The sequence below is a fragment of the Pseudomonas syringae group sp. J254-4 genome (genome assembly GCF_032586855.1).
GTDB classification, from domain to species: Bacteria; Pseudomonadota; Gammaproteobacteria; order Pseudomonadales; family Pseudomonadaceae; genus Aquipseudomonas; species Aquipseudomonas amygdali.
Genome location: NZ_JAWHOO010000010.1, coordinates 57,672 through 115,342 on the forward strand (window position 1 = coordinate 57,672; position 57,671 = coordinate 115,342).

A 57,671-nucleotide genomic window follows, 5' to 3' on the forward strand; every position below is an offset into this window, starting at 1 on the left:
TGCGGCCATTGGCCTTGCCGGTGGGTGCGACATCCATGTAACCCATTTCCAGCGCCTGGCCCTGGGACTGAAAACTGAATTTCTGCAATGCGTGGGGGTAAGTGAAACCTTCCAGTTGCTGGCCGTAACCGGGCGTTTCAGCCAGTGCAGCGCCGGACAGCGTCAACGACATCAACATGCCGGCAATCTTTGCAGCCCGCATAAGGGGCACCTCCTGTAGCCTGTGGATAGGGGTCGAAATCTGCAGCCGCTTCCACGTTAAGCCGCAGACCTGCAAGTAGACCTTGTTTCCCGCTACAGATTCGCCCCTTTCCTGCCTGTAGAACCGTAAGCAGACGTTTCATCATGCCGGCCTGACTGCGGCAAAACGCTGGACGCCCCCCGCCACGCTTGCCTAGACTGAGCCGTCGGTTACAGGCCGTCATGGTCAGCCAGGTCTGATGCCAAGGAACAGCAATGAATCGAAATGAACTGCGCAAGGCCGACATCAACCTGATGGTGGTCTTCGAGACATTAATGCAGGAGCGTAACGTCACCCGGGCAGCCGAAAAGCTGTTTCTCGGCCAACCCACGATAAGCGCCGCACTGAATCGCTTGCGCAACCTGCTCAATGACCCGTTGTTCATCCGCGTCGGGCATCGTATGGAGCCGACCGCGCGTGCCCATGAAATTCTCAAGCACCTGACGCCAGCGCTGGATGCCATGTCTACCGCGCTGAGCCTGACCACCGATTTTGATCCTTCGGTCAGCAAGATGACGTTTCGCATCGGCCTGACCGACGACGTCGAATTCGGCCTGTTTCCCGCCATGCTCAAGGCCATCCGCGAGGAGGCGCCTGGCGTGGTGATCGTGGTCAAACACGTCGACTACCTGAATATCTCCGAAGTGCTGATGTCCGGCGACATCACCGTCGGCGTCTGCCTGACCCGTGAGCTGCCGGCCAATGCCAAACGCAAGACGCTGCGCAACGTGCAGCCACGGCTGGTGCGCGCCGACAAACCGCGCGGCCCGATGAGCATCGACGAATATTGTTCACGACCTCATGTGGTGGTGTCGCACGTGGCCAGCATCAGCAGCTTTGCCGATGAGTGGCTGACCGCACTGGGTCGCAAGCGTCAGGTCGTGTTGTCAGTGCCGCAGTTCGCCACCCTGCCCGCACTGATGGCTGGCACCGACATGATTTCGGGCCTGTCCGACTACGCGGCGAAGGCCATGAGCGCATTGGGTTTGCTGTATGACGAGCCGTTGCCCTTCCCCACGCCGGGGCTGGACCTGTCGATGACGTGGCTGAGTGTGATGGACAGCGACCCTGCCGAGCGTTGGCTGCGCAGCAGGATCGAGGAGTTCATGGGCGAGCGCCAGGAAGCGCCCGCCCTGGCCGGTTGATCAGCCGAAACGACCGGTAATGTAGTCTTCGGTCTGGGTCTTGGAAGGCTTGGTGAAGATGGTGTCGGTGTCGCCGTGCTCGATCAGTTCACCCATGAACATGAAAGCGGTGTAGTCGGAGCAACGCGCCGCCTGCTGCATGTTGTGGGTCACGATGATCACGGTGAACTGCTCCTTGAGTTCAGTGATCAGCTGTTCGATACGCCCGGTCGAAATCGGGTCAAGTGCCGAGGTCGGCTCGTCGAGCAGCAGGACCTGAGGACGCAGCGCGATGGTCCGGGCGATGCACAGACGCTGCTGCTGACCACCGGACAGACCGGTTGCGCTCTGCTTGAGCTTGTCCTTGACCTCATCCCACAACGCCGCGCCACGCAGTGCCTGCTCGACGCGATCTTCCATTTCCCGACGCGACAGCTTTTCGTGGTGCTTGATGGCATAGGAAATGTTGTCGTAGATCGACATCGGAAACGGCACCGGCTTCTGGAACACCATGCCCACATGACTGCGCAGGCGGTTCATCGAGTAGCCAGGCGCCAGGATGTTTTCGCCATTGAGCAGCACTTCGCCGCGCGCTTCCTGTTTCGGGTACATCGCGTAGATACGGTTGAAAACGCGCAGCAGGGTCGATTTACCGCAACCCGACGGGCCGATGATCGCAGTGATGCGCTTCTCGGGGATGGTCATGTCGATGGACTTCAACGACTTCTGGTTGTTGTAGAAAAACTCCAGACCGCGCACTTGGATCTTGGTCTTTTCGTTGGCCAGGGAAAGGTTGTTCATCAGGACGCCCTATTGCGCAGAAGAATTAAGCGAGACAGCAGACTCAGTATCAGTACGAACAACGTCATGACCAGCGCACCGGCCCATGCCAGGGAGTGCCAATCATCGAACGGGCTCATGGCGTACTGGAAAACCACCACCGGAACACTGGCGATTGGTTTGAGCAGATCACTGCTCCAGAACTGGTTGCCGAAAGCGGTGAACAGCAGCGGCGCGGTTTCGCCGGTGATACGTGCCAATGCCAGCAATACGCCGGTAACCACACCCGCCTTGGCCGCACGCAGAACGATTTGCAGGGTCAGCTTCCATTGCGGCACACCCAGCGCCAGCGCGGCTTCACGCATGGTCGAGGGTTGCAGTTGCATCATTTCGTCAGTGGTACGCACCACCACCGGGATGACCAGCAATGCCAGAGCCAGCGCACCGGCAATCGCCGAAAAACCCACCTGATGGCCTGTCACTGCGTTGAGCGGCAGTACCACAACGGTATAAACGAACAGGCCGAGCACGATGGAAGGTGCCGAAAGCAGGATGTCGTTGATGAAGCGTACTGCGTTACCCAGCTTGGTGTAGCGGGCAAACTCGGCCAGCCAGATACCGGCCATCAAACCGATTGGCGTACCGATCAACAGGCCTATGCCAGACATCAGCACGCTGCCGTAGAACGCGTTGGCCAGGCCACCCTCGGTGCCAGGTGGCGGGGTCATGCCGGTGAACAACTGCAGGTTGAGCGCGTCGATACCCTTGATGATGGTGGTCAGCAGAATCCACACCAGCCACAGCAGGCCGAAGGCAGTGGCACCACAGCTGAGTACCATCGCAATCTTGTTCTTGATGCTGCGAACCCGATACAGGCTCTCGCTGCCTGTCACATCCTTACTCATAACCCCTCCTTACGCGAAAGGCGCGACAGCATCAGACGTGCAAGGGCCAGCACGATGAAGGTGACCACAAACAACAGGAAGCCAAGGGCGATCAGTGCCGAACGGTGCAAGTCGGTATAGGCCTCGTTGAACTCGTTGGCGATCACCGAAGCAATGGAACTGCTCGGCATCATCAGCGATGCAGAGAACTGATGGGCGTTGCCCAGTACAAAGGTTACCGCCATGGTTTCGCCGAGCGCGCGTCCCAACCCGAGGAACACACCACCGACCACTGCCGAACGGGTGTAAGGCAGCACGATGTCCCAGACCACTTCCCAGGTCGTGCCGCCCAGTGCGTAGGCCGACTCTTTGAGGGCCACGGGCACGGTACGGAAGACTTCCTGCATCACCGAGGTAATGAACGGCGTGATCATGATCGCCAGCACGATACCGGCGGTCAGCATGCCGATACCCAGCGGCGGGCCCTGAAACATCGGACCGATCAGCGGCAGTGCGCCGAGGTTTTCGGTGATCCAGGGTGACAGGTGTTCAGCCATGAACGGGCCAAAGACAAACAGCCCCCACATGCCGTAGATGATCGAAGGGATACCGGCCAACAGCTCGATGGCCGAGGCAATCGGCATGCGCAGCCAAGGCGGAGCCACTTCGGTCAGAAAGATGGCAATGCCGAAACTCACCGGTACGGCGATCAGCAAAGCCAGAAAAGAGGTAACCAGAGTGCCGTAGATCGGAACCAGTGCGCCGAACTTGCCGGCGTTTACGTCCCACTCGGTGCTGGTCAGAAAGCCAAACCCGAAAGTCTGGAATGCCAGACTGCCGCCCCACAGGGTCGACAAGGCAATACAACCCAGCAAAGCAAGCACCAGCATCGCTGCGGCCTGCAATGAACGCTTGAACCACAGGTCATGACGATGATCCCGTTTGGCGCGCTTCTCGCCCTCGGACTCACCAGCGGAGACGTTAGCGGACAGGTATTGGGTGTTTTCAGTCATGTTGAGGCCACTCGCAAGGAAAAGCCCCTGTCACCGAGCCGATATCGCGGCTGATGACAGGGGTGGTACGGGTTGAATCACTTACTTGGTGAATTCCGTTTTCCAGTAGCTTTCCACGCGTTCAACCAGCGATTTCGGCAATGCTACATATTCCAGTTTCTCGGCTTGTTTCTGGCCGTTTTCCAGGGACCATTTGAAGAAGTCGAAAGCGGCTGCGCTTTTCTCTTCGTTCTTGGCTTTCTTGTACATGATGATCCAGGTGGTCGCGGTGATCGGCCATGCAGCCTCACCCGGCGCGTTGGTCATGATCAGGTTGAAGTCTTTGGCGCTCGCCCAGTCGGCAGTATCAGCAGCGGCAGCAAAAGCCTTGGCGTCTGGCTTGATGAATTTGCCGGCAGCGTTTTTCAACTGGGTGTAAGACAACTTGTTGGTCGTTGCGTAGGAGTACTCAACGTAACCGATCGAACCCTTGATCTGTTTCACGTAGGCAGAAACACCTTCGTTACCCTTGCCGCCCACACCGGCTGGCCACTGCACGGTCGAACCGAACTTCAGCTTCTCGTTCCACTCCGGGCTGACTTTGCTCAGGTAGTTGGTGAAGTTGTAAGTGGTACCCGAACCGTCCGAGCGGTGAACAACAGTGATCGCAGTATCAGGCAGCTTCACGCCCGAGTTCAGGGCAGTGATTGCCGGGTCGTTCCACTTCTTGATGTCGCCCATGAAGATCTTGGCGATAGTTGGGCCGTCCAGCTTCAGCTCGCCACTTTCAACGCCTTCAACGTTGACGATCGGCACGATCCCGCCGATGACGCTTGGGAATTGACCCAAGCCGCCAGCCTGCAGGTCCTCAGCGGACATAGGGGCGTCGGATGCACCGAAGTCAACAGTCGCTGCCTTGATCTGGGCAATACCGCCGCCCGAACCGATGGACTGATAGTTGATACGGTTATCCTTGGTTTTGCTGTAGTCCTGGGACCACGCTGAAATAACCGGGTAGACGAAACTCGAACCAGCACCTGTGACATCAGTCGCATGGGCCACACCGCTGAGGCACAGCGAAGCGATCAGAAGCGACAAGCGTTTTTTAGTCAGCAGTATCACGGTAATACCTCAGTCCAGGAGATTGTGTGGTGGCCCAGTTAAGGAGGCCCGAGGCGGATTTAAAACCTGAAATGTTGCTGTTTCATGACAATCCAACGAATCGTGTCAGCGAAGGAACTTTTTTGTAGGCGATTTCCTACGCTGCCGACGTTGAAAAAACCCGTAGAGCCCAATGTTTACGGCGAAATCATGCCCCACAGCGCTAAATAGCTTTGTGCCACCTTCAGATAGATAGCCAAACGCCATCTGCGTTATAAAAATGTAAGAAAGTATGATTTTAAGAATCGTTGGGGATGACCGAACGGTCACGTTATAGCTAAATCAACTTAAAAATGTTCCATCAGCGCTCATCACATCTATGCAAACCAGCGAATGCAAAAGGTTTGAAACCGCCGACGCAAGGAGTCGGCATTGGTGGGAGCGGGTCGCACGAAGCTACCGTTCGTCGGGTTCAACGGCACCTATGGCCACTGGCCAATGACCAATATACGTACGTTAAAGAACTACTTTAAAACAACGGAGTAAGCATCATGATCAAGACCAAACTGACTGCCCTCACCCTGGCAGGCCTGATGGCCGTCGCTTCGGGTGCAGCTTTTGCCGAATCGACGACCAGCTCTGAAACGCCGATCAACAAGAATGCGACCAAGCTGCCGGGCACTAACACCCAGCCGATGGACCGCACCTCTTCCGAAACTCCTGGCGCGCAAACAGACAGCAAAAAAGCGGCTGCCGAAAAGTCGATGAAACATGACAAGGGCGCGCATGGCACGCACGACAAGAGCAACGTTACTGAAAAAACCAAGACTCAGTAATCAAGCTTCTGACGCGGGCAGGACAACAGGCTCTGCTCGCGTGTCAGTGACAGCCCCGTAACACCGTTCTACCCCATTGCATTCACGGAGGTCGCAGCATGATCAGGAATAGATTGGGGGCATTAGGCCTTGCAGCACTGCTGGCGCTCTCGGGCGCAAGCGCATTCGCAGGCTCTACAGGCCCGACGAACCCGGTAGGCGACGGCCCGAAAGTGCCCGGCACCGGAGCGGAAAAGAATGTCGACGGAACCAGTCCCGGCGCGCCAGGCACAAGCCCAGGCACCAAAGGCATGGACCCGCAGCCCGGAAACAACGGCAGTGCGGCTGACAAGCCTCATGACTCGAAACAACCGCATGACGCCAATCATCAAGACAGTCAGGATGAACACAAAGCGCCATGATGGCAGGCTAGGTCTTCAATGACGTCGGCAGCATGTTCAGTCGCCCACTGCACATAACACACCTCCACCGGCATACCATGCTCGGCGCAGAAGTCCAGCCAGCGCAGTTGGTTGTCCTGGAGACGATCCCCTGGTCCCTTGACCTCTATCATTCGATAGCGCCGCTGCTCCGGGAAGAACTGGATCAGGTCCGGCATTCCGGTCCGGTTGGCTTTTATATCCTGCAACAGACGACGAAACCAGTGACGCAGGTGCTCAGCGGGCAGGCAATACAGTGCCTGCTCCAATAGCTGCGGCGTCAACGCAGCCCAGAATACGAAGGGTGACTGCAGGCCGAATTTGCTTTGAAAATGCTCGCGAATGGTCGCCAGATATTCACCTGACTCCAGTTGCATCAGGCAGGCATCGAACAATGCCACCCTGCGCTGATAGAAATCCGGGCTGTACAGGTCGCTGGGTGCACTGTGAAACGGGTGAAAGAATGCGCCCGGCAAGGGCGCGAAAATGGCCTTCCAGCACAGCAGACCAAACAGGGAATTGACCAACGCATTCTCGACGTAATGCACTTCCCCACCCTGCTCTTGTTCAAGGTGCTGGCGTATCAGACGCTCGACACTTATTCCCGATACTGGCGTGATCTGAACGTCCAGCCGCGCAATGGCCTGCACGGTGCGCTTGCGCGCGCCCGTCAGGCCGAGCTTGCGTTGCAGCCGTGGCAGTACGCGTGACAGGTGCTGGACCTCGGCATCACTTTCAGGAGCCAGACGGGCCTGTTCCGCCAGCGTCAGCGCCGCGGTGTACTCGGCGTTGCGCTCCAGCACGCGGATTTGCCTTGAACGCGCACCGGGATAGCTGGACTCACGGTACACCGCCATCGCCAGAGGCCAGTCCTGCAGGCGCTCGGCCTGTTGCCCGATACGAAACAGCAGTTTGGCGCGGCGCATATGCAACCACGCATTACCGCACTGGACCGCGATGACCCGCTCGGCCAGCGCATGCAGCTCGACGCAGGTTTCCAGCGCCTCTCGGCAGGCATGCAATTGCAGGCACACATCGATGTCAGCGCGCTGATTGATGACGCGCGACTGCACCGAGAACTCGACCTTTTCGTAGCGGTAGATGCCCAGATCAGCCAGCACGAACTCCGACCACTCCTGATAAAGATTGCCGAAGTACAACAATCGCAGGCGGTCACAGAGCGGCATGATATTCAGGCCGAACACGGCGTCAGACAACGTCGGGTGCCATTGCTCAAGTGCCTGCGGCGCTTCATACAGCGGCTGCAGGCGCTCCAGCCATGCCTGCTTGCGCTCTGGCCCCTTGACCGCATGGGCTTTGAAGCACTGGGTCAGCTCGTCCCGGCGCAGCAGCTGGAACAGTTCGCTCAAACCCAGTGGCGGACTGGCGGCGACCCACCCCCGCTCCAGCAGCGGCTGCACCGCCTCATGGGGATCGCCGATCTCGACGTAACTCAGTTTGCTGGCCCGAAACAACACGCCCTTGCGCATCACCATGCGCACCAACAGGCCTTGGGCACACACGGGCACCTCGGCAAACTCGCTGATGAAGCGGCGCTCGGATGCGTCGAGCAGGTCGTCGTAGCGCCGCGCAATCCAGGCGAGGACCTGCCGGAAGTTTTCCAGGTAATAAAACGGATTGTCGAGAGGTGCAGTATTCAAGGCCAGCGTTCACATGACGAATGAGCAGACTGGGCAAGGATACTGGTTATCCGTACAGATTCCAGCGCAAACACCTGCCAAGCGCCGGTCGGCCGATCAATGGCATGTATCGCGGCCAGACAGTCGGCCTTAGAATCAGCCGGATAACATCTGTAGTCGAGAGCCGGATATGCAAGCGCCACTGATTTATCTCGCAGGCTTCGACGTGTTCCGGCCCGACGCCGTCGAGTACGGACGCTACCTCAAGGCGTTGTGCTCGGCACACGGGCTTGAAGGTTTGTACCCCTTTGACAATGAAGTGACCCTGGGGCGCACGCCGCACGAAACTGCGCAGCAGATTTACTCGATGAATGTCGCGATGATTCACCGCTGCGCTGCCGTACTGGTCAACCTGAATGTGTTTCGCGGTCTGGAGCCGGATTCGGGCAGCGCATTTGAGGTCGGATTGGCGGTGGCATTGAACAAGCCCGTTTGGGCGTACTTTGAGCCGGTGACCTCGTTGCGCGAACTGGTTCCTCATGATGAACACGGGTTTGATCGCGACGGCTTCATGGTTGAAGACTTCGACTTGCCCCGCAACCTGATGCTCGCCTGTAGCTGGGCGGGTACCAGCTCTACCGTGGAGCTGGGTGCCGAGGCACTGGCAAGGTACCTGAGTGGCTTTGAGGTCATGCCCGGCGAGTAGCTGAACGCACGCGCTCAACCCCACCCCAGAAAGTCCCCACCGTTGTCACGCAGCATCTGCAACATGCCCTCTGCCGCTGGCGACAGGTAGCCGCCCTTGCGCAGGGTCACGCCGATGGTGCGTTTGAGAGTGGTCTGTTCCAGTGGCACTTCACGCAGGTGTTGCATGGTCTTGCCAAACTCCAACGACTCGCGGGCGATGAAGCTCAGCAGGTTGCTTTGGGCAATCAAGCCTGGCAACAGGGAGATCGAGTTCGCCTCGATCTGCACTGTCGGCAGCGGCAGGCCGTTGGCAGCAAAGGTCGCGTCCAGCCACTTGCGTGATGAAACGCTGACCGGCGGCAGTACCCAGCGATACGCGCAGAGGTCACTCATCTTCAATGAGGTCTTGAAGATCGGGTGTTTTTTGCTGGCGACCACCACGGCTTCGTCCCTGAGTATGGCAAAGCTGGTGACGTCTTCGCTGTCGGGCGCCAGTGCGCAGATGATCATGTCCAGTTGCCCTGAACGCAGCGACTCACGCAACAGATCATCCTGGCCTATCACCAGCTTGAAGGTGACATCCGGCGTACGCTGCAACAAGGCCGAGGTCAGTTTCGGCATCAGGTATTCAGCCATCGTCGCGGCGCAGCCGACGCGAATGTTGCCCACCATGCCACTGGCGAAATCCCGTACCTCCCGTTGGGTCTGGGCAATGCTCTGCTGCAGTTCCTTGCCGCGTGCCTGCAACAGCTCACCCACCGGGGTCAGCTTGATGCGTCGACCGTCACGCTGAAACAGCCGTGTTCCGAATGATTCCTCCAGCCGCTGAATGCTTTTTGTCAGCGCGGGCTGACTGCGATTGAGCTTTTCTGCAGCTCGCCCGAGGTGGCCCAGTTCGGCAATGGTTTCAAAATAAGTCAGATCGCGCAGGTCCATATCTATCAACCAAAGTTATCAATTCATGATTATTAGAAAATAGACTTGATCGGTTGCCGAGTCGATACTGTTTGCATGTGATCCACCCGATTCAAGGAGAACGTCCTTGTCACACGCTTCACGCTTTTCGCTTTCCACCCTTGCCCCGTTGACTCAATGGACGGGCCTGATCCTGATGGCCGGTGCTGCCGGTCAACTGCTCAAACTGTTCAACATGCCTGCTGCGATGTTCCTCGGCCCCATGCTGGTTGCTATCGGCTTTGGCGTGTCGGGCGCCACCATCCGCATGCCCAAGCGGGCGTTTCAGCTCGGCCAGGGCACCGTTGGTGTGCTGATTGCGCATGCCATGTCAGTCAGCGTATTGCTCACGGCGCTACAGTCCTGGCACGTCATGCTGCTGGCCACGATCCTGACCGTGGTGCTGAGCGCTGCGGTGGGTCTGGTACTGGTGCGCTTTGGCGGAATCCCGAGTAACACGGCTGCCTGGGGCACGTCGCCCGGCGCGGCTTCGGCGATGGTCGCCATGTCCGAGGATTACGGCGCAGACTCGCGAGTCGTTGCCACCATGCAATATGTGCGCGTGGTCTGCGTAGTCACCATCGGCGCGCTGGTCAGCCATTTCATCGGCGCACCGGATTCCGGCGCTGACCTGCACAGCACCGCAGCCGCCTTACCCAGTCTGAACCTGATCGACCTTGCCCTGAGCCTGGCAGTGATCGTAGCGGGTGTAGCATTGGGCTCGCGCTTGCCGGCGGGTGCCTTGCTGGTGCCGTTGATGCTGGGCGGCGCGCTGCAACTGAGCGGCGTCATGCAGATCAGCATTCCTGACTGGCTGCTGCCAATCGGCTATGGCGCTATCGGCTGTTATGTAGGGCTGCGTTTCGACCGGCCGACAGTGCAATACGTGTGGCGGCGGCTGCCGATGATGATTCTGGCCTCACTGCTGCTGATCGTGCTGTGTGCCCTGTCGGCCTGGCTGATTGCAGCGATGATGGGCAAGGATTATCTCTCGGTGTACCTGGCAACCAGCCCGGGCGGCCTGGACACCATGGCCATTATTGCCATCGATACTCATGCCGATGTCGGCTTCGTGCTGGCCATGCAGACCCTGCGCCTGTTCGGCGTGATCCTGACCGGCAGCTTCCTGGCCCGGCAGATTATCCGCCTGAGCGACAAACGCATCCCTGCGCTCTGATTGCCGATGCCAGGCTCAGCCGTTCACTCATGCCCCGCCAGAGCACTGGTCAGGCTGGGTGCCAGCGGCAACACCGGCAACAGCGTCGCCTGATAGGCGTGATAAAGGTCCGGCTTGCCCGGCCAGATATCAGCACTGGGTTCGTTGCGCTGGTTCAGCTCATGGCGCCAGCTGCCATGCTCATGATCGATGAACAGGGTCTCGTTGAACTCCCAGAAGCAGCGATACCAGTCTTCATACTGTTGCTCGCCGGTACGTTGCAGCAACGCGGCGGCAGCAGCGGCCGCTTCGCAGTGGGTCCAGTGCAGACGATGACGGACCACTGGCTGGTTCTGCCAGTCGAGGGTGTAGACGATACCCGGCGCACCGTCGACATCCCAGCCGTAGCGGCAGGCATTGGCAAACAGCTGGCGGGCGTCATCCAGTAACCATTCCGGATTTGACCGCCCGGCGTGACGACGCGCGGCCTCCAGATGCAGCACCAGCCGTGCCCACTCGAAGGCATGCCCCGGCGTTGTGCCGAACGGCCGGAAGCCGTCGGCCGGGTTTTCGCGGTTGTAATCGGGCAGCGGTTGCCAGTTTTGTGTGAAGTGCTCGATGACCTGAAAATTGTTGGCCCCGGCATGTTGATGGATCACCCGTTCGACAATGCTCAGTGCCCGGTCGAGCCATTGAGCATCGCCAGTCACGTCGGCCAGCGCGAGGAAGGCTTCGGTGCTGTGCATGTTGCTGTTGGCGCCGCGATAGGCTTCTTCGTTGCTCCAGTCCTGCGCGAACGATTCACGCATGGCGCCTTCCTGCTCGCTCCAGAAACGGGTCTGGATGACCTGGATGGCGTCGGACAGCAACGCCTGCGCGCCAGGCCGCCCCGCCACCACGGCAGAACTGGCCGCCAGTGCGACGAAAGCATGCAGATACGCCTGTTTTTCGGTTCTGCCGCCGTCTTCGAGCGCAGCACTGAACCAGCCATCGTGTTCGGCATCGCGCAACGGGCCACGCAATGCGGCGATGCCATGATCGACCAGCGCGGCACAGCCGGGTATGCCTTGCGCATGGGCCATGGCAAAACAGTGGGTCATACGTGCGGTATTCATGGTTTCGGCCGTGGCACCGACCATCAGACGGCCGTAGTCATCAAGACTGCCAAAACCGTTGTCGAGCCGGGAAGCCTTGGCGAAAGTCAACAGACGGTTGCCTTCCAGTGCCAGCCATTGGTGATGGGCTGGCGAGCGCAGCCAACTGCTGAAGGTGTGATTATTATTATCCATGACGCGATGCCGCCCCCTTCGATAAGGTTGTGCCCAGACTGTACCGGAGGTCATTTCGACCGAGGGCATAATGCGCGCCCGGTCGATCGTCGGCAAGCAGACACAACCTGTATCAATGTAGGGTTTTACACCTTGAAGCGTGAGACCACCTGATTCAGGTCAGCGGCAAGACGCGACAATTCATGGCTCGAAGCACTGATCTGGTTGGCACCCTGAGTCGATTGCATGGACAGATCGCGAATGTTGACGATGTTGCGGTCGACTTCACGCGACACTTGCGCCTGTTCTTCCGCAGCGCTGGCGATCACCAGATTACGCTCGGATATCTGATTGATCGACGACGTGATTTCACTCAACGACTCGCCCGCGCCCTTGGCCAGCGCCAAGGTCGAATCGGCCCGGTCGCGGCTGGTGTTCATCGAGTCGAGCGCCTGCGCTGAACCGCTGCGCATGGCATTGACCATCGAGTCGATTTCCAGCGTCGACTGCTGGGTGCGATGCGCCAATGCACGGACTTCATCCGCCACTACCGCGAAACCACGGCCCGACTCGCCCGCGCGCGCCGCCTCGATGGCCGCGTTGAGCGCCAGCAGGTTGGTCTGTTCGGCAATCGAGCGGATCACGTCCAGCACCTTGCCGATATCCTGAGACTGATTGGCGAGGTTTTGCACCAGTGTCGAGGTGGCCTGCACGTTGTCGGTCAGTGTCTGGATCGACTGCACCGTCTCGATCACCCGCGTCTGGCCTGCCAGTGCCGAGGTGCTGGACTGGGTGGAGGCGTCCGACGTGGACACGGCGTTACGCGCAACTTCCTCTACTGCCGAGGTCATTTCGTTGATCGCCGTGGCGGCCTGATCGATCTCTGCATTCTGCTGGTTCAAACCGCGATAGCTGTCCTCGGTGACCGAGTTGAGTTCGGTGGCCGCCGACGCCAGCTGGGTAGCTGAGCTGCCGATGTGGCGCATGGCTTCACGCAGATTGACCTGCATCATTGCCAAGGCACGCAGCAGTCGGGTGACTTCGTCTTCGCCGTCAACTTCGATGGTATGGGTCAGGTCGCCGCTGGCAACCTGCTCGGCAGCAGTCACGGCACGTTGCAACGGGCCCACGATGCTGCGCGTCAGCCAGAGCGCCAGACCGATGGTGCACAATGCAGCGAGAACGACAAAGACAATGACGATGTCACGCGATTTGTCATATTGGGCTTCGGCCGACTTGCCTTCGGCATCGACCTTGGTGACATAGAAATCAGCCAGATCATTGAGCTGTTTGCCGGAACCATCGACGATCTGTTTCATATCAACCAGCAGCAGCTTGTTCAGACCGGTGCTGTCGCCCTGCCCGGCGAGAACAAAAGAGCGATCCAGCGCGCTGCGGTATTGGCCCATGGTGACCATGAACTGGTCAGTCAGGGTCGTCTCTTCAGGGGTGTCGACGAACGTCTTGAGGATGCCCAGCTTCTTGTCCAGATCACCCAGACGTACGTCCAGCTGCCCGCGATAGGTCGGAATGCTCGCAGGGTCGGTGTCCAGCGCCATGCGCAAGGAGATGGTCCGGATACGCAGCATGATTTCCCGGATATCGTTGACCACTCGCATGCTGGGCAGCCAGTTGGTCTCTACCGCCACTTCGCTCTGGCGAATGGTCGACATCTGTGCCAGCGCGAACCAGCCAAGTAAAGCCACCAACAGGGAAATCAGGGTAAAACCCAGACCGGCACGACGAGCGATTGTGAGTGTGCGTAGATTCATGACCAGTGCTCTTTTGTATTTGGAGGGCAGTATCTGACGCGAAGTTGTCAGACAACCGAGAGCATATCGTCCCTGTCCGACAATTCTTTAGGATTGCCGGTGATCATTCAGGCTTTTTACTCGAAAGGCAGATCGACTACCCGGACCGGGCCTGTGCAAAGCGCTGTCCGGAGGGCTGCACTCAGCGTGCTGCCGCCATTTGCCAGAGCCGCGCCACGTCACGCGCGCGGTCATGCAGCAGGCGACTGGTATCGCGACAGGCCTGTTCAAGGCTCATCGGCCCGCTGACCAGCGCGAAGGCCGCGCCAATGCCGTGCGGGTAAAGCTGTTCGTAACCTTCGCCAAGCGTTCCAGCCAGCACGATCACTGGCACTTGTTGGCGCTGCGCGACTCGTGCGACGCCAAGCGGCGTCTTGCCGCGCAAGGTCTGCGCATCAAAACGGCCTTCGCCGGTAATGACCAGGTCGGCCCCGGTCAACGCCTGCTCCAGCCCGGTCAGCTCGGCAACCACCTCAACGCCAGCGCGAAACGAGGCATTCAGATACGCCTTGGCAGCAAAGCCCATTCCGCCTGCCGCACCGCTGCCAGGGCTGTTGCGCTGGTCCAGACCGAGGATCTGCGCCGAATGGTCGGCGAAACACCCAAGTGCGGCATCCAGCGCCACAACCTGCTCGGGCGATGCGCCTTTTTGCGGGCCGAAGATATGCGAGGCACCATTCGGTCCGCACAATGGATTATCGACGTCGGCGGCAATTTCGACGCACACGTCAGACAAGCGCGGATCGAAGCCGCTCAGGTCGATACGGGCCAGATCGGCAAGCGCGAGACCGCCCGGTGGCAAGGGCTGATCGTCGGCATCGAGAAAGCGTGCGCCCAATGCCGAGAGCATGCCGCTGCCGCCGTCGTTGGTTGCGCTGCCACCGATGGCCAGAATCACGCGACGGGCACCCGCATCCAGTGCCGCCGAGATCAACTGGCCCGTGCCTGCTGTGCTGGTCACACAGGCATCGCGCTGTGCCAGCGTCAGTAATTGCAAACCGCTGGCCATGGCCATTTCGATGATTGCCGTTCTGCTCTCGGCCAGCCAGCCCCAATGAGCCTGGACCGGATCGCCCAGCGGTCCGCTGACCCGGGCGCTCATCAGTTCACCATTGCAGGCTGCCAGCAACGCTTCGATGGTGCCCTCCCCGCCATCTGCCATCGGGCATTTGATCAGTTGGGCATGCGGCCAGACCTCGGCCAGACCACTGGCGATGGCGTCGGCAACGGCCTGTGCACTGAGGCTGTCCTTGAACGAGTCGGGGGCGATGACTATTTTCATTGTTGTTCTCCATATCCGATGCTCGCATGCTCTCATCCGCCACCGGGTTTTCCGCCTGCCCTTCGCACAATGATCGGCAACCGTTATCGGGCATTTGAACAAAAACCGTGTTCAGTCGTGACGAGTGATCATCTGCGCGCCCAGATACAGACGCAGCAGGTCATCGGTCTTGTAAGGATCGCAGCCGGTCAGCTCGCCGATCTTCTCCAGCCGGTAACGCAGGCTGTTGCGATGGATGCCCAGGGCTTCGGCGCAGGCCTGGCTTTCGCCACTGAACTCGAACCATTTGCACAGGGTGTCAAGCAGTTGCACGTGGTTATGCAAACGGCCAATCGGCTCGGCGACGTCTTCGGCCAGCCAGTCGTGGCGATAGCGCCAGAACAGCACCGGCAGACGGTACGCCTCAAGACGCAGCAAGCGCTGCCCCGGCCTTGCCTGACTGGCGTAATCGAGCAGATCCCGCGCCGCCGCACAGGCATGACGCAAGGCGGGCAAGTCAGCAGACTGGGCCACGGTTGCCATGCGCAGCACCGGCCAGCGGTGCTCATCGAACTGCTTGAGCAGCAGCGCATCGTCACGTTCCTTGCCCGTGGCGCGGCACCAGTACAGCAAGGTGGGCTCGCGCAGCACGCACCAGCTGTCGGCGTAACGCGTGCCAAGCCAGGTTGCCACCTGGCTGGCAACCTGCCCTTGCTTTTCAAACTGGATCAGTACCACCTGACGCGCCACATGCGGTTGCAAACCGAGCTGGCGTGCTTCATCCACAAGGCTATCGGGGCAATCCGGCAGCAGCAGGCGCGCCAGCAGGTCTTCGCTGCGCTGTGCCCGCCATTGCAGGTCAGCCTGCTGACGGCACTGTTCCATGAGCATCTCGGCAGTCATCTTGACCAGTTCGCCATATACCCGCACTTCGTCCGGCTCGCCGGTGATGCCGAGCACGCCCACCAACTGATGATCGAGCATCAGCGGCAGATTGACCCCCGGCTTGACGCCACCGAGCTGCAACGCCGCCAACGAGTCGATTTCCACCACCTGCCGGTTGGCCAGAACCCGCTGCGCACCCTCATGACGGGTACACAAGCGTTCGGGGTCGCCGCTGCCGATGATGATGCCCAGATAGTCCATGACATTGACGTTGTAAGGCAGAATGGCCATCGCCCGGTCGACGATGTCCTGGGCCAGCGCCCGATCAAGGGCGAACATGAAAAGCTCCAGACGCGTGGCGAGGCTTGCAATGGTTAGGCATATGGATACATTTTGTTGAAGTTATAGAACGCCCGAGTGTGCCTGAAAGTGGTCACCGGCGCGACGTACATGGCAGAGTGCCCGCATCGACCTTTTGAACTTCCACACACGCGTGCACAGGTCCCCTCTTGATCAAATCCCGACTCGCCAGTCTGCTGTCGCTAGTGACCCTGCAAGCCTGCACCTCAATGGCGGAAGGCGAAGCACCGACGCAGCGTTTTGAAGACTACCGTCAGCAAACCATTGAACTGATCCGCAAGCAACGCAACTTCCAGACCGCCGACCACGAGGCCGAACTGGGATGGAACGCGCCGCGCCAATGGACCCCGACTGGAACGCCCAAAGGCGGCGTTCTGCTGGTGCACGGGCTGGGTGACTCAGCGTGGTCATTCAATGACGTGGCACAGAAGCTCGCCGCTCAGGGCTATCTGGTCAGGACCGTGCTGCTGCCAGGGCATGGTACCAAGCCCGAGGACATGCTCGATGTGCGTCTGGAGCAGTGGCAGCAGGTGGTGCGAGAGCAGACGCAACAGCTAAGCCGCGAGGTGCCGAACGTCTATCTGGGAGGCTTCTCAACCGGGGCCAATCTGGTGCTCGATTACGCCTATGACCACGAAGAAATTGCCGGGCTGGTGTTGTTCTCGCCGGCATTTCGTTCCAACAGCGGCTATGCCTGGCTGACCCCTTGGATCGGCTGGGCCAGGCCGTGGCTTGCCACCCCCAACGACGGCCTGCGCCCGATGCAGACGCCGGTTCGTTACATGAACATGCCCACCAACGGTTTCGCCCAGTTCTATCGCAGCAGCGCGCTGGCTCAGGACCGCCTGCATCAACGTCGCTACGACAAGCCGGTGTTCATCGCCATCGCCGAGCACGACTCGGTACTCGACACTGATTACGTGCTGGATAATTTCAACCAGCGCTTCAGTAACCCCGCCAGTCGCCTGATCTGGTACGGCGACCTGCCCGCCCGCGCTGCCAATACGCCGCGCGTCGAGGTGCGCAAGGACTACCTGCCGGAATACCGCATCAGCCGCTTTTCCCACATGGGCCTGCTTTTTTCAGCGGATAACCCGCTTTACGGCGTATCCGGTAGCCAGCGCATCTGCTGGAACGGTCAGAGCACACCGGACACCGCGAAATGCATGGCGGGCGAGCCGGTGTGGTATTCGGACTGGGGTTATACCGAACCGGGCAAGATCCACGCACGCCTGACCTTCAACCCGTATTTCGAGTGGCAAACTCAAGTGATGCTCGGCGTGATGAGTGCAACACAGTAAAACTCAAAGGCTCTTACTCCAGCGGCACCAGTCGCTCACGGCTGTTGCTCAGGTGCGTCCACATCGCCGCACGCGCTGCATCCGGGTCCTTGCGGCGAATGGCGCTGAGCAGTGCTTCGTGTTCCAGGTTGGCAAGATAGCCTTGATGCGCGAGGTTATTGCCCGCCCGCTCGCTTGACGCAATGCGGCTACGCGGAATGATCGCGCTGCCCAGGTGCTGCATGATCTCCATGAAATACGGGTTGCCGGTGGCTTCGGCGATAAGCATGTGAAAGCGTTTGTCGGCCTCCACACAACTGTCGTCATTGGCCAGCAGGTCCTGATAATCATCCAGTGCCTGACGCATGGCCGCCAGTTGCTCATCGGTGCGACGCACAGCGGCCAGCGCGACGGCCTGGGTTTCCAGGCCAATACGCAGTTCGATGATATCGCGCACCCGTGAAACGGTTTCAACCTTCAGACGCAGGCCGGTCTGGTCACTGCGCTCCAGCACAAACGTACCGATGCCATGGTGGGTCACCACCAGCCCTGACGCCTGCAACTTGGAAATGGCCTCGCGCACGACAGTGCGGCTGACGCCGTGTTCACGAACGATCTGGTTTTCGGAAGGCAGCTTCTGACCGGGTGCGATTTTGCCCAGCAAAATACGCTGGCTCAGTTCGGTGACCAGATCGGTGGCCAGGCTGTGCTGACGACGTTTGGGCGCTGCGCTGACAGGCTCTTGCATGGCGAATGGATCCTGACTTGTCTGGTTGGGCTGCCGTATCACGGTCATAACAGCGCGAATGTTAGGTTGAGTGCGCAAAAAGGCCGGTGGCATCGGCCTGCGCAGTTGTCTTACTTGTATTACAAGCTATCTGCCACTGTCAAAGCTCTTGATTAACCTCGAAGCGTTTTTTTCAACAGCACAGCTTGAAAGAAACGGCCCGTGAATAGGTCATAACCCGACTCATAAAAAAGGCTAATACCCAGCAATAAATGGGTAAAAATATTAAATTAACATCGTCATACTGACGTGCCCTGCGCATGTACCTGCACCCAGAAAAACTTTCCCAATCGTCCAAATCATCAGCATCAGGGGATTGCACAAGCCTTTTTTACTTGTATGATGACCGACAATGCGAGGGACACACTTCGCACATACCCGCATAAAAACAACGAGTGGGAGATTCAACTGTGAGCACATCCAATTCCAGGATGGCCGACGGCACTGATTCGGTTCTGAGTTCAGCCGTATCGAAGGTCAAACGTCACGTCCTGCCGCTTTTCGTCATCATGTTTATCGTCAACTACATCGACCGGGTGAACATCGGCTTTGTGCGTTCGCACATGGAGCATGACCTGGGTATCGGTGCTGCAGCCTATGGCCTGGGTGCCGGACTGTTCTTCATCGGTTATGCCCTCTTCGAAGTCCCTTCCAACATCCTGCTGCAGAAAGTCGGCGCACGTATCTGGTTGACGCGGATCATGCTTACCTGGGGCATCGTTGCTGCCTGCATGGCCTTCATCCAGAACGAAACCCACTTCTACATCCTGCGCTTTCTGCTGGGCGTGGCCGAGGCAGGCTTCTTTCCAGGCGTGATCTACTACTTCACCCGCTGGTTGCCCGGGGTTGAGCGCGGCAAGGCAATTGCCATTTTCCTCAGCGGCTCGGCCATCGCTTCGCTGATTTCCGGACCGTTATCAGGCCTGCTGTTGCAGATCACCGGTTTCGGAATGAAAGGCTGGCAGTGGATGTATTTCATCGAAGGCATGTTCTCGGTGGGCCTGTGCTTCTTCGTCTGGTTCTGGCTGGACTCCAAACCGCACGACGCCAAATGGCTGACCCGCGAAGAACAGGACGCGTTGGTCAGCGCCATCGATGCCGAACAGGCTGCCCGCGAAGCGGCGACGCCAGTCAAAGCCTCCATCGGCAAGTTGCTCAAGGACAGCCAGATCATTCTGTTCTGCCTGATTTACTTCTTCATTCAGTTGACCATCTACGCAGCGACCTTCTGGCTACCGAGCATCATCCGCAAAATGGGCAGCCTGACTGACTTTGAAGTCGGCATGTTCAACTCCATTCCATGGCTGCTGTCGATCATCGGCATGTACGCTTTCGCCACGCTGTCCGCCAAGTGGAAGCGCCAGCAGGCGTGGGTAGCGATTGCGCTGCTGATTGCCGCTGCCGGGATGTTCATGTCCACCACTGGCAGCCCGATCTTCGCCTTCGTTGCCATCTGCTTTGCAGCACTGGGTTTCAAGTCGGCTTCGTCGCTGTTCTGGCCCATCCCGCAAGCGTATCTGGATGCACGTATCGCCGCAGCGGTCATTGCGTTGATCAACTCGGTGGGCAACCTGGGTGGCTTCGTGGCGCCAACTACTTTCGGCTTGCTGGAAGAGCACACCGGCTCGATCCAGGGCGGGCTGTATGGCCTGACGGTCACATCGATCATTGCCGCGATCATCGTCTTCGCTGCGCGCAATACGCCAAAGCCAGGCGCGACGCCGGTAGCCGCCATCCATACCCCGGCCACGCATTGATGCAGGTTCGAAGCGACGCCATTACAGGTCATATTTTTTTACGGGATCAGCTATGAACATTCAACACGCCAACATCACCAGCAAGGCCCCTGTCATTACCGAGATGCAAGTAGTGCCAGTGGCTGGCCATGACGACATGCTGCTCAACCTCAGCGGCGCGCACGGCCCTTACTTCACCCGCAATATCGTGATACTCAAGGACAATGCCGGGCATATTGGCGTCGGCGAAGTGCCGGGCGGCGAGTTGATCCGCCAGACGCTGGAAGACGCACGCTCGCTAGTGGTCGGCAGCAGCATCGGCACCTACCAGAAGATCCTCAATGAGGCACGCAAAGCCTTCGCCGATCGCGATTCGGGCGGCCGCGGCCTGCAGACCTTCGACCTGCGCATTGCCATTCACGCTGTCACCGCGCTGGAGGCCGCCCTGCTCGACCTGCTTGGTCAGCACCTGGACGTACCGGTTGCCGCATTGCTGGGCGAAGGTCAGCAGCGCGATCAGGTCGAGATGCTCGGCTACCTGTTTTATGTCGGCGACCAGCGCAAAACCGACCTGGCCTACCGCAGCGAGCCCGACGCCGACAATGACTGGTTCCGCATTCGTCACGAAGAAGCGCTGACTCCGCAGGCGGTGGTCCGTCTGGCTGAAGCTGCGCACCAGCGTTACGGCTTTCAGGACTTCAAGCTCAAGGGCGGCGTACTGAGCGGTGACGCAGAGATCGAAGCCGTCACGGCGCTGGCTGAGCGTTTTCCCGATGCGCGAATTACGCTTGACCCCAACGGAGCCTGGTCGCTCAAGGAAGCCATCCGCCTGTGCCGCGATCAGCATCACGTGCTGGCGTATGCCGAAGACCCGTGCGGTGCGGAAAACGGTTATTCCGGTCGTGAAGTGATGGCCGAGTTCCGCCGCGCCACCGGACTGAAGACGGCCACCAACATGATCGCCACCGACTGGCGGGAAATGGGCCATGCCATTCAACTGCAATCGGTGGATATTCCACTGGCTGATCCGCACTTCTGGACCATGCAGGGCTCGGTACGAGTGGCGCAGATGTGCAATGAGTGGGGCCTGACCTGGGGCTCGCATTCCAACAACCATTTCGATATTTCATTGGCGATGTTCACCCATGTGGCCGCCGCGGCGCCGGGCAACATTACGGCGATTGATACCCACTGGATCTGGCAGGACGGCCAGCGCCTGACCAAGGCCCCGCTGCAGATTATCGGCGGCAAGGTCGATGTGCCGAAGCAGGCGGGGCTGGGCGTCGAGCTGGACATGGACCAGTTGGCCAAGGCTCACGAACTCTATAAAGGCATGGGCCTGGGCGCACGCAATGACGCAGTGGCCATGCAGTTCCTGATCCCGGACTGGAAATTCAACAACAAGCAGCCTTGCCTGGTGCGTTGAGCCAGCTTAAAAAACCACTCGCCGCCTGCTAACAATCTGGCTGGCACACGGCGCGCAACCCCCTTGCGCGCCGTTTTTTTCAAATCCGGCTTGGCATGCAAAGCCGGCATGCTACTGTCTCGTAACCTCCAGTAACGACTAGACCGCATGCGCCATCTTGCCCGCACCCGCCCTCGCCTGACTCTCGCAGCTCTGGTTGGCCTCACCGCCGGCATCGCCTGGGCCTGGCTGATCCCCCACGCAACACTCACGCAGAGCCTGCTGACCGGCTGGGACACAGGCGTGTGGCTGTATCTGATCCTTATTTTCGTTCGCACACTGCGCAGCAATGCCGACGATGTCCGCCGAGTCGCGATGATGGAAGACGAAAACGCGGGCGTCATTCTGGTAACGGTCTGCGTGGCGGCACTGGCCAGTCTGGCGGCGATCATCTTCGAAGTCGCGGGCAGCAAGGGCCTGTCCAGCGACGCCAAAATGCTCCATCACGCCTTCACCGGCCTGACCGTCATAGGTTCGTGGCTGATGATCGGGGTGATCTTCAGCCTGCATTACGCACGCATGTTCTATACCTGGAAAGGCAAGGAGCCCGCGCTGGCGTTTGTCGGCGGAGAAAAGCACCCCGACTACTGGGACTTTCTGTACTTTTCGTTCACCCTCAGCGTTGCGGTACAGACCTCCGACGTCGGCGTCGCGACCCGTGAAATGCGCAAGGTCGTGCTCGGCCAGTCGTTGATCTGCTTTGTGTTCAACACCGCGATTCTGGGCTTTTCGATTAATATCGCTGCCAGCCTGTTCAATTAGCGCTCGGATTCATAAAAACCCGTCAAGAGGCCTTCAGACAATGACCCAATTGAAAATCGCGGTGCTCGATGATTGGCAAAACGTCGCCAGCGATGTGGTGGACTGGTCGGTGCTCGACTCAGTGGGCGACATCAGCTTTCTGCACGACTTCCCGGCCGACACCGTAACCATGGTGCAACGGCTGCAAGGCTTCGACATCATTTGCCTGATGCGCGAGCGAACCCCGTTCGATGAGGCACTGCTCAGCCAACTGCCTGCGCTCAAGTTGCTGGTCACAGGCGGCATGCGCAATGCGGCGATTGATATCCCTGCGGCCAAGCGCCACGGCATTGTGGTGTGCGGAACAGAAAGCTATAAACACGCGGCACCGGAACTGACCTGGGCACTGATCATGGGTATCACCCGCAATCTGGTGGCCGAGGCCAACTCTTTGCGTGCAGGCAACTGGCAGGTCGGGCTGGGCAGCGACCTGCACGGCAAGACCCTGGGCATTCTCGGGCTGGGCAGTATCGGCAAATGGATTGCCCGCTACGGTCAGGCGTTCGGCATGCAGGTCATTGCCTGGAGCCAGAATCTGACACCCGAAGCCGCCGCCGAATCGGGCGTCACGTACGTCAGCAAACAGCAACTGTTCGAACAGGCTGACGTGCTCTCGGTGCACCTGGTACTCAGCGACCGCAGCCGTGGGCTGGTGGACGCAGAGGCACTGGGCTGGATGAAGCCGAGCGCCTACCTGATCAACTCGTCGCGCGGCCCGATCATCGATCAGACTGCGCTGCTTGAAACACTGCAACAACGCAACATCGCAGGCGCCGCACTCGACGTGTTCGACATAGAACCGCTGCCGACCGATCACCCGTTCCGCACTCTGGACAACGTGTTGGCAACACCGCATATCGGATACGTCACCGAAAACAACTACCGGACCTTTTATGGGCAGATGATCGAAAACATTCAGGCCTGGCATGCGGGGTCGCCGATTCGGGTGTTTGGGTGACATGTCGTACTCCGTCAAAGCAGTAATCTGTCGGCTCGGTCACTCAGACTTTTTGTTGCTCTAAAAACCCTGTTTGTGCGACCCTGCGCCGTTAACAGATAACGCTCGAAACAGGATTACGCCAGGAAGCCATATTTCAAGGAAGAACAGCAAAAGAAAAACGTTAATAAAAGCGTCATCTTAAGTTCCCCTCCTCGTTATATGAATACTGCAATCCACTAAGTTACAGCTGGCCTGGCGACTTATTCTTTTGTTTCGCAGGGTGCAGCCACTTGTCGCACGGGTCCTACAGAGACATTCGATGAATATTCGCTCAGACAGGTCATATGACCCCTTCATGGCCGCCAGGGAAAAGCCTGTAATGGCCGACCGAACCACGCGGGCCGTGGACGCTGGCGTTGCTGAGGCGAACCCTGAAAAACAGGCGAAACTCGACACCTATACGGCCTCCGACAACCGCTCCGCCGAGACACCGGAAGCGTCCCCTGTTTATACAAGAATGATGCTCAGCCGAAATACCCGGTCACTGGAGAGCGAAGATTCCTCGTCAGACACGGCTCTGCTTGCCAGTCAAAAAGCGCTTGTCAGCCAGAACGACACAAAGGCTGCTGGCAGCGAAGTGGCCGCGGTGAAGGACAGCACGGCCCTTTCGGACGCAGAAAAAAAAGCCAAGGAAGCAGAAAAGGCCGCTTCTTCAGAGGCAGCCAAAGCTGCCCAGAAAGTCGCGCGCGGGGGCGCCAACGTCAACCCTGATGACATCGCCACACCCGCTGCTGCCACGAAGATGATTCAGGACCTGAAAACGATTGGAGGCGGAACCTTACGCTTTCAGATGACGCATGATCAGATCAGCGACGCCAGGCAGATGGATAAGCTCAGGGCATTGCTTAGCGAAGGAGACAAACAGGGTGTGAAGGTTCAGTTCACCTTTCGCGACAATGCGAACCAGGGTGGCGGAAATGTGCTGACGGGAGAAAAGTTGAAGCAAGCCTCGGCCGACATCAGTAATGTGGTCAAAAAGTTTGGCAGTCGTACCAGTTTCGTCCTGGACACTTTCAATCAGGGCGGCAAAAGCGCCAGTCAGGACTGGGCTGACATGCAGACCACATTAATCAAAGCCGCGCGCAACTCCGGCTATAAAGGAACTATTGTTGTCGAGGACAGTAACTGGGGAGGTGGCCTGACCGCTGGCCCGCAAAGCGGCCTGGTCAAGTTTGCCGATCAATTAAAGGCCGCCAATGGCGAAGGCAACCCGGCCCTGGTTGGCAGCTTTCATGTGTATGCCAGGGAAAGCGAAGCCTCTTCCCGGCTTGCCAACCAGATCAAGGCACTGCGAGAGGCTGGCTATAAATTCCAGATTGGCGAAGTGGGTAATGCCAAATTTCTGGTAGGAAACACGTTCCAGCAAAAGGACGAAGCCACCAAGGCCTTGAAAGATAATATGACCGCTCTCAAAGCAGCCGGAGCGGACATTCTACCCGGCAAGGACCAGTTCCAGGATGGCAAACTTCGCCGCCGTGCCGGCTTTTCAAAGACAGATCAATTCCTATGATTCAGTACGGCGTGTGATCAGGCTCCGGTATCCATGACACACGCTGCTGAACCTGACCCTCAAAGGGTCAGGCGTTGCACCTAGGAATCAGATACCTGCACCATCACAACGTATAAGCAATCCCCACCTGCACCGTCCGCGGTGCCCCCGGATACGCATAGACGTTGCCAAACGCGCCTTCCTCATACTCGGTATCGAAGACGTTCTTCAGGTCGAGGTTGAGCTTCACGTGCTGATTGACCTTGTAGTAGGCCAGCAGGTCGAACACGGTGTAGCTGTCCATCGAAAAGGCGACGTTGGCGGTGCGTCCGGCGCGCTGGTCGACATAACGACCGCCGCCGCCCAGACCCAAGCCGCGCAAGGCACCTTCCTGAAACTCGTAGACGTTGAGCAGACTGAAGGTCTGCTCAGGGATGTTCATCAACCGTGTGCCGGAGCGCAGCGTGTTGTCCTTGGTTACTTCAGCGTCGACGTAAGCGTAGCTGCCCATCATCCGCCACTCGGGCGTCAGGTTGCCGACCACGTTGAGGTCCAGGCCACGGCTGCGCACTTCGCCTGCCGCGACACTGAATGTGGAATCAACCGGGTCGGTGGTCAGCACGTTACGCTTCTCGATCTGGTAGATCGCCGCATCAACACTCAACTGGCCGTCCAGCGCTTCCCACTTGGTGCCGATCTCGTACGACTTGCCCTCTTCCGGCTTGAAGCCGCCACCCAGCCGGCTGGCACCGCTGTTGGGCTTGAACGAACGTGCGGTGTTGGCGTAGACCGCGACGGTGTCGGTCAGGTCGTAGCTCAGGCCAACGCGCGGTGTGACGGCGTTATCGCTGGCGGTCCAGCTGCTGGTGCCAGGCAAGAAGGAATCGTAGTCATGTTCAAAACGCTCCAGACGCACGCCGCCCAATAACTTCAGGCGCTCGGTCAGCGCCACCTGATCCTGCACGAAGGCAGCCCAGGTCTTGAGGTTTTCCTTGTCATGGGTCGTGGTCCGGGTCAGTGCCGGTCGGGCCTGACCATAGACAGGGTTGAAGATGTCTATCGGGTAGGCGCCGACGGCACCGCTGGAACGCTGGATGATCGACTTGTAATCATAATCCTCATACTCGACCCCGGTCAGCAGCGTGTGATCGAAGCCACCGGCGGAAAAGTGCCCGGTCAGGTTCAACTGCACATCGCGGTCTGTCCATTCCAGCTTGCGATAGTTGAAGTTGCGCCCGAGGGTACGACCATCAGCCGCCAGGCCGTTGGCCTCGATGGCATCGCCTTGCAGGGAACCGTCGAGAAGCTGGACGCCACCGCCCAGCTTCCAGTCGGCATTTAGGTCATGGTCGAAGCGCAACTGTGCCATGTTGTTATCGTTATGCAGCTTGCCCACGCTCTTCTCGCCGAAGAACGTGTCGCGCGAGGCGGTGCTCGTCTGGTTGGCGTAACGCGTCAGGCCACGATCCAGCGGTGCATTGTTGCGCATGAAGTCGCCTTCGAAGGTAATGCGCGTGGCGTCGTTGACCTCCCAGCTCAAGACCGGAGCCACACCATAGCGCTCGGTCTCGACGTGATCACGAAAGGTATCGCCGCCTTCGCCCACGACGTTGAGGCGATAGGCGAAACGCCCTTCGTCATCCAGCGGACCGGACGCGTCCAGCGTGCCGCGCTTCATGCCCTGATCATTGAGCTGGCTGCCCAGCGTGACCTTGCGCTCGGCCAGTGGCTGCTTGGAGACCACGTTGAAAGTGCCGCCCGGATCGCCCCGGCCGTACAGCGTGGTGGCCGGACCGCGCAACACTTCAAGGCGCTCGATGGTGTTGGCATCCGGCATGTTCGGATAGCCGCGATTGATCGGGAAGCCGTTGCGATAGAACTCGCCGGTGGTAAAACCGCGCACCGTGAATGTAGTCAGCCCTTGACCGCCGAAGTTGTTGGCCCGCCCGACGCCGCCCGCGTAGTCCAGAGCGTCCTGCAAGCGCGTGGAGCCGATGTCTTCTACCGCGTCGCGGGTCACAACGCTGACGGACTGTGGCGTTTCATGCAGCGAGGTATCGGTGCGCGTGGCGCTGGCGGAGCGTGTGGCGCGATAGCCCTCGACCGGCCCTTGCGCCGTTTCAGCATTGGCAGCGCCCTGAATGTCGATATTCTGCAACTCTATGGAAGGTTGCCCGGCAGTAACCTGGTCAGCCCAGGCGGCTTGAGAGATCGCTTGAATGACGCAAAGTGAAACGAGAGTACGACGCATCGACGTGCAGCCCTTGGCAAGAAACCAGGCCTCTTGGGACCCGGCAGGATTTTTCGCGAATAGTACAGATTCGTATTAACGCCTGATACAAATTCGCAAAAATATCTTTTGCCTATGCTGCGCATCTCGCTTCGCAACCGTGGGGACAAACAGGCAAACTGGCGCTCATCGCACTTCACAAGAGAACCGACAATGCCTCTTTCCGACAAGCCTGCCGACCCGCGCTGTGCTTTGCTGGTGATCGACATGCAGTACGACTTCATGCCCGGCGGACAACTGGCGGTGGCTGACGGCGATGCGTTGCTGCCGTTGATCAATCGTCTGGGCGCGCGCTTTGCCCGAGTGATCATCACGCAGGACTGGCATCCTGCCGGGCATATTTCGTTTGCTTCAAGCCACGCTCAGCGCCTGCCATTCGAGAGCATCACCCTGCCCTACGGCCCGCAAACGCTATGGCCGGACCATTGCGTGCAAGGCAGCCACGGTGCGCAGTTGCACGCCGATCTTGACCTGCCTCACGCGCAACTGATCCTGCGCAAGGGCTGCAATGCGCATATCGACAGCTATTCGGCATTTCTGGAGGCAGACCGTACGACCAGCACAGGCCTGGCCGGGTATCTGAAAGAGCGCGGCATCGACACTGTATTCGTGGTCGGTCTGGCGCTGGATTTCTGCGTCGCCTGGTCTGCTCAGGATGCACGCAGTGCCGGTTTCAATACGTATGTCATCGAAGATGGCTGTCGCGCCATCGACATGAACGGCTCGCTGGAGAACGCCTGGAAGACCCTGCTGAGCATGGGTGTAGAACGCGTGCAAAGCGCCGATCTGCTGGGCTAGACAGGCGCATCCTGCAACCGGTGCAAACAATCGTTGATACGTCCCGCGGTTAGCGAACGACCGCGCGTGGCGCCTGTCTGAACCATCGGACCGGCAATGCCCGTGCCGGTCCATTTCATCACTGGCGCTGAGGATGTTGTATGGATCACGAAGTAGACGGCAAGACCCCCGGCCTGTCAGCCGAGGAAGAGCGCGAGATTGATGAAAACCAGCCGCCCCGCGCGGCGGTGCTGCACGAAACCATCCGTATTCAGGGCGATCACGAACTGGAGCGCAGTGTTGCCGCCCTGTGGTGGTCGGCACTCGCGGCCGGGCTGACCATGGGCCTGTCGTTGATGGCCATGGGGCTGTTCAAGTCGCGGCTGGAAGGCATACCCGGCAGTCACGTCATCAGCAGCCTTGGCTATTCGGCCGGATTTCTCGCGGTCATCCTGGCGCGCCAGCAATTGTTCACTGAAAACACTATTACCGCCGTGCTGCCGATCATGAGCAAGTTGAACCTGGCCAATATCGGTCGATTGTTCCGACTATGGGGTGTGGTACTGGCGGGCAACCTCGCTGGGACGCTGCTGGTGGCCTATGTCATGCTCAATCTGCCGATTTTCGACACCAGCACAGACAAGGCATTTCTGGAGATTGGCCACAAGGTCATGGAAAACGACGTCAGTCAGATGTTTTCCAAGGGCATCGTGTCCGGCTGGATGATCGCGACCATGGTCTGGATGATTGCGTCCATGGAAAATGCCAAGATCGCCATTATCATTCTGATCACCTACTTGATGGCGCTCGGAGACTTCACGCACATTGTCGTGGGCTCGGCCGAAGTGTCCTATCTGGTATTTGCCGGGGAAATGGGCTGGAAGGATTTCTGGTTTACCTTTGCCGCTCCTACATTGGCAGGCAATATCATTGGTGGCAGCTTTATCTTTGCCTTGATCAGCCACGCACAGATCCGCAGCGAAAAAGACACGACCGCCAAACTGGAACGCGATCGTCAGAACAAGGCAGAAAAAAGCCGCCGCGAAAAGCAGCAGCAAGAGCTCAAGGACGCGGATATCAGCATGCGGAATGACATATGATCCCTATCATTAAACTTTCTTTCAGGAAGCGCAGTGGCTTTTAAAGGCAGAATGAGTTTTTGAACGCACTTATTCAGGCAGGGACCATGACCCGAATTCTGGCAATCGAAGATGATGCCATCACAGCAAAGGAAATCGTGACCGAGCTCAGCAACCACGGACTGGAAGTGGACTGGGTGGACAACGGCCGTGACGGTCTTGCACGTGCAGTGAGCGGAGACTATGACTTGATTACTCTGGACCGCATGCTTCCGGAGATGGATGGTCTGACCATCGTCACCCACCTGCGCGCCCAGGGTATCTCCACGCCGATCTTGATGATCAGCGCCCTTTCCGACGTGGACGAGCGGGTGCGCGGGCTGCGCGCAGGCGGTGATGACTATCTGCCCAAACCGTTTGCTTCCGACGAAATGGCAGCACGTGTCGAAGTGCTCCTGCGCCGCAGCAACCCGGTCAGCGCGGGCAAGACCGTGCTGCAGGTCGCTGATCTGGAACTGAACCTGATCAGCCGCGAAGCCTGCCGTGGTGGTGAGCCGCTGACCCTGCTGCCCACCGAGTTCAAGCTGCTGGAATTCCTGATGCGCAACAGCGGCCAGATCATCACCCGCATGATGATTTTCCAGGAAGTCTGGGGCTATCACTTTGATCCGGGTACCAATTTGATCGACGTACACATTGGCCGTCTGCGCAAGAAGATAGACCAACCTGGCACCGCACAGCTGATCCAGACCGTGCGAGGTTCAGGTTATGTTATTGCCGAACCCGTCTAAGGGCTGGCGATCTTCAACAAGCCGATTACTGGCGCTATACAGTTCCTTGTTCGTCGCCTGGAGCGTGATGCTGCTGGGCGTTCTCTACTGGGAGGTCAACTCCTACCTGGATAACCTCGCCCGCCAGTCACTCACTCACCGCCAGCAGCTGTTTTCGCGCTTTGAAGGTCAGGCACTGGTTGACGCTCTGGCCACCAGCATGACCTTCGATACGCGCGCAGTGGACGCCTACGGCCTGTTCGACCGAAACTTTCGCCCCGTGGCAGGCCCTATCACCCGCGTGCCGAAAAACCTGCCCATCGACGGCCAGATCCATGTACTGAGCGACTGCATCGAATCGGATGACCCGGGCCTGCCGCAAGGCAGCTGTGATGCGATAGTCAACCGAACGTCCGACGGGCGCTGGCTGGTACTGGTGCGCGAGAATGGCTCGTTGCTTGCCGTCAGCACCCTGATCCTGCACGCCTTGCTGTGGGGCATCTCTCTGACCATTATTCCCGGGGTCGCCGGTTGGCATTTGCTGCGCCGCCGACCGTTGCGCCGCATACGCGCCATTCAGGCCAGCGCCGAATCAATCATCGCCGGCGACATGGCCGGTCGCCTGCCGGTCTCGAACAGGCGCGATGAGCTGGACATGCTGGCGGTGATCGTCAACGCCATGCTCGACCGTATCGAAAAGCTCATGAACGAGGTCAAGGGCGTCTGCGACAATATCGCCCATGACCTGCGCACGCCACTGACCCGGCTGCGCGCCCAGCTTTATCGCATTCAGCAGCAATCAGCGCACGATTCGCCCCACTCCACCCAGATTGCCCAGGTAATCAGTGAAGCAGACACGCTGATGGCGCGTTTTCGTGGGCTGCTGCGCATTTCGGAACTGGAAGACCGTCAGCGACGCTCAGCCTTCGTAGAACTAGAGCTGCAGCCACTGCTGCAGGAACTGCATGATTTCTACCTGCCGCTGGCCGAAGAAGACCAGATCACCCTGTTGCTGGACCTGCACGACACGTTACCCACACTGGTAGGCGACCGAGCCCTGCTGTTTGAAGCGCTGACCAACCTGCTGGGAAATGCAATCAAGTTCACCCCTTCCGGCGGGATTGTGAAAATCAGCGCCTACCCCTCCAGCGACGGCCTCACGCCATGCATCGAAGTACAGGACTCCGGGCCCGGCATCCCCGTCGCCGAGCGCGCAGCCGTCTTCCAGCGCTTCTATCGCAGCGAAACCGGCACTGAACAGAGCGGTTTCGGGCTCGGTCTCTCCGTAGTCGCCGCCATCGTCAATCTGCATGGTTTTACGCTGCAGATAGGCATCAGCGAATACGGCGGCGCAAGCTTGTTGCTGGAATGTCGCACCGTAAACACCCTCGCCTGAGATTCAGTCACAACCCCCTTCCGTAAAACGCTGCGCGCCTGCTTTTTGACGAGCTTGAAGCGTCTGCCTCAATGCTTCCAGAGCTTTCGATAGTTATCTGGCGCAGTCTGCCAAGCGCTAAATTGTAACAATATGTTTCAAAAAACGACACAGCTTGACCGTTTCAGCGCTCACAAGTTCCACTCAATAAATGCGCTTTTCTGGCTTTATATGACGGTTTTCCCCGAATAAATCACCCCATCGAGCAGATGGGAGTTCTTCGCCTCACAGGCAAAATGTGAACGAATAGACATTTTTATGACGTCAGCGTCTTGTCGCTGCGCTGGCACTGCGCTATCTATAACCGGGCAAACGAGGTACCTGCTGCACCGCTTGGCTGCACCCAAAATAATAACTCACCGGATTTCGCCACTAACAAGGCGAGGCTTTGACATGGCTGCCAGAGCAGAGAACGCTGTACTAATTAGTTGGATCAACATCGGCTGGGAGGCTGTTATGGGCGCACAATCAAAGATTTTAAGCGTAGGTCAGTACAAGGTTTACACCGAGACTTACTGGAAAGGCAGCGAGGCCAAGACCATCTTGCTGGTCAACGGTGCGTTATCGACCACCGGCTCTTTCGGGCAGACCGTCAAGTACCTGCAACCGCACTACAACCTTGTACTATTCGACCTGCCGTTTTCGGGGCAATCCCGAGCCCACAACCCGGACGACATGATTGTCAGCAAGGAAGATGAAGTAAATATCCTGCTGCAGTTGATCGACCTCTACCAGGTGAACCACCTGCTGTCGGTGTCCTGGGGCGGTGTATCGGCGCTGCTGGCCCTTGCCGAATGCCCGCCATCCGTGGAAAAGGCGATCATCAGTTCGTTCTCGCCGGTCCTCAACGAGGCCATGCTCGACTACATCGACAACGCCCAGATCTACCTGGCCGCCCGCGAGAAGCGCAAGATCGGCTCACTGCTCAATGACACCGTGGGCAAGTACCTGCCGCGTCTGTTCAAACTCTATAACTACAAGCACCTGATCAGCCTTGCCGAACACGAATATCGCCAGATCGACTTTCACATTAGCCAGATTCGTAAACTAAGCGCCACTAACTATGTCGAGCGTTTCTCCTCGATCAAGATTCCGGTGCTGTTCATCAACGGTGAAAAAGATGAGTACACCACCGTTGAAGATGCGCGGATGTTTTCCAACTACATCGCCAAAAGCAGTTTCAACGTAGTTCCGGACACCGGGCATTTTCTGGACCTTGAGAGCAAGGCGGCGTGGCACCACTCGCAACGCACCGCACTGACTTTCCTGGGCACTGAAGCCACTCAACAGGTATGGCCAAGCGTCACCGCGATGGCCTGAAGCACGCTCGCCTGCGCCCGGGAAGCCGTTCAGCTTTTCCGGCGTGACGCAGTGATTCACCGGTGTTGGTTTCTTTGATCGGGCAGTGCTATTCGTTGATGACTTTTCCTTTTGCAACGCGTTTGCGTTGGTACTGCCGTGCTACCGGAAATGTCCGGCCATCGCACTTCATACCTGTTCAGCCCGGCCTGGTGCTGGGGTTCATTTCACTGCTCTCGCTCAGCGCTTGCTCCGCAGGAAAACCTGCGGAAAAGGCGCTGGTGCGAGTCGAGGTGCAGCCAGTTGCCTTGGTGGACGTCTCAAGCAGTGTGACGCTGACAGGCGATATCCAGGCGCGCAAGGTGACCGAGCAAGCGTTTCGCGTGTCGGGCAAGCTGATCAAACGCTATGTCGATGTCGGGGACCGCGTGCGTGCCGGGCAAGTGCTTGCCAGGCTGGACCCGCAAGAACAGAAGAACGAACTGGCGTCGGCCAATGCCGAAGTGGCCATACGACAGTCGCGTTTATACCTAGCCGAACAGAATTACCAGCGTCAGCAAGTGCTGCTGCCCAAGGGCTATACCAACCTCAGTGAATACCAGAAGGCACACTCCGGCCTTGCGAGTGCGCGTGCTGAATTGGCAGCGCTGCAAGCTCAACAGGCCAACGCACGTGATCAAGTCGGTTACACCGAACTGCTCGCAGTAGCCGATGGCGTCATCACTGCACGGCACGCCGAAGAAGGTCAGGTGGTCCAAGCCGCCGCGCCGGTGTTCAGTGTTGCTCACGATGGCGAACGCGAAGCGGTATTTTCCGTGTATGAATCGCTGCTGCGCTCCGATCAGACAGGCACCACGGTGATCATCAGCCCTATTGCTCAGCAGAGCATTCAGTTGACCGGCATCATCAGGGAAATCACGCCCATCGTTTCCGCCGCAAACGGCACGTTGCGAGTGCGCGTTGCGCTGCCGAAAGTCGCCGCTGCGCCTGCGCTCGGCTCAGTGGTCAGCGCCCGCCTGCAGGTTCGGTCGCAACGGGCGTTCGCCCTGCCCTGGTCAGCGCTGAGCCGCACCAAGGGTCAACCGGCAGTCTGGCAGGTGGACGCTCAGGCCAGGGTCAAGCTGACGCGGGTCAATGTGCTGCGCTATGAACAAGGTCAAGTGATCGTTTCAGAGGGGCTGTCCGAGGGCGATCGGGTGGTTTCCCGCGGGCTGCAGTTTCTCTATCCGGGGCAACAGGTCGAGGTGGCCGAAGTGATGACTGCCGGCGTCAACGGCATGCAGTCCGGACAGAAAGTACGCATGCAGCGAGAGGTCAGTTTGTGAGGGAACGCTTCAATCTGTCGGCCTGGGGGCTCAGGCATCGCACGCTGGTCTGGTACATGATGTTCGTTTCACTGCTGATGGGCAGTTGGTCGTTTCTGAATCTGGGCCGCGAGGAAGACCCTTCCTTTGCCATCAAGACCATGGTCATTCAGGCGCGTTGGCCGGGTGCGACGCTACCCGACACCTTGCAACAGGTTACCGACCGGCTGGAAAAGAAGCTCGAAGAAATCGACGCGCTGGATTACGTGAAAAGCTACACACTGGCCGGCGAATCGACGCTTTTTGTCTTTCTCAAAAGCGAGACCCGCAGCGCCGATATTCCGGCAGCGTGGTATCAGGTGCGCAAGAAGATCAGCGATGTACGCAGCGAATTGCCCAGCGGCATTCAGAGCCCTGCATTCAACGATGAGTTTGGTGACGTGTTCGGCAGTATCTATGCGTTCACCGCTGATGGACTGTCCTTTCGCCAGTTGCGCGATTACGTCGAACAGGTACGCGCCGACATCCGCAGCGTACCCAACCTGGGCAAGATCGAGCTGCTCGGCGCCCAGCGCGAAGTCATTTATCTGAATTTCTCGATCCGTAAGCTTGCGGCGCTGGGCATCGATCAGCGCCAGGTGCTGCAAAGCCTGCAAGCGCAAAACTCGGTAACGCCTGCTGGGGTGATTGAGGCAGGCCCGGAACGCATTGCGGTGCGCGCCAGCGGTCAGTTCAGCAGTGAAAAGGACCTTGAGGCCGTCAACCTGCGCTTCGGCGAGCGGTTCTTTCGCCTCAGCGATCTGGCGACCATCGAACGCCGCTACGCCGACCCGCCCTCCTCGCTGTTCCGTTTCAATGGCCAACCGGCCATCGGGCTTGCGGTGGCCATGAAACAAGGCGGCAACATTCAGGCATTCGGTACGCAGTTGCAGCAGCGCATCGACCAGCTGACCACCGAGCTGCCATTGGGCATCGGCGTGCATCTGGTGTCCAGCCAGGCCGACGTGGTTGAAAAAGCTATCGGCGGCTTCACCCATGCACTCTTTGAAGCGATCCTGATTGTGTTGGTCGTGAGCTTCATCAGCCTCGGCATTCGCGCAGGTCTGGTGGTGGCCTGTTCGATTCCGCTGGTGCTGGCGCTGGTCTTCGTGTTCATGGAGTACAGCGGCATCACCATGCAGCGCATCTCGTTGGGCGCGCTGATCATCGCCCTGGGCCTGTTGGTGGATGACGCAATGATTACCGTCGAAATGATGGTGACCCGCCTGGAAAGCGGCGATTCGTTACCGCAGGCCGCGACCTTTGCCTATACCTCGACCGCCTTCCCGATGCTGACCGGCACGCTGGTGACGGTTGCCGGTTTCGTGCCCATCGGCCTGAATTCCAGTTCAGCGGGCGAATATGTGTTCACCATGTTCGCGGTCATCGCCGTGGCCCTGCTGCTGTCCTGGCTGGTGGCGGTGCTGTTTGCGCCGCTGATTGGCGTGCACATTCTAAAGGCGTCGGCGCCGCATGCCGCGCCGGGGCGCTGGATGCGCGGCTTCAGCGGCCTGCTGGTCAAGACACTGGAGCACCGCTGGTGGGTAATCGGCATCACACTACTGATGTTCATCGCCTCGCTGTTTGCGGCCAGGCTGCTGCAGAACCAGTTCTTTCCGGACTCCGACCGCCCGGAAATCCTGGTGGATATCTATATGCCGCAAAACGGCTCCATCGAAGGCACACGCCAGACCATGGATCGCTTTGAAGCCACGCTCAAGGACGATCCCGATGTGTTGCGCTGGAGTTCCTATGTGGGCAAAGGTGCGGTGCGTTTCTACCTGCCGCTGGACCAGCAACTGAGCAATCCCTTTTATGGGCAGCTGGTGATCGTCAGCCAGGGCGGCGCAGCGCGTGATCGTCTGATCGAGCGTCTGCGCCAGCGCTTTCGTGACGATTATGTCGGGGTGGGCGGCTACGTCCAGCCACTGAACATGGGGCCGCCAGTGGGCTGGCCGGTGCAATACCGGGTAAGCGGCCCGGACATCGAACAGGTGCGCAGCCAGGCGATGGCACTGGCGGCCATCCTCGACGCCAACCCGAACATCGGCCAGGTCATCTATGACTGGAACGAGCCGGGCAAAGTACTGAAGATTGATATCGCGCAGGACAAGGTGCGTCAATTCGGCCTGTCTTCGGAAGACGTGGCGCAAATTCTCAACAGCATGGTCAGCGGAACGACCATCACGCAGGTGCGCGACAGTACCTACCTGATCGACCTGGTCGCGCGCGCAGAAAACGATGAGCGCAACTCGGTACAAAGCCTCGGCAACCTGCAGATCCCGACACCCAATGGTGCGAGCGTGCCGCTGCTGGCGTTCGCCACGCTCAGTTACGAGCAGGAACAGCCGCTGGTCTGGCGTCGCGACCGGCTGGCGACCATCACCCTGAAAGCCAGCGTGCTCGGAAAATTGCAACCGGCCGCGCTGGTCAGGCAATTGAAACCGGAAGTCGACGCCTTCAGCGCGCGCCTGCCACTGCGTTATTCGCTGGCTACTGGTGGCGCGGTCGAGGCCAGCGCCCGCTCGCAAGGGCCCATATTGAAGGTCGTGCCACTGATGTTGCTGCTGGTGGTGAGCTTTTTGATGATCCAGCTGCACAGTGTCAAAAAGCTTCTGCTAGTGGTCAGCGTGGTGCCGCTCGGGCTGATTGGCGTGGTCGCAGCGTTATTGATATCCGGCTATCCGCTGGGCTTCGTCGCGATTCTTGGTGTGCTGGCGCTGATCGGCATCATTATTCGCAACTCGGTGATTCTGGTCACACAGATCGACGAGTTCATCGCTGCCGGTGAGAGTGCCTGGACATCGGTGGTCAAGGCCACCGAACATCGCTGCCGGCCGATTCTGCTGACCGCAGCAGCTGCAAGCCTGGGCATGATCCCGATTGCCCGCGAGGTGTTCTGGGGCCCGATGGCGATCGCCATGATCGGCGGTATCGCCATTGCCACCTTGCTGACATTGTTTTTTCTGCCTGCGCTGTATGTGGTCAGCTACAGGATCAGGCCGCCTGCGGCTTAGCGGGTCAGATTTCGATTGGCAGAAAATCAAACAACGCCTGAGGAGCCTCGACCAGCAACATGTTTTTGAGCGGTTCCGGACATTCAAGCGCCCGGAACTGCTCGACCACACTGGCGTAACTGACTTCTTGTTCATGCTGGGTGTGTGGCCAGTCGCTGCCCCATACCAACCGGCGCGGACCAAAGCTTTGCAGCAGCAGCGGCAATGCAGCGTGGGCAAACGCCGCATTCTGCTCGGCACTGCCGCCCAGTCGATAAATTGCCGAGACTTTCATCCACAGCTGCCCGCTCAGGCCCAATTCCAGCAATGCCTGGAACGCCGGGTCATCAATACCAAGGCGCGCATCGGGTCGACCAAAATGGTCGATCACAATCTTGCAACCGAATGGTAGCAACTGCCGGATCAGCCCCGGCAAGTCGGCAACCTCACGGTGCAGTTCAATATGCCAGCCAAGGGTCCAGACGTTCTTGAACAACGACTTCCATTCAGGTGCCGTGAAGTCAGGCAACGCCCTGCCGATGAGGTTCAGGCGAATACCGACAATGCCCAGCCCGGCCATACGCTGCAAGGCGCCACGGCTGATATCGGTATCAACCACTGCCACACCGCGCAACCGATCAGGGGCCTGTGCCAGAGCGTCGAACAGGAACCGGTTATCGGTACCCAGAAAACTGGGCTGCACCAGTACGCCATGACTCAAACCATGTTCGTGCAGGTGGGCCAGATACGCTTGCACAGTGGCATCGTAGTCCGGGCTGTAACGTCGTCCTGACGTCAGACTCAAATCCTTGCTGAAGACATGAGCATGGGCATCAATGCCCAGGATTGGCGTGGTGGGGTCGGTCATGAGTTCATCTGTAAGTCAACGCGGTGCTGTAACACCGCGGGTGAAAGGATATTCAAGCCTGCTGCGCCGCGCCCTTATCCAGCGGGTCTGCAGCAACCGGCGTGGCCTCAAGATTGCGCCCACGGGTTTCCGGCAGGCAGAAAGCAGCCACCATCGCCACGCCATAGGCAATACCGGCATCGATGCCGATGGCAGTGCCCAGCGACATCGATTCGCTCATATGGCCCACCAGAAACGGGAACACCGCCGACAATACGCGCCCGAAGTTGTAGCAGAAGCCAACCCCTGCCCCACGTACGTCTGCCGGGTACAACTCGTTGAAAAACGAACCCAGGCTGGCCGGAATGCCAGCGGCGAAGAACCCCAGCGGAAAGCCGAGAAACAGCATTTGCGTGTTACTCAACGGCAGCATCAGATAGCACTGCACCGTGACCACGCAGCACAGCGCGAACAGCATGATGTTCTTGCGTCGGCCAATGCGGTCGATCAACAGACCGCTGCATACGCAACCGCACCAGAATGCAACGATAATGACCGCCAGATAGCCGCCGGAACTGAGCACTGACAGGTTACGTTCGGTTTTCAGAAAGGTGGGCAGCCACGTCATGACCGCGTGATAACCGCCGTGCGCACCAAGGCCAAGCAAGCCGCCGAGCAAGGTGACGCGCAATAATTCGGGGCGAAAGATTCCGGCCATAGACTTGAAGAAATTGCCCTTCGGCGCAGCGTTTTTCTGCATGCGCTGGAAGCTGTCCGGCTCCTCGACGTTGCGGCGCACCCAGATAATCATCAGTGCTGGCAGCAGGCCGACGAAAAACATTACCCGCCAGGCAATATCCTCCGGCACAAACGAATAGATCAGGGTAAACAGCACCACCGCCAGCCCCCAGCCGACAGCCCAAGCGCTTTGCACCGTTGCCATGACCTTGCCGCGGTAACGCGACTGGATCGTTTCGGCCATCAACACCGCGCCCGCCGCCCACTCACCGCCGATGCCGAAGCCCTGCAGCGCCTTGATGATCAGCAACTGATTGAAGCCGGTCACGAAGGCAGACAGAAAGGTAAAGAAGGAAAACCACAGGATCATCCATTGCAACGTGCGAACCCGGCCATAACGGTCGGACAACGTTCCGCCGACCCAGCCACCCAGTGCCGACGTCACCAGCGTCACGGCGCTGATCAGCCCTGCGTCGCCTTTGGTCAGGGCAAAGGCGGCAATCAAGGCTGGAATGGCCAGACCGAACATCTGCACTTCCAGGGCGTCCAGCGACCAGCCGCCGAAACAGGCCCAGAAGGTCTTGCGCTCCTTGGGAGTGACTTCGCGATACCAGTTGAACATGGCTTCGTATCCTTATGAGCGTTGAATGAGTCGGGGTGATTGCAGTGCGATCAGCGAATTTCCACGCTGTAGCGGAAATGGCTGGCGTGCCCTCGTGAACGTCGCCACTCCAAAGGTTCACCGGCGTAATTGCGCGCCAGTCGTTCGATGACCACTACCGGGCTGCCGACCGAAACCTGCAGCAACCGACCGTACACATCGTTGACCGCTTCAGCCGTCAGGCTCTCTTGCGCATAAGCCACAACCTGACCGCAGGCCTCCTCATAGATCGGATAAAGCAACGGCCCCTGGGTATCGAGGTCCAGATCCAGCAACGCCTGGAAGCGCATCCGAGGCAGCCAGATTTCTTCAGCCAGCACCGGTTGACCATCCAGCAAGCGCAGCCGGATCATCCGAATGACCGGCGCACCGGACACCAGGCCCAGTGCCTGGCTGACCGATGAAGGCGCTGCCACAGGCTCTATCGATAAAATTCGGCTTTCCGGTACACGGCGCTCACCCGCTTCGGTCTGAAAACGGAAAAAACGGAACAGTGACGACTGAAACCGGGCACGCCGAATAAACGTGCCACGCCCCTGCTGGCGCTCCAGAACGTTGTCGCTTACGAGCAGATCAATGGCCTTGCGCACGGTGCCTGTGGACAGGCAATACTCAGCGGACAGCGCCGCTTCAGTAGGAATGGCTTCGCCCGGACGCCAACGATTATTGGCAATCTGTTCGGCCAGACTGTCGCGCAGACGTTGATAAAGCGGAAGGCGTTCGTCGCTGGAGAGCTTGTTCATTGTTGTAGTTATCCAGTCATATATATGAATATTTGAGCGGATTATTGGCACGTCGCCGTTGGGCGTCAAGGGCCGATAGTCAGGACGTCAGATCGGGGATATGAATTCAAAAGGTTTCTTGATGGTGCGGAAATAGCCTTGGTCAACGCTGACGAGCGCGTTGTATGCCGATAATTACATTCACCAAAACCGGAGAAAAGGGCTGAAGAAACTGCTGGGCATCTACCTCAAGCAGGTCATTTTTTAACAGATTGAGAACATCATCTTCCTCAATAAACAGCTCAGCAGGGTCAATGCTGCAAGAAAACAGCAGTGCATCAATCATCTGCTTGCGCTCTCCCACAAGACCCCGGTTCGACTCATGGGTATCGCCTAAATTGAGCACGTTGATACTTGCGCACGCCCGAGGCGTGGTGCCTGCCACCAGACCCGAAAGCTCAAACTGCAGCTCTTTTTCACATTCGATCATCAGCGGCGTAAGCGGCAAAAACTGACGGCCATGAGCCTTGTCACACCGCTTGGCGTTAGTGCAGCTCGCGACAATATTGCCGAAATCCAGAGTGCGACGCGGTGCTAGATGCTGCGCTTCAACATGTTCATTGCAGGCACTGCCTTTCTCGGCAGTGATCCTGCAGCAGCAATAGGCGCACAAACCATGCTGTTCAGTGACACAGGCGTAGCGAATGGCATCCTTGATATCTTCATGCCCCACCAGGTCGGCGTATTTCTTTCCCTTGTTCGCGCGCTTCCATTTTTCCAGCACCGCGAGACTTCCCTTTTCAATCTTTCTCACGGCGCACTTCCAGCTTGCGAATCAGCAGCGAAGCTTTCGCCAGTTCGATGTGATTTGCAGGTAACTCGTCAGCCAACCCTGTGTAGAGAGTACGAGCTTCATCGAGCTCTCCTCTCATCAAAAAGTGCTGCAGTTTATCCAGAGCTGTTTGAATCTCCTCATTTCGAATATCAGTGTCCATGACACTCGACAGCACCTGATTGGCATCAAGACCATAAAGACTGTCCTGCTCACGTAACTCGCCATCGTCCATGACGTACACCAGCACATCCTTGCTGTCGCTGATGACCAACGGCGAATGCGTGGTCAAGAGGAACTGGCAATTGGGGAACGTTGTAGTGAGTTGGGCGATGAGACTGCGTTGCCATTTGGGGTGCAGGTGCAAATCAACTTCGTCGATCAGGACGATGCCATTGCCGTGTAACGGGTTTTCCAGCGCCGGGTTCATCATGGCTAGGCGTCTGGCGATGTCGCCGACGAGCGCCATCATCGATTTTTCGCCCTGGGACAGCTGGGATACGTTTAGCGTCTTACCGTCTTTATCAATAGCCATGTGCAAGCGCGGCTTACGCTTGACGCGCAGTTTTGTGAAGCCTGGCATGAACGCCTCAACCGCAGTTCTGACCGCAGTCAGCTGGCGGTCACGTGAAGAGGCATGCTCCCTGGTCAGCACTTTCCAGAGTTCTGTATCAATCAAGATCTTTTGAGACAGCTCATTCAGCAACTCTGTCGAGATACCCGTTTCATTCTCGCTGTCTTCGCGCTCCCGAAACCACTCGAAAAAGCGGCGAAAATCCACGCCACGCCCCAAGGCGTTGTCGTAGCCGTCGAGTTGATCAAAGGTATGTCTGGCGTGGACTTTGAGCGGTATCTCAATGACAGAGCGCTCGACGGGGTAGAAAGCCAGAAGAGGAAGAGACGTATCACTTTTTTCAGTCAACTTTGAGCGATAGCCATCAGCAAGTCTGTTGAGCTCGCTTAATACTGTGGATGAGGTGGCGTTTCGGCCTTTCCGAGTAGCGGTTATTCCCCATTCAGTTTCAAGTGGATTGATCTCGTCATCCGAAATCAACACATCCTCTATCCGAATGGTAATCGAGGATGTAGCGGCACCGTTCTGAACCATACCCTCATCGATACGACTGCCAGCACCTTTCGGCGTCCTGACTCTCGCTACCAGCCAGCTCAACGATGTAGCGACAGACTTGAGCAGCGTAGTCTTCCCCGCTCCATTATTGCCAACCAGCACGGTCACCTTCGACGCATGTCTTTCGGTAGGCGCCAGAGCGACTTCAAGATCGCTGAAACGCCCCACATTAACGAGCCTGAAGCTTTTGATTTCCATGAAGGTCCCTGAGGGGATTGATCCAGAACACAATGACGGTCGGCATTATGGCACTCCTGCACGCTCCGTGAAGACCTCGCCATAAAACGACTTACATCAAATCATCATTCCCGGAAATATCCTGTATCAACTCGCCGCACCTACTTAATCCGCGACAAAACCGTTAGCCTGCTTGCCATCAGTCAAAAACCCGCCTGACAGATGCGCCTCGCGTGTCTGCCAGGTTTACGCTCAAGCGAGAATCTTCATGCCCAACTCGTCCCACGCGGCGCACAAAGCCGTGAGCATGACCCCGGCCATGGTCATGCTGTTTGCCTTCTGCTGCGGCGCGATTGTCGCCAACATCTACTATGCGCAGCCGATCATCGAGCTGATTGCCCCGGACATCGGGCTGTCGAGTACGGCCGCCAGTCTGATCGTTTCGTTAACGCAGATCGGTTATGCGCTGGGCTTGTTCTTTCTGGTGCCACTGGGGGATCTGCTGGAGAACCGCAGGCTGATGCTGATCACCACTGCGGTTGCGGTGCTCAGCCTGCTGAGCGCTGCGTTTGCCGAGCAGCCGAATCTGTTTCTGCTGGTGTCGCTGCTGGTGGGTTTCAGTTCGGTGTCGGTGCAGATGCTGATCCCGCTGGCGGCGCACCTGGCGCCGGAGGAATCCCGCGGCCGGGTGGTGGGCGGAATCATGGGCGGGCTGTTGCTGGGGATTTTGCTGGCGCGGCCGATTGCCAGTCTGGTGGCTGACCATTTCGGCTGGCGCGCAGTGTTCGGGGCGGCCGTCGTGGTGATGATCGGCATCAGTGTGGTACTCGCCACCACCATGCCCAAACGCGTTCCGGATCATCGTGCATCCTACGGCCAGTTGCTGTTCTCGCTCTGGACGCTCTTGCGCACCCAGCCGGTGCTGCGCCAGCGGGCCTTTTATCAAGCGTGCATGTTCGCAACGTTCAGCCTGTTCTGGACCGCCGTGCCTCTGGAGCTGTCACGCAATCACGGGCTGTCGCAGACCCAGATCGCGATCTTTGCCCTGATCGGCGCAATTGGTGCCATTGCGGCCCCCATCAGCGGCCGTCTGGCAGACGCCGGTTACACCCGCATCGCGTCCTTGGGCGCTCTTCTATTCGGTGCACTGAGCTTTCTTCCGGGGCTTATTCATCCTGCCTACAGCGTGATAGGCCTGGCGGTAACAGGCGTGGTGCTGGATTTCTGCGTGCAGACCAGCATGGTGTTGGGCCAGCGCACCGTCTATGCACTGGATGCCGCGAGCCGCAGCCGGCTCAACGCGCTGTACATGACCAGCATTTTCATCGGCGGCGCGATTGGCTCGGCGGTGGCCAGTCCGTTGTTTGATCATGGCGGCTGGACCTGGGTGCTGATCGCAGGCACGGTGCTGCCACTGACTGCCTTGCTGGCGCTGCTCAGGGATCGATCCAGGCAGAATGCGTAAACGCTGCACTTTGTAACTGATTTGCAGGATAATGCCGCGGCGATGGCATGGCCCATCGCCCTTCTGGCTCTCTCTCGCACCTCAAGGCTCGCGTATCCGGCACCTCTGGATCTGCGCGATTGAACACGGATTGTACAGACGCCTCATCCCAAGGCCCCCACCCGACGATACCGCTGCTCAAGCGTATCGGTATGCATTCCCGCAACCCGAACAAGGCAAAAACAGCAATGGACGCAGCACCACGAACAAGCAAGATTTCCGCGATTCTGGTCAAAATATCGGCAGGCATAGTCTGGATGATCGGGGTCATCTGGAGCATCTTCACCTACCTGTTTCCGGACCCGACCATTCTTGGCCTCAGTGTCGACTTCATCAACTGGAAGACACTGATCATCATTGTCAGCACAGTCATGCTGTTCAGCGGGCTGGGTATCGCCATCCTCGCCAGAAAGCTCCCCTCGTTACTGAAGCTTGGCGTGTGGATGGCGCTGTCACTGTTTCTCTGCGCGGTGTTCTTCAAGTTGGGCGGCGAATACGCAAAGCCTTCGGTGGAGTTCGCCCGCAGTCAGAAACTGTTTACCGAGAATGACAACGCCAACATGTTCGGCAAGCGGTCCGAGACCGTCGACAATCTGAGTATTGAGCTGCTCGACTGTGATCAGAATGGTCAGTCGCCTACCTGCACGCTCGAACTGATCAATAAAAGCGCCGATCGCGACTTTCGCTTTCTGAACCCTGTCAGCCTGTTTGAAGAAACCGGTGGCGCGCTGGGCCTGACACAAATGCATGTTGGCGATGCGAAGTATGATCGCTGGGACAGCTTCCAGCTGATCCGTAACGTGCCAACCAGAGTCACACTGATATTTGAGGCGACCAAGGGTCGACTGAAGAAATCACCCGCCTTGAAACTGACCTTTCGCGACCGCGAGAGCAAGGAAAACGTGCTCAAGTTCAAAGAGGTCAAGGTCAACTAGGTAACCGAGGATCTCGCGTCGCCCCCCCCTCGGACGACGCACGTATTCACTGACGGTTTGACTGCTTCAACCAAGCCGCCAGGTCAATGACCTCGGCTTCGTTGATGCTGTGCCCCAGCCCTTCATACCCATGAAATTGCGGTGTCAGGCCGAGCGACTTCAGCGTGGCTTCGGCTTGCGGGCCGCTGGCGTAGGCCACCTGGCGATCCTGTACCCCGTGACCGATGAAGACGTTCAGGCGCTTGAGATCATCAGAGGCTTTGACCTCGGACTGCACCACCGGCAACAACCGCCCGCTCAACGCAGCAATCCCCCCTACCAGCTTCGGCTGACGCAGGGCGACTTCGTAGCTCATCATCGCGCCCTGACTGAACCCGACCAGAAACACCTTGCCCGGCTGCGTGTGGAACTTGCCGGTGGCCTGGGTGATGAATGCGCTCAGTTGCTTGCCGCTGCTCTTGAGGTCTTCAGTCACGCCATCGTAGTCAGACACGCCCGGTTTCTGGGTGAACCACTTGTAACTGTCAGCGCGCAACTCCATTGGAGCCTGCACCGACAGGTAGTTGTAATCGGCCGGAAGATTTTCCTTGAGCCCGAACAAGTCCGCCGCGTTACTGCCGTAGCCATGAATGAAGATCACCAGCGGCCGGTTCGGGGTTTCGACGTTGGCCTGTGCCAGGTAATCCAGCGGCAGATCAGTGTGCAGGGTGTCCTGCGCCTGCGCCATGCCAGCAATGGCAAACAGCATGGCAGCGAAAAATTTCAGCATCGGTTCATGACCTCTGTTTGACGCTGCCGACAAGCAGCGTCGTGAGTGGGCGTGGAGACAAAACCAACAATGCCTCAGTTCTGCATGCTGGTCCGCGAGACCTCTGGCTTGAGCAACTGCATCTGCTGACGGTAATCATCCGTCACCTGACGTGCCTGGCTGCTGCTGGTGATGACCCGCGGCGTGATCAGCACGATCAGCTCGGTACGGCCCTTGGATTTGGTGGTATTGCCGAACAACCATCTCAAGCCCGGGATGCGGCCCAGGTAAGGTACGGCGCTGACCGTCTCGGCATTATCCTGCTTGATCAAACCGCCCAGCAGCACGGTCTGACCGCTCTGCGCGGCCACCTGCGTGGCGACCGAGCGCGTGGAAATACGCGGATTGCCGTTGGCGTCAGTGGTGCCGCTAGTGGTGTCGGCACTGCTGACCTGCTGCTGAATGTCCATGTACACCAGCCCGCCCGGATTGATGCGCGGCACGACGTCGAGAATCACACCGGTCTGCACGTATTCGACGCTGCTCAATGTGGTGTTGGTGGAGGTGTTGGTGTTGATCGACGTCTGGCTGATCGGGATGTTGTCGCCGACCTGAATCTGCGCCTGCTGGTTATTCATCACCACCAGCGACGGTGCCGACAGGACCTGGGTGCGGCCATTGGTTTCCAGCGCACGTAAGGCGACCTGCAGGTTGTTGCTGACGAAGGAATAGAAGAACGCGTCAGTAGAAGCCAGCGCAGCCCCGCCAGTACCAATCGCACCCTGGCTGCCCGCAGTGTTGGTCACGTTGCCGGTTGTGCCCGAATTCCCCGCGAGGCGTCCCAGATACCACTGCACGCCCATGTCCAGCTCACCCGTTAGCGAGACTTCCAGAATGCGCGTCTCGATTTGTACTTGCAGCGGCGGGTTGTCGAGGCGCTTGATCGCCGACTCGATTTCCTTCCACTGCGCAGGACGGGTGCGCACCAGCAACTGGTTGCTGCTCTTCTGCGCAGTGATACGCGTGCTGGCGTCCAGAGACTTGCTGTTGCCGTTCGCTCCTCCACCCTCCTGGCTGGCCGAATCCGATTCACTGCTGCTCTGATCGTCGCCCTCGGATTCGCTGTCGCCACTGTTCTGGCTGTTGTTCATGCCCTGGCTGTTACCAAAGCCGCCGCCATTACTCATGCCACCGCCGTTGCTGCCCAGCCCGTTGGAACTGCTCATGCCGCCGACACCGCTACCGCCATTGGAGTTGAGCGATGACAAAGTGGTAGTGCGCAGCCCCGGCGCAACCTTGGCTGCCGAATCTTCCTTGATGGCACCCGACCCGTAGATCTGCCGCAGGTATTTGGCCAGATCGGTGGCTTTCATGTTGCGCACGTCGTACACGTACATCTGCGGCTCGTTACCGCCGCCTTCATCGATGGTATGAATCCACTCGCCGACTTCGCGCAGGTATTCCGGCTGTGACGAAATCGCCACCACCGAGTTGGTCCGCTCGATCGGCAGGAAACGCACCATGCCCGCCAGCGGCATGCCGCTCTCCGGGCCGAACATTTTCTGCAACTCGGGCATCAGCTCGCCGACCGAGGCACGTTGCAGGCCGAATACGCCGACCGACATGCCTTTGAGCCAGTCCACATCAAAGGTGTCGATGGTGTCCTGATAGTTGGCCAGTTCTTCGGGCGTACCCGCCAGGCTCAGTACATTGCGCGCCGGATCAACCAGCAGGAATGCGTTTTCCCGAGCGAACGGCTTGAGCAGCTTCTGCATTTCGCTCGCAGAGATGTAGCGCAACGGAAACAGCCGCGCCGACATGCCCGGCGACGGTTGCGCCACCGGCATTTCCGGCACCAGCTTGCCGGCCACGGCCTGGTTCGAGGGCAGGATTACATAGCGATTGCCCTGCTTGATCATCGCGTTGTCGGTCCAGGACAGCAACGTTTCGAGAATCGATAACGCTTGCTGCTTGTTGACCGGCTTGGAGGTCGAGAAGCTGACATCGCCCTTCACACCCTGGGCAATGCTGTAATTCTCGTGCAGCAGATCGCCCATGATGCTGTTGATCACCGCCTGAATCGGCTGATTGGTGAAATTGAAGACGATGTCACCGGTTTCGGCCGGACGCGCCGCCGGAGCAGCAGCGGGCTGGCGGATGAAACGCTGGTTGCCTCTGATGATCTGGCGCTGCGGCGAGCTCGCCGGTTGCTGTGAAGGTGGCTCGACTGGCGGTCGTTCGCTGCGCGGGTCTACCGGCGGGCGTTGTGAACCGGTTCCCTGGAGCGCTTCCTGCAGCATGCCATTGTCGGGATCGAGAGTGTCGGGCTTTGACGCGCAGCCGCCTAGGGCGACGGCGGTAGCCAGGCAAAGCAAAGGTGTGCGCAAGGTAGCGATGGCAGGAACTCCAGAAAAGGTACCCATCACAGGGTGGAATCGTTGGTTAAGGTAATCGGCGGTGTACTCGACGGCGGCGGCAGACGCAACGCGGGCAGGCGCAGCATTTGCGTGCGGCCATCGAGTTGAAAGGTAGCCTGGGTAGGCTCCAGGCGGTCCAGCGTCCAGCCGTTGGGCAGGCGATCGCCCTGACGGATCTTCAACGCCGGACCGCTGGCTTGTTTAATCAGTGCGACACGTAGCGAGCCGTCCATGATCACCCCGGTCAGGGTCAGGCCGGCCAGGCTGGTGGCCTGCGCGTCGGCTTTGCGAACAGCGACATCCGGGCTGCGGTCAGGACTGAACAGCGGGGTTTTCCAGGTATTGGCCAGGCTGTCCAGTGTCGCCGACGGCGCATTTTGGGTCTGCGCCTTCTGATCGATCGGGTTGCGCGGTGCCTGCTCCGGCAGCCAGTCGGGCGAGTGCGCAGCGCCGCTGAAAATCAGGGCGATCAGCCCCGCCAGCAGCGCGGCCAGAGCCAATAGCGACCACTCCAGCGGGCGTAAGGAACCGATCATTGCTCACCCTCCCCGGCGCTGGCCGGTTGCAGGTAGCCACGCACCAGCAGGTGCACCACCAGTTTGCCGGCGGCACCGCTGGCCGGAGCATTGGCATCGCGACGCATACTCATCTCGTCAATGAACAGAAACGGGCGCTGGTACTCCAGCGCATGCAGGATGGCCGTCAGCGGTTCGATGGCGCAGTTCAGGGTCAGGCTGACCTTGACCTGCCGATATGGCTCGGCGCTGTCCTGCTCTGGCGTGATCGGCATGCGCTGGGTCAACTCGCAGCCGCCGCCGGTGCTGGCCTGGCTGCTGATCAGGTCGGCAATGCGCTGCATCAGATCCGCCGCCACAGCACTCGGGTCTTCGCCCGGCAACAGACTGGTGCTGCTGGCCGGGTCACTACGGGCCTGTTCCAATTGCTCACGCAATGAGTCGCCCTGCTGCAAAAGGCCGGCGTAACGCTGCTGTTGTTCGCGCAACTGGTCGGTCTGCTCGCTGATATCGCGCAAGGGTCCGGCGAACCAACTGTCGATCAACAGCCAGTAAGCCAGGCATAGCACCAGGGCAAGAATCATCAGGGCCGCGCCCCGCCGCTCACGGCTTGTCAGTGGACGGCGCATCGGCGTTCTCCTGATGCTGGTTCTGGTGCAAATGCGCACGCAGTGAATACTGATCCTTGCCGGTCTTGGTGTCGGGCTGGATCACGCCCTGAAACTGCGCGTTGTCCAGACTGTGACAATCCTTGACGCGGCCAATCAGGGCACTGGCCTTGGCGCTTTGCCCGGAAAACGCGACTTCGGCGCTGTCACTGATTTCCAGATGCTCGATCCAGGTGTCCGAAGGCAGGCAAGCGGTCAATTCGCTGAGCAGCGCCGACAGCGGCGGTTGCGCAGCCTTGCGACGGATCAGGTAATTGGCTGCGCCCAGCGTGTTGGTCAATTGCTGGCGCAGCTGTTGAATCTCACCCACCCGGGCCTTCTGCGCCTGGACGCTGGCCTGCATGTCATCGAGCAGGCTCTGCCGGTCATTCAGCCACAGCAGCATGGCGCTCAGCAGCAAACCGGCACACAGCCAGAGCAGCCAGCGCTGCAAACGATGACCAGAGTGCGATTGCTGCGGGCGCAGTGGCATCGGCAACAGGTCGATGCCCATGCGCTGCCCGGCAGTACCCATGTCGGCAGTTCCCATGTCAGTGACGACATCTACCGCATCGGGACGCAAACCGCGCTCGGCGCACTCGCTGAGTATCGCGTCCAGCCGCTCGCGCAATATCGCCACCAGTGTGACCTGCACAAAACTCGCGCTGCGACTGTCCTGACGGGCCACAAAATACAACTGGCCAGCGTCGAACGGGGTGAAGCGGTCCAGCTCGTAACCGACGACGGTGGACAGATTACGCGCTGCGGCAGCTGGCAGTTGCAAGGGCTGCACCAGCACCGCCGACGCCGGTAGCAACAACACACGTCGTGCCTGAGGCGAGGCATCGGGCAGCGGCTCGACCAGCGGCCAGACGTGCGCCTGCTCCAGGGTCTCGCGGCCCAGCCAGCGACGCACACGCGGCGGCAGGCAGGCGCGAAGCTCCGCGACCCACCATTGCCAACCGTGTTGCGCCGGACTGCCACGCCACTGCCGGGCGACCTGTTCGCGTAACGCGTAGACAGGCGCCAGACGTGCAGAAACTGATGAATTCATTCTTGCCAACGCAACACCCTGTAGGGCTGTGCGCCTCCCTCCGATGGGCTCAATAAAACAGTGGTTTGTAACAGGGCAGTCACACCGCCCGGTCTTTCTGCGCGGCTGTCGATGGCCAGCACTTCACCTGGATCGGCCCCGACCGCGCTTTGGTTCGGCAGGTTCAAGGCCCGTCGCAGCAACGCCGAAGCGAATGCCGGGTCGGGCCGATCCAGGCCGCTCCATAATGTTATTTCCGGCAACAGCCGGGCATACAACGCCTGACTCATGCCCGGCAGCTGGCGTACTTCCTCAACCACCCGCAACGGTGACTGACCGCCGTTGCGCTGCTCTTCCAGCACCTGGGCAATACCGCTGGCCTGATTTTTAGCCGCACCGCAAGCCTGCAACAGCCGCGATATATCCGCCACCGGCGCGCTGTTGAGGTCCAGCTTGCCGCGCTCGCTCCTGATGCTGACGAGCAACTGCGTATCATCCATCCGCAACGACACCAGACGCCCATCGGCAATCCAGCGTTTGCGCTGCGCAGGATCAAGCAAACCCTGCACAGCCATATTCATGCCAGCTTCGGCAGCCATCAGTGCCTGAGTGTTCTGGCGCAACCAGAGTGCCTGCCGGCTTTCCAGTTGCACCCACCCGGCCAGCCCGCCAAGCAGCAGGCTCAACAGCGCGAGCACCCAAAGCACCACCAGCAGCGCAACACCACGCTGCTGTCGACTGACTATATTCATTCGCCGCCCGCCCCACCGGACAGGTCCAGACGCAAAGCGACTACTTCGGGGACCCACTTCACCGCCCCGCTGGTCTTCAGGTCGATCCTTACAGCACCGGGCAAACGATTCGGCCAGGGCCATTCGGCCATCCAGCCTGTCGGCTTGCCCTTGGGGGTCAGCCCGCGATAACTGAACGTCAGTGACTCGACGTTTTGCAACAACACCTGAGGCTCACCCCACGGTTTCAGGGCAATGCCATTTGCACCAGACTGGACCTGAGCAAAAGACACTTGCAAAGACCGATGGCCTTGCGGCCCCCCAAGTTCCAGGCTGTGCACCTGTATGCCACCGCCCAGCTCACCGGGCAACGTCGCGACAAAGCGCAACTGCTGCGCCGAGCCTTCAAAAAAACCGCTGTTGACGTCGTCTTCGGCAGACGTATCCAACGGCAGGGCCTGGCCGATCGAGCTACGCAAAAACGCCTGCGCGGCGCGGACTTCGTCCAGGTTCACGGTGTAACGTTCGGCCTTGAGCACCGCACGGTTGGCGCCCAGCAGCGCCCCTGCAACCAACACCAGCAACACGCCCAACAAACTGATCACCAACAGTACTTCCAGCAGCGTGAAACCACGCTGGGTGCGGGTCATGATCCGGCCCCGCTGACAGCGCCGCGCAGTTTAAGCGTACTGAACTGCGCCTTGCGCTGGTGCTCGCTGAGCATCAGGTCGAGGCGAAACATCCGCGCCTCACCATTGGCACCCGACAGTTGACGGATATCCAGGGTCCAGTCGATACCTGCTAGCGTTCCCTGACGCGTACCGTTTTCCAGCGGGCCGGCACTTTCCTGATCCATAATCGTACGTGCTGCATGGCTGATCCGGTCACTGCGCGACACCTGTTGCAGAGAGCGGGCGCTCTGCCCGAACGCAACCAGCAGAACGCCGCTGCACACTGCCATAACGGTCAATGCAGCAAGCATCTCCAGCAGGGTGAACCCCGACTGCGATGTTTTCATTAAAGCGACCGTACCTGAACGCTACCGGTCAGCCAGCCAATATCAATACGCCAGCGCCGGTCGCCGTCGGCGACAACCACGTTGCCGCCACTGGAACCGCCATCCGGGTAGAACTCCACAGATGAGCCGAGATCCGAAGCGGTCTGCATGGTCACATGCAGATTTTCAGGCCAGTGCACCTCACGCTTGCCGGGTGCCTTGAACGTCGCCTTGCGCAGATTGAACTCAGTGCGTGCAGGCTGACCGGTGACAATCGCGCGCACTCTGGTTGCCCTGAGCGCCTCGACCATGTCGCCGACCGCGCGTCGCTCACTGGCGGTACTCAAACCCTGTTGCAGACCGAAACCCACCAGACCGACGGCAATGCTCATCAACACCAGCACTACCAGCATTTCCATGAGGGTAAAACCCCGGCTTGCGACAGGCGTTCTCATGCCGAACGTTACTCCCAGTTACCCAGGTCGGCGCTGTACCCTTCGCCGCCCGGCTGACCGTCCTGGCCATAGAAAATCAGGTCAAAGCTGCCGTGCTGGCCCGGGAAGCGGTAGCCGAATGCGTGGCCGAACGGGTCTTTAAGGTCCGAAGGCTTGGCGTAAGGGCCGTTCCAGTTCGAGGCGTTACCCGGTCTCTCGGTCAATTGCTGCAAGGTCTTGGGTGGCGAACCGACGTCCAGCGCATAGCTTTCGATCTTCATGCCCAGGCTGGCCAACTGAGCCTTGCCTGCGCCGTATTTGCCCTTGTCGACGTTGCCGCCTACCTGGCGCACGACGATGGTCGCAACAATGCCCAGCAAAACGATAACCGCGAGCATTTCCAGCAAAGTGAAACCGCCCTGTCGGCGTGCGGGTTTGAAGCGTGTGCGGCTAAAAGTCATCGGAGTGGTTTCCTCTTTCATGGATTCAGATATTGCTGGTCAGGCTCATCAGCGGCAGCATGATGGCCAGCATGATCACCGCGACCATGCCCGCCATCACCACGGTCAGCGCGGGGACCAGCGCCGCCAGCATGCGGTCGATACCCCGCTTGGCTTCGACGTCGAACACATCGGCGACCTTCATCAGCATGGTGTCCAGTTCGCCAGCCTGTTCGCCGACCTCGATCATTTGCAGCGCCAGATCCGGCAGCAGCGGTTGCGCGCCGAACGCACTGGCCAGCGTGCCGCCGCCCTTGACCGACTCGGCCGCCTGCTCTACTTGCGCCTGCAAGGCGCGATTGGTGCATACCTGGCGAGCGATCACCAGCGCCTGTAACAACGCCACTCCATTGGTCAACAGCGTGCCAAGCGTTCGAGTCAGACGCGCTGCCTCGATGCGTTGCAGCAAGGGACCGATCACCCGAATGCCAAGTATGCGGCGGTCGCGGCGTTCACGGCGCTGTGGGTCGCGCATGCGAATGGCCATGCCCCAGATCAGCGCGATCAGGCCCGCCAGAACAGCCAGGCCGTAGTTGCTCAAAAATTGTCCGAGGTTGAGAATGACCTCGGTGATCAACGGAATCGGCACGCCGAGATCCTTGAAGATCGGTACGAATTGCGGCACTACATAAGCCAGCAAAAGGGCCAGCGAGCCCAGTACGCCGACCACCAGAAAGGCCGGATAGATCAGCGCGTTGATGACCTCGCCACGCAGCAGTTGGCTACGTTCCAGATAATCACTCAGTTGACGCAGCGTGCTTTCCAGCGCGCCCCCCGCTTCGCCGGCGCGAACCATGCTTATATAAAGCGGCGAAAACTGTGTGCCCTCTTCTTCCAGCGCAACGGACAATGGCTTACCGGCCTTGACCTGTTCGCGGATGCGCTCGATCAATGCCTTGGTCTGCGGTTGTCCAGGCTGTTTGAGCAGAATTCCAAGAGATCGTTCCAACGGCTGCCCGGCACCGAGCAACGTTGCGAGCTGCTGCGTGAAACTGACCAGCGCTGCCCCATTGAGCAAGCCGCTGCCCAGCGCGCGGCGCAAACCGCCCATACCGGCCGCGTCAATCTGCAAGACCATCAGACCACGCTTTTGTAGCGCGGCGATTGCAGCATCCTGATCGCGGGCTTCCAGCGTGCCGTTCTGCGGCGCGCCTTGAGCATCCAGTGCACGGTACTTGAACAGGCTCATGTGCCTTCACCTCGGGTGACGCGCAGCACTTCTTCCAGCGAAGTCACCCCGGCCACGGCCTGGCGCAGCCCCTCTTCATGCAGCGTGCGCAACCCGCCGCGTCGGGCAGCTTCTTCCAGCGTCGAAGCATCGGCGTGACGCATCAACAGACTGCGCAGCTCCTCGTTCATAACCAGCAACTCGGTGATTGCACTGCGCCCCCGGTAACCGCCGCCAGGTGCATCGGCACGCGGGCGATACAGGCGAATCGGGCGTTCATCAGTGAAGCGCTCCAGCCCGTGCTCGGCAATCAACTCCGGCGGCGCATCGAAGGCTTCCCGGGTTGCCGGATCAAGACGGCGGACCAGACGCTGGGCCAGAATGCCGTTGACCGTCGAGGCGATCAGGTAGCTTTCGACGCCCATGTCCAGCAGACGGGTAATACTCGCCGCCGCACTGTTGGTGTGCAGCGTCGAGAGCACCAGGTGACCGGTCAACGAGGACTGAATGGCGATACGGCAGGTTTCCAGGTCACGCATCTCACCGATCATGATGACATCCGGGTCCTGACGCACGATGGAGCGCAGCGCCCCGGCGAAGTCCAGGCCAATGGAAGGCTTGACCTGAATCTGATTGATGCCTTCGAGCTGATACTCGACCGGGTCTTCGACGGTGATGATCTTGCGCTCGGCGGTATTGAGCCGTGAGAGCGCAGTATAAAGAGTGGTGGTCTTGCCGGAGCCGGTCGGCCCGGTGACCAGCAGAATGCCGTGTGGACGCTCGAGCACGTCGAGAAATTCATCCAGCCGTTCGCCATCGAAACCCAGGCTGGGGAAATCGAAATTGATGGTCTGCCGGTCCAGCAAACGCATGACCACCGATTCGCCGAAGCTGGTGGGCACCGTAGACACCCGCAGGTCCAGCTCCTTGCCCTGGATGCGCAGCATGATCCGGCCATCCTGCGGCAGACGACGCTCGGCGATGTCCAGCCGCGCCATGATCTTCACCCGGGAAATAACCGCCGCCGAAGAACTGGACGGTGGCGCTTCGGCTTCATGCAGTACGCCGTCGATGCGGTAGCGCACCTTTAACTGGCTTTCGAACGGCTCGATATGAATGTCCGACGCACGCTGTTCGACCGCGCGTTGCAGAATCAGGTTGACCAGACGAATGACCGGCGCTTCGGAGGCCAGATCCTTGAGGTGCTCGATGTCTTCCAGCGAGCCGCCCTCCTCATCGAGGTTCTCGATCAGGGTGCCCATCGCCGAGCGACCCTGTCCGTAATAGCGCTCAATAAGGGTTTCGACTTCATTGCGCAGCCCGATGGACAGCCGCACCGGCACTTCGCAGGCATAAGCGATGGCCTGGAACGGGTACAGCGTACCGGGGTTGGCGCTGAGCACTTGCAGCCCTTGATCGCTCCAGCCTACAGGCACGACTTGATAGTGGCGCATGAAGCGCTCGGTCAAAGGCGGCAAGGGGTCGAGCAGCGGCGGCACAGCGTCAGCGAGCAACAGCGGCGCCTGCAACAGTGCAGCCCATGCGCGGGCCAGTTCAAATTCGGAAACCAGACCCAGACGAGTCAACAACCCGAGCAGCTCGGTGCCTTCAGACTCCTGCTGCAAACGTTGCGCCCGCTCCAGATCGGCCATTTTCAGACCCGCGTGCTCGGTCAGCCAGGCGCAAACCTGCGCGGCATCCGGAATGAGGAGACGGGAAACATCGACGGGAACTGGCGGCATGGATGAGGGCATTTTGCTACTTCGGAGGGACATGTTACAGCACTCTCCGACTGGAAAGTGCTGTGCTCAAAGGCTTCAAACGATCAGTTTGACTGCTTTTGAGTGGTTGCGTTCTGCGGGCGACCACCTTTTGTCGTTTCGGCCTTCTGGTTTTGCGCCTTCTGCGCTGCCTTGGCGTCCTGGGTCTGGGTCATAACGGTCTCGTCGCTGGCACCGGAAGTCGCGTCTGCGTCTGTCGCGTCGTCAGCAAAGACCGCACCACTCAGGGCAAGACCCAACACCAAACCGGCACTCATCATGGAAAACTTCATCGTATTAACTCCTCGAAAAACAAAAAGAGCCCCGCAAAAAAAAGCGGGGCAGTTGTAGAAACCGGGCAAGAACTAGCGCACAGCAAACGTCGCAACTTGCGAGCTGTCTTTTTTCGTCCTGAAAAACCTTAAACCCATCGACCAGTAGGTTTAACAAGAGTTCCTCATTTGTAAAGAAAAAATACGAAATCGAAGAAAAATACGCTTTTATTTGACATTTATGCCTTGTTTTAGACTTAATTGTACCGTTTTGTAGATTCAAAACGCCACTGCGTGATGTCACTTTAGTGGCGCACCACAAGTAAAAAAATAAACGCCAAACAAAACTAATACGGCAACTAAGGAGTCCTAACTCGCGCCCTGACAACAGGGAATAAACGCGACGACGGGAAACTGTTGCCGAAAGAAAAAGTTGGCGGAAAGCGGTAAATAAGAACGCAGTGATCCTGCGCACGTGCGCAGGCAGACAGTTATTTGAAACGCAGTTGGAGAGCAATATGAACAAGCGAAAGATGATAGGCGCGCACTCGGCGCTGGCCTTGCTGGCATTGGCAGTATCCCAGGTGCACGCCGCTGACCCTACCGTGCAACAAGGGCGTGAAGATCGCGCCGAAAAAGCCGCACAGAAAACCCTGGCCAAAATGACCATGGAAGAAAAGCTGGCCTACATCGGCGGCACCGGCGGCTGGGACGTCAAGCCGCTGACCAACTACGGCATTCCGCAGATCCACGGCGCTGACGGCGGTGTCGGCGTGCGCTACACCAGCGAAGGCAACGATCAGGGTGTTGTTTACCCGTCCGGTCCTAACCTGGCCGCCACCTTCAACCCACGTCGTGCCATCGACCTCGGCCGCGCGCTGGGTTATGACACTGCCGTCGGCGGCTACCAGTTCATCACTGGTCCCGGCGTCAATTTGTATCGCATGCCGTACGGCGGCCGTGCGTTCGAATACCTCTCCGGTGAAGACCCGTTCCTCGGCGCCAGCCTGGCACCAGGCGTCATCAACGGTATCCAGTCTCGTGGTGTATGGGCCAACGCCAAGCACTACGCGGCCAACGATCAGGAAAGCAACCGCTTCAATCTGAACCAGACAATGCCAGAGCGCGTTCTGCGCGAAATGTCGCTGCCTGCGTTCGAATCGTCGTCGAAAAACGGCAATGTGGCGATGATGATGTGTGCCTTCCAGAAGGTGAACGGTGATTTCGCCTGCGAAAGCGACCACCTGATCGCCCAGATCCTGAAGAAGGAATGGGGCTTCAAAGGCTTCGTACAGAGCGACTACAACGCTGTCGTTCACGGTTTTAACGCTGCCCGCGCCGGTACCGATCTGGACATGATGGGCTACCAGATGAACAGCTCCGTGCTGAAGCCGCATCTGGACGCCGGCGACCTGAGCGCTGCGACCATCGACGACAAGGTCCGCCGCATCCTCAAGCAGATCTACCTGTACAAGTTCGACAGCAAGACGCCGCTGACCACGCACAACATGAACAGCTCGACCAGCAACAAGGTTGCTCTGAACGCTGCGCGTGAAGGTATCGTCCTGCTGAAAAACCAGGACAATCTGCTGCCGCTGGACAAGCAGAAAGTCAAGAAAATCGCCGTAGTCGGCACCCTGGCCAAGTACTCGCCACCGACCGGTTTCGGCAGCGCCAACGTTATGGCCAGCCATTACGTCAGCGAATTGAGCGGCCTGCAACAAATCGCGCCTAACGCCAAGGTCGACTTCATCGAAGGCCTGTCGCTGGACCCAAGCACCAGTGCCTGGACCACCACCGACGCAACGGGCAATGAAGTTCAGGGCATGAAGGTCGAGTACTTCAGCAACACCAACTGGTCTGGTGATGCAGCGGTCACCCGCACCGAGAAGCATGTTGACCTGGACTGGGCCAACGACAAAAACCTGCCGTTCGAAAGCAACACGTCGACGTCCGAT

52 protein-coding genes and 1 pseudogene (2 of these 53 cut by a window edge) are annotated in these 57,671 nt (G+C 59.0%); 21 read left to right on the forward strand and 32 right to left on the reverse strand.

What is annotated here, in order from left to right; all coding sequences use genetic code 11:
• A protein-coding gene (locus RYB09_RS13980; protein ID WP_122281980.1) for an alpha/beta fold hydrolase crosses the window boundary here: on the reverse strand, positions 1-202 show its beginning. Its footprint begins 797 nt before the window's first position; the window shows 202 of its 999 coding nt (coding positions 1-202); it begins with the start codon at positions 200-202; its stop codon lies off the left edge, out of view.
• A 254-nt stretch (positions 203-456) separates the two neighbouring features.
• Here RYB09_RS13980 and RYB09_RS13985 point away from each other — a divergent pair, with 254 nt between their 5' ends.
• Positions 457-1,386: a LysR family transcriptional regulator gene (locus RYB09_RS13985; protein WP_002553917.1), complete on the forward strand. Its 930-nt coding sequence runs from the start codon at positions 457-459 to the stop codon at positions 1,384-1,386.
• On the opposite strand, the gene pstB is transcribed toward RYB09_RS13985, so the two are convergent.
• From pstB to pstS, 4 genes are all read right to left on the reverse strand, one after another.
• Complete coding sequence (gene pstB / locus RYB09_RS13990; protein WP_002553918.1) at positions 1,387-2,166, reverse strand: phosphate ABC transporter ATP-binding protein PstB; 780 nt, start codon at positions 2,164-2,166, stop codon at positions 1,387-1,389.
• A complete protein-coding gene (gene pstA, locus RYB09_RS13995) occupies positions 2,166-3,050 on the reverse strand; it encodes a phosphate ABC transporter permease PstA (protein WP_002553919.1) in 885 nt (294 codons plus the stop codon). The genes pstB and pstA overlap by 1 nt, the downstream gene beginning before the upstream one ends.
• Complete coding sequence (gene pstC / locus RYB09_RS14000; protein WP_003371940.1) at positions 3,047-4,042, reverse strand: phosphate ABC transporter permease subunit PstC; 996 nt, start codon at positions 4,040-4,042, stop codon at positions 3,047-3,049. The genes pstA and pstC overlap by 4 nt, the downstream gene beginning before the upstream one ends.
• Before the next feature lie 81 nt (positions 4,043-4,123).
• A complete protein-coding gene (gene pstS, locus RYB09_RS14005; protein ID WP_002553921.1) occupies positions 4,124-5,143 on the reverse strand; it encodes a phosphate ABC transporter substrate-binding protein PstS in 1,020 nt (339 codons plus the stop codon).
• A 530-nt stretch (positions 5,144-5,673) separates the two neighbouring features.
• Here pstS and RYB09_RS14010 point away from each other — a divergent pair.
• Both RYB09_RS14010 and RYB09_RS14015 read left to right on the forward strand, forming a co-directional pair.
• Entirely contained in the window at positions 5,674-5,958 is a 285-nt protein-coding gene (locus RYB09_RS14010) for a hypothetical protein (RefSeq protein WP_058407768.1), read from the forward strand.
• A 98-nt stretch (positions 5,959-6,056) separates the two neighbouring features.
• On the forward strand, positions 6,057-6,359 hold the full coding sequence (locus RYB09_RS14015; RefSeq protein WP_316888971.1) for a hypothetical protein: 303 nt from the start codon (positions 6,057-6,059) through the stop codon (positions 6,357-6,359).
• Here RYB09_RS14015 and RYB09_RS14020 read toward each other — a convergent pair.
• Entirely contained in the window at positions 6,335-8,038 is a 1,704-nt protein-coding gene (locus RYB09_RS14020; RefSeq protein ID WP_316888974.1) for a VRR-NUC domain-containing protein, read from the reverse strand. The genes RYB09_RS14015 and RYB09_RS14020 overlap by 25 nt on opposite strands.
• Positions 8,039-8,207: 169 nt before the next feature.
• Between RYB09_RS14020 and RYB09_RS14025 the strand changes: the two genes are divergently transcribed.
• On the forward strand, positions 8,208-8,723 hold the full coding sequence (locus tag RYB09_RS14025) for a nucleoside 2-deoxyribosyltransferase (RefSeq protein ID WP_219169360.1): 516 nt from the start codon (positions 8,208-8,210) through the stop codon (positions 8,721-8,723).
• A gap of 14 nt (positions 8,724-8,737) precedes the next feature.
• On the opposite strand, the gene RYB09_RS14030 is transcribed toward RYB09_RS14025, so the two are convergent.
• On the reverse strand, positions 8,738-9,640 hold the full coding sequence (locus RYB09_RS14030) for a LysR family transcriptional regulator (protein ID WP_004665637.1): 903 nt from the start codon (positions 9,638-9,640) through the stop codon (positions 8,738-8,740).
• A 106-nt stretch (positions 9,641-9,746) separates the two neighbouring features.
• Here RYB09_RS14030 and RYB09_RS14035 point away from each other — a divergent pair, with 106 nt between their 5' ends.
• Complete coding sequence (locus RYB09_RS14035; protein WP_010216904.1) at positions 9,747-10,835, forward strand: AbrB family transcriptional regulator; 1,089 nt, start codon at positions 9,747-9,749, stop codon at positions 10,833-10,835.
• Positions 10,836-10,858: 23 nt separating this feature from the next.
• Here RYB09_RS14035 and RYB09_RS14040 read toward each other — a convergent pair whose 3' ends face one another.
• The 5 genes and pseudogenes from RYB09_RS14040 to RYB09_RS14055 all read right to left on the reverse strand — a co-directional run bounded on the left by RYB09_RS14040 (position 10,859) and on the right by RYB09_RS14055 (position 16,378).
• On the reverse strand, positions 10,859-12,103 hold the full coding sequence (locus tag RYB09_RS14040) for an AGE family epimerase/isomerase (protein WP_122258977.1): 1,245 nt from the start codon (positions 12,101-12,103) through the stop codon (positions 10,859-10,861).
• A gap of 125 nt (positions 12,104-12,228) precedes the next feature.
• Positions 12,229-13,095: a methyl-accepting chemotaxis protein gene (locus RYB09_RS27235; protein ID WP_371321916.1), complete on the reverse strand. Its 867-nt coding sequence runs from the start codon at positions 13,093-13,095 to the stop codon at positions 12,229-12,231.
• Positions 13,084-13,854: pseudogene (locus tag RYB09_RS27240) on the reverse strand (MCP four helix bundle domain-containing protein); the annotation flags it as partial. The gene RYB09_RS27235 and the pseudogene RYB09_RS27240, both read right to left, overlap by 12 nt.
• A gap of 181 nt (positions 13,855-14,035) precedes the next feature.
• Complete coding sequence (locus RYB09_RS14050; RefSeq protein WP_316888979.1) at positions 14,036-15,175, reverse strand: glycerate kinase; 1,140 nt, start codon at positions 15,173-15,175, stop codon at positions 14,036-14,038.
• Positions 15,176-15,286: 111 nt separating this feature from the next.
• Complete coding sequence (locus tag RYB09_RS14055; RefSeq protein ID WP_316888981.1) at positions 15,287-16,378, reverse strand: sugar diacid recognition domain-containing protein; 1,092 nt, start codon at positions 16,376-16,378, stop codon at positions 15,287-15,289.
• Positions 16,379-16,608: 230 nt separating this feature from the next.
• Here RYB09_RS14055 and RYB09_RS14060 point away from each other — a divergent pair, with 230 nt between their 5' ends.
• The gene (locus RYB09_RS14060; RefSeq protein ID WP_316889042.1) at positions 16,609-17,700 is read left to right on the forward strand and encodes an alpha/beta fold hydrolase; all 1,092 of its coding nucleotides are present in this window, start codon (positions 16,609-16,611) and stop codon (positions 17,698-17,700) included.
• Positions 17,701-17,713: 13 nt separating this feature from the next.
• On the opposite strand, the gene RYB09_RS14065 is transcribed toward RYB09_RS14060, so the two are convergent.
• Positions 17,714-18,427 carry a FadR/GntR family transcriptional regulator gene (locus tag RYB09_RS14065; protein ID WP_002553932.1) on the reverse strand — a complete coding sequence of 238 codons (714 nt, stop codon included), beginning with the start codon at positions 18,425-18,427 and terminating at the stop codon, positions 17,714-17,716.
• 470 nt (positions 18,428-18,897) lie between these two features.
• Here RYB09_RS14065 and RYB09_RS14070 point away from each other — a divergent pair, with 470 nt between their 5' ends.
• The 5 genes from RYB09_RS14070 (at position 18,898) to RYB09_RS14090 (ending at position 24,978) form a co-directional block, all read left to right on the forward strand.
• Positions 18,898-20,223 carry an MFS transporter gene (locus RYB09_RS14070; protein WP_005745896.1) on the forward strand — a complete coding sequence of 442 codons (1,326 nt, stop codon included), beginning with the start codon at positions 18,898-18,900 and terminating at the stop codon, positions 20,221-20,223.
• Positions 20,224-20,275: 52 nt separating this feature from the next.
• Positions 20,276-21,628 carry a glucarate dehydratase gene (gene gudD, locus RYB09_RS14075; protein ID WP_316888983.1) on the forward strand — a complete coding sequence of 451 codons (1,353 nt, stop codon included), beginning with the start codon at positions 20,276-20,278 and terminating at the stop codon, positions 21,626-21,628.
• 147 nt (positions 21,629-21,775) lie between these two features.
• Complete coding sequence (locus RYB09_RS14080; RefSeq protein WP_316888985.1) at positions 21,776-22,429, forward strand: DUF1345 domain-containing protein; 654 nt, start codon at positions 21,776-21,778, stop codon at positions 22,427-22,429.
• A gap of 40 nt (positions 22,430-22,469) precedes the next feature.
• Positions 22,470-23,426, forward strand: coding sequence for a D-2-hydroxyacid dehydrogenase family protein (locus tag RYB09_RS14085; RefSeq protein ID WP_316888987.1), 957 nt, complete (start codon positions 22,470-22,472; stop codon positions 23,424-23,426).
• A gap of 301 nt (positions 23,427-23,727) precedes the next feature.
• On the forward strand, positions 23,728-24,978 hold the full coding sequence (locus RYB09_RS14090) for a cellulase family glycosylhydrolase (RefSeq protein ID WP_316888989.1): 1,251 nt from the start codon (positions 23,728-23,730) through the stop codon (positions 24,976-24,978).
• Between the two features lie 103 nt (positions 24,979-25,081).
• On the opposite strand, the gene RYB09_RS14095 is transcribed toward RYB09_RS14090, so the two are convergent.
• Entirely contained in the window at positions 25,082-27,208 is a 2,127-nt protein-coding gene (locus RYB09_RS14095) for a TonB-dependent siderophore receptor (protein ID WP_058407780.1), read from the reverse strand.
• Between the two features lie 192 nt (positions 27,209-27,400).
• Here RYB09_RS14095 and pncA point away from each other — a divergent pair, with 192 nt between their 5' ends.
• From pncA to RYB09_RS14130, 7 genes are all read left to right on the forward strand, one after another.
• Positions 27,401-28,045 carry a bifunctional nicotinamidase/pyrazinamidase gene (gene pncA / locus RYB09_RS14100; RefSeq protein ID WP_058407781.1) on the forward strand — a complete coding sequence of 215 codons (645 nt, stop codon included), beginning with the start codon at positions 27,401-27,403 and terminating at the stop codon, positions 28,043-28,045.
• Between the two features lie 140 nt (positions 28,046-28,185).
• A complete protein-coding gene (locus tag RYB09_RS14105; RefSeq protein WP_058407782.1) occupies positions 28,186-29,124 on the forward strand; it encodes a formate/nitrite transporter family protein in 939 nt (312 codons plus the stop codon).
• Positions 29,125-29,210: 86 nt separating this feature from the next.
• Positions 29,211-29,894, forward strand: a complete 684-nt coding sequence (locus RYB09_RS14110; RefSeq protein ID WP_004661386.1) for a response regulator transcription factor — start codon at positions 29,211-29,213, stop codon at positions 29,892-29,894.
• Positions 29,872-31,269, forward strand: a complete 1,398-nt coding sequence (locus tag RYB09_RS14115; RefSeq protein ID WP_058400429.1) for a sensor histidine kinase — start codon at positions 29,872-29,874, stop codon at positions 31,267-31,269. Before RYB09_RS14110 ends, RYB09_RS14115 begins: the two co-directional genes overlap by 23 nt.
• A gap of 432 nt (positions 31,270-31,701) precedes the next feature.
• On the forward strand, positions 31,702-32,628 hold the full coding sequence (locus RYB09_RS14120; protein WP_058400428.1) for an alpha/beta fold hydrolase: 927 nt from the start codon (positions 31,702-31,704) through the stop codon (positions 32,626-32,628).
• 98 nt (positions 32,629-32,726) lie between these two features.
• Positions 32,727-33,932: an efflux RND transporter periplasmic adaptor subunit gene (locus RYB09_RS14125; RefSeq protein ID WP_080394755.1), complete on the forward strand. Its 1,206-nt coding sequence runs from the start codon at positions 32,727-32,729 to the stop codon at positions 33,930-33,932.
• Entirely contained in the window at positions 33,929-36,967 is a 3,039-nt protein-coding gene (locus RYB09_RS14130; protein WP_058407783.1) for an efflux RND transporter permease subunit, read from the forward strand. Before RYB09_RS14125 ends, RYB09_RS14130 begins: the two co-directional genes overlap by 4 nt.
• A gap of 4 nt (positions 36,968-36,971) precedes the next feature.
• On the opposite strand, the gene RYB09_RS14135 is transcribed toward RYB09_RS14130, so the two are convergent.
• The 5 genes from RYB09_RS14135 to RYB09_RS14155 all read right to left on the reverse strand — a co-directional run bounded on the left by RYB09_RS14135 (position 36,972) and on the right by RYB09_RS14155 (position 42,073).
• Positions 36,972-37,814 carry an amidohydrolase family protein gene (locus RYB09_RS14135; protein WP_058407784.1) on the reverse strand — a complete coding sequence of 281 codons (843 nt, stop codon included), beginning with the start codon at positions 37,812-37,814 and terminating at the stop codon, positions 36,972-36,974.
• Between the two features lie 52 nt (positions 37,815-37,866).
• The gene (locus tag RYB09_RS14140; RefSeq protein WP_058400425.1) at positions 37,867-39,153 is read right to left on the reverse strand and encodes an MFS transporter; all 1,287 of its coding nucleotides are present in this window, start codon (positions 39,151-39,153) and stop codon (positions 37,867-37,869) included.
• Between the two features lie 50 nt (positions 39,154-39,203).
• Complete coding sequence (locus RYB09_RS14145; protein ID WP_058400424.1) at positions 39,204-39,935, reverse strand: GntR family transcriptional regulator; 732 nt, start codon at positions 39,933-39,935, stop codon at positions 39,204-39,206.
• A gap of 142 nt (positions 39,936-40,077) precedes the next feature.
• Complete coding sequence (locus RYB09_RS14150) at positions 40,078-40,728, reverse strand: hypothetical protein (protein ID WP_058407785.1); 651 nt, start codon at positions 40,726-40,728, stop codon at positions 40,078-40,080.
• Positions 40,715-42,073 (reverse strand): AAA family ATPase, encoded by a 1,359-nt coding sequence (locus RYB09_RS14155; protein ID WP_058407786.1) that lies wholly within the window; start codon positions 42,071-42,073, stop codon positions 40,715-40,717. Before RYB09_RS14155 ends, RYB09_RS14150 begins: the two co-directional genes overlap by 14 nt.
• Before the next feature lie 247 nt (positions 42,074-42,320).
• Here RYB09_RS14155 and RYB09_RS14160 point away from each other — a divergent pair, with 247 nt between their 5' ends.
• Positions 42,321-43,517, forward strand: coding sequence for an MFS transporter (locus tag RYB09_RS14160; protein WP_316888999.1), 1,197 nt, complete (start codon positions 42,321-42,323; stop codon positions 43,515-43,517).
• Positions 43,518-43,744: 227 nt separating this feature from the next.
• Complete coding sequence (locus RYB09_RS14165; RefSeq protein WP_003435958.1) at positions 43,745-44,491, forward strand: hypothetical protein; 747 nt, start codon at positions 43,745-43,747, stop codon at positions 44,489-44,491.
• Positions 44,492-44,537: 46 nt separating this feature from the next.
• On the opposite strand, the gene RYB09_RS14170 is transcribed toward RYB09_RS14165, so the two are convergent.
• The 13 genes from RYB09_RS14170 to RYB09_RS14230 form a co-directional block, all read right to left on the reverse strand.
• Positions 44,538-45,260: an alpha/beta hydrolase gene (locus RYB09_RS14170; RefSeq protein WP_058407788.1), complete on the reverse strand. Its 723-nt coding sequence runs from the start codon at positions 45,258-45,260 to the stop codon at positions 44,538-44,540.
• Positions 45,261-45,334: 74 nt separating this feature from the next.
• On the reverse strand, positions 45,335-47,662 hold the full coding sequence (gene gspD / locus RYB09_RS14175) for a type II secretion system secretin GspD (protein ID WP_058407789.1): 2,328 nt from the start codon (positions 47,660-47,662) through the stop codon (positions 45,335-45,337).
• Positions 47,662-48,192 (reverse strand): type II secretion system protein N, encoded by a 531-nt coding sequence (locus RYB09_RS14180; protein ID WP_057402616.1) that lies wholly within the window; start codon positions 48,190-48,192, stop codon positions 47,662-47,664. Before RYB09_RS14180 ends, gspD begins: the two co-directional genes overlap by 1 nt.
• Positions 48,189-48,800: a type II secretion system protein GspM gene (gene gspM, locus RYB09_RS14185; protein WP_002553957.1), complete on the reverse strand. Its 612-nt coding sequence runs from the start codon at positions 48,798-48,800 to the stop codon at positions 48,189-48,191. Before gspM ends, RYB09_RS14180 begins: the two co-directional genes overlap by 4 nt.
• Positions 48,775-49,872 (reverse strand): type II secretion system protein GspL, encoded by a 1,098-nt coding sequence (locus RYB09_RS14190; RefSeq protein WP_316889003.1) that lies wholly within the window; start codon positions 49,870-49,872, stop codon positions 48,775-48,777. Before RYB09_RS14190 ends, gspM begins: the two co-directional genes overlap by 26 nt.
• Positions 49,869-50,603 (reverse strand): general secretion pathway protein GspK, encoded by a 735-nt coding sequence (locus RYB09_RS14195; protein WP_058400418.1) that lies wholly within the window; start codon positions 50,601-50,603, stop codon positions 49,869-49,871. Before RYB09_RS14195 ends, RYB09_RS14190 begins: the two co-directional genes overlap by 4 nt.
• Positions 50,600-51,232 (reverse strand): prepilin-type N-terminal cleavage/methylation domain-containing protein, encoded by a 633-nt coding sequence (locus RYB09_RS14200; protein WP_002553960.1) that lies wholly within the window; start codon positions 51,230-51,232, stop codon positions 50,600-50,602. Before RYB09_RS14200 ends, RYB09_RS14195 begins: the two co-directional genes overlap by 4 nt.
• The gene (locus RYB09_RS14205; RefSeq protein ID WP_002553961.1) at positions 51,229-51,600 is read right to left on the reverse strand and encodes a type II secretion system protein; all 372 of its coding nucleotides are present in this window, start codon (positions 51,598-51,600) and stop codon (positions 51,229-51,231) included. The genes RYB09_RS14200 and RYB09_RS14205 overlap by 4 nt, the downstream gene beginning before the upstream one ends.
• The gene (locus tag RYB09_RS14210) at positions 51,600-52,034 is read right to left on the reverse strand and encodes a prepilin-type N-terminal cleavage/methylation domain-containing protein (RefSeq protein WP_002553962.1); all 435 of its coding nucleotides are present in this window, start codon (positions 52,032-52,034) and stop codon (positions 51,600-51,602) included. Before RYB09_RS14210 ends, RYB09_RS14205 begins: the two co-directional genes overlap by 1 nt.
• 8 nt (positions 52,035-52,042) lie before the next feature.
• Positions 52,043-52,474, reverse strand: coding sequence for a type II secretion system major pseudopilin GspG (gene gspG, locus RYB09_RS14215; protein WP_002553963.1), 432 nt, complete (start codon positions 52,472-52,474; stop codon positions 52,043-52,045).
• A gap of 25 nt (positions 52,475-52,499) precedes the next feature.
• On the reverse strand, positions 52,500-53,702 hold the full coding sequence (gspF, locus tag RYB09_RS14220) for a type II secretion system inner membrane protein GspF (RefSeq protein WP_004665671.1): 1,203 nt from the start codon (positions 53,700-53,702) through the stop codon (positions 52,500-52,502).
• Complete coding sequence (gspE, locus tag RYB09_RS14225) at positions 53,699-55,423, reverse strand: type II secretion system ATPase GspE (RefSeq protein WP_316889006.1); 1,725 nt, start codon at positions 55,421-55,423, stop codon at positions 53,699-53,701. Before gspE ends, gspF begins: the two co-directional genes overlap by 4 nt.
• Before the next feature lie 83 nt (positions 55,424-55,506).
• Entirely contained in the window at positions 55,507-55,734 is a 228-nt protein-coding gene (locus RYB09_RS14230; RefSeq protein ID WP_058400416.1) for a hypothetical protein, read from the reverse strand.
• A 497-nt stretch (positions 55,735-56,231) separates the two neighbouring features.
• Here RYB09_RS14230 and RYB09_RS14235 point away from each other — a divergent pair, with 497 nt between their 5' ends.
• A protein-coding gene (locus RYB09_RS14235) for a beta-glucosidase (RefSeq protein WP_042931063.1) crosses the window boundary here: on the forward strand, positions 56,232-57,671 show its 5' portion. Its footprint extends 1,302 nt past the window's final position; the window shows 1,440 of its 2,742 coding nt (coding positions 1-1,440); the start codon lies at positions 56,232-56,234; its stop codon lies beyond the right edge, outside the window.

Coding starts and splice junctions, on each gene's coding strand:
- RYB09_RS27235 (WP_371321916.1), bottom strand. CDS start 13,095: ATGATGCAGGTCAATCTGCGTGAAGCCATGCGCCACATCGGCAGCTCA.
- RYB09_RS14095 (WP_058407780.1), bottom strand. CDS start 27,208: ATGCGTCGTACTCTCGTTTCACTTTGCGTCATTCAAGCGATCTCTCAA.
- RYB09_RS14230 (WP_058400416.1), bottom strand. CDS start 55,734: ATGAAGTTTTCCATGATGAGTGCCGGTTTGGTGTTGGGTCTTGCCCTG.
- RYB09_RS14155 (WP_058407786.1), bottom strand. CDS start 42,073: ATGGAAATCAAAAGCTTCAGGCTCGTTAATGTGGGGCGTTTCAGCGAT.
- RYB09_RS14085 (WP_316888987.1), top strand. CDS start 22,470: ATGACCCAATTGAAAATCGCGGTGCTCGATGATTGGCAAAACGTCGCC.
- RYB09_RS14040 (WP_122258977.1), bottom strand. CDS start 12,103: ATGGATAATAATAATCACACCTTCAGCAGTTGGCTGCGCTCGCCAGCC.
- RYB09_RS14065 (WP_002553932.1), bottom strand. CDS start 18,427: ATGCAAGAGCCTGTCAGCGCAGCGCCCAAACGTCGTCAGCACAGCCTG.
- RYB09_RS14140 (WP_058400425.1), bottom strand. CDS start 39,153: ATGTTCAACTGGTATCGCGAAGTCACTCCCAAGGAGCGCAAGACCTTC.
- RYB09_RS14165 (WP_003435958.1), top strand. CDS start 43,745: ATGGACGCAGCACCACGAACAAGCAAGATTTCCGCGATTCTGGTCAAA.
- pstB (WP_002553918.1), bottom strand. CDS start 2,166: ATGAACAACCTTTCCCTGGCCAACGAAAAGACCAAGATCCAAGTGCGC.
- gspF (WP_004665671.1), bottom strand. CDS start 53,702: ATGAGCCTGTTCAAGTACCGTGCACTGGATGCTCAAGGCGCGCCGCAG.
- gspG (WP_002553963.1), bottom strand. CDS start 52,474: ATGACTTTTAGCCGCACACGCTTCAAACCCGCACGCCGACAGGGCGGT.
- RYB09_RS14080 (WP_316888985.1), top strand. CDS start 21,776: ATGCGCCATCTTGCCCGCACCCGCCCTCGCCTGACTCTCGCAGCTCTG.
- pstC (WP_003371940.1), bottom strand. CDS start 4,042: ATGACTGAAAACACCCAATACCTGTCCGCTAACGTCTCCGCTGGTGAG.
- gspD (WP_058407789.1), bottom strand. CDS start 47,662: ATGGGTACCTTTTCTGGAGTTCCTGCCATCGCTACCTTGCGCACACCT.
- RYB09_RS14195 (WP_058400418.1), bottom strand. CDS start 50,603: ATGAATATAGTCAGTCGACAGCAGCGTGGTGTTGCGCTGCTGGTGGTG.
- RYB09_RS14120 (WP_058400428.1), top strand. CDS start 31,702: ATGGCTGCCAGAGCAGAGAACGCTGTACTAATTAGTTGGATCAACATC.
- RYB09_RS14115 (WP_058400429.1), top strand. CDS start 29,872: ATGTTATTGCCGAACCCGTCTAAGGGCTGGCGATCTTCAACAAGCCGA.
- RYB09_RS14010 (WP_058407768.1), top strand. CDS start 5,674: ATGATCAAGACCAAACTGACTGCCCTCACCCTGGCAGGCCTGATGGCC.
- RYB09_RS14110 (WP_004661386.1), top strand. CDS start 29,211: ATGACCCGAATTCTGGCAATCGAAGATGATGCCATCACAGCAAAGGAA.
- RYB09_RS14055 (WP_316888981.1), bottom strand. CDS start 16,378: ATGTTCGCCCTTGATCGGGCGCTGGCCCAGGACATCGTCGACCGGGCG.
- RYB09_RS14135 (WP_058407784.1), bottom strand. CDS start 37,814: ATGACCGACCCCACCACGCCAATCCTGGGCATTGATGCCCATGCTCAT.
- RYB09_RS14190 (WP_316889003.1), bottom strand. CDS start 49,872: ATGAATTCATCAGTTTCTGCACGTCTGGCGCCTGTCTACGCGTTACGC.
- RYB09_RS14145 (WP_058400424.1), bottom strand. CDS start 39,935: ATGAACAAGCTCTCCAGCGACGAACGCCTTCCGCTTTATCAACGTCTG.
- RYB09_RS14205 (WP_002553961.1), bottom strand. CDS start 51,600: ATGAAAACATCGCAGTCGGGGTTCACCCTGCTGGAGATGCTTGCTGCA.
- RYB09_RS14015 (WP_316888971.1), top strand. CDS start 6,057: ATGATCAGGAATAGATTGGGGGCATTAGGCCTTGCAGCACTGCTGGCG.
- pncA (WP_058407781.1), top strand. CDS start 27,401: ATGCCTCTTTCCGACAAGCCTGCCGACCCGCGCTGTGCTTTGCTGGTG.
- RYB09_RS14200 (WP_002553960.1), bottom strand. CDS start 51,232: ATGACCCGCACCCAGCGTGGTTTCACGCTGCTGGAAGTACTGTTGGTG.
- gudD (WP_316888983.1), top strand. CDS start 20,276: ATGAACATTCAACACGCCAACATCACCAGCAAGGCCCCTGTCATTACC.
- RYB09_RS14160 (WP_316888999.1), top strand. CDS start 42,321: ATGCCCAACTCGTCCCACGCGGCGCACAAAGCCGTGAGCATGACCCCG.
- RYB09_RS14210 (WP_002553962.1), bottom strand. CDS start 52,034: ATGAGAACGCCTGTCGCAAGCCGGGGTTTTACCCTCATGGAAATGCTG.
- RYB09_RS14070 (WP_005745896.1), top strand. CDS start 18,898: ATGGCCGACGGCACTGATTCGGTTCTGAGTTCAGCCGTATCGAAGGTC.
- RYB09_RS13985 (WP_002553917.1), top strand. CDS start 457: ATGAATCGAAATGAACTGCGCAAGGCCGACATCAACCTGATGGTGGTC.
- gspM (WP_002553957.1), bottom strand. CDS start 48,800: ATGCGCCGTCCACTGACAAGCCGTGAGCGGCGGGGCGCGGCCCTGATG.
- RYB09_RS14170 (WP_058407788.1), bottom strand. CDS start 45,260: ATGCTGAAATTTTTCGCTGCCATGCTGTTTGCCATTGCTGGCATGGCG.
- RYB09_RS14125 (WP_080394755.1), top strand. CDS start 32,727: ATGACTTTTCCTTTTGCAACGCGTTTGCGTTGGTACTGCCGTGCTACC.
- RYB09_RS14105 (WP_058407782.1), top strand. CDS start 28,186: ATGGATCACGAAGTAGACGGCAAGACCCCCGGCCTGTCAGCCGAGGAA.
- RYB09_RS14050 (WP_316888979.1), bottom strand. CDS start 15,175: ATGAAAATAGTCATCGCCCCCGACTCGTTCAAGGACAGCCTCAGTGCA.
- gspE (WP_316889006.1), bottom strand. CDS start 55,423: ATGCCGCCAGTTCCCGTCGATGTTTCCCGTCTCCTCATTCCGGATGCC.
- RYB09_RS14025 (WP_219169360.1), top strand. CDS start 8,208: ATGCAAGCGCCACTGATTTATCTCGCAGGCTTCGACGTGTTCCGGCCC.
- pstA (WP_002553919.1), bottom strand. CDS start 3,050: ATGAGTAAGGATGTGACAGGCAGCGAGAGCCTGTATCGGGTTCGCAGC.
- RYB09_RS14090 (WP_316888989.1), top strand. CDS start 23,728: ATGAATATTCGCTCAGACAGGTCATATGACCCCTTCATGGCCGCCAGG.
- RYB09_RS14030 (WP_004665637.1), bottom strand. CDS start 9,640: ATGGACCTGCGCGATCTGACTTATTTTGAAACCATTGCCGAACTGGGC.
- RYB09_RS14180 (WP_057402616.1), bottom strand. CDS start 48,192: ATGATCGGTTCCTTACGCCCGCTGGAGTGGTCGCTATTGGCTCTGGCC.
- RYB09_RS14060 (WP_316889042.1), top strand. CDS start 16,609: ATGGCGGAAGGCGAAGCACCGACGCAGCGTTTTGAAGACTACCGTCAG.